The following is a 57035-nucleotide window of genomic DNA, read 5'->3' on the forward strand; positions in this document are numbered from 1 at the left end:
TCGGTCATCAGGGACGTCGCGGACGCCATCCGGCATTCCGTGTACCGCATCGCTGCCGGCGGGTCGTCGTTGCCCAGCGAGCCGAAGTTGCCGTGGCCGTCGACCAGCGGCAGCCGCATCGAGAACGGCTGCGCCATGCGGACCAGCGCGTCGTAGATGGACGCGTCGCCGTGCGGGTGGAGCTTACCCATCACCTCGCCGACGACCCGGGCGCACTTCACATAGCCGCGGTCGGGGCGCAGGCCCATCTCGTTCATCTGGTAGAGGATGCGGCGGTGCACGGGCTTGAGGCCGTCGCGGGCGTCCGGCAGGGCGCGCGAGTAGATGACCGAATACGCGTACTCGAGGAAGGAACCCTGCATCTCGTCGACGACGTCGATGTCGAGGATCCTCTCCTCGAAGTCGTCCGGCGGCGGGGTCTTCGTGCTGCGGCGGGCCATCGCGGCTGCGGCTCCTTCTGCTGCGTCTACTGCCGAGGTCGGGGACGGCGCCGGGGCGTCGTCGGTCAATCAGCCGGGTCGATCAGCTGGGGGATCAACCGGCGAGTATCTCTGAGTCTGACGCGGACCATTGTGGACCGCCCCACTGACAACGCCGACCGCGACTCCCCCTTCCGCCCCTGCGACGGCCTGGTGGCGGCCCCCACGACGGCCCGGCGGCCGCCCGGTGACGGGCTTCTGCGCGGGTCCTCGTTCGGGGGCGGTCCTGCGGGAACTTCGCCAGATGCCGACGCGGTTGCATACAGTGACAGAACTTCCTCGCAAGCGATCGAAGGGACGTACATGCCCATGGGTCACACGGCCACAGAACAAGCCGGCTCCGGCGGCCTGACAGCGACCGAGCACCGGCTGGCCAACGGCCTGCGCGTGGTGCTCTCCGAAGACCACCTGACCCCGGTCGCAGCGGTCTGCCTCTGGTACGACGTCGGCTCCCGCCACGAGGTCAAGGGCCGTACGGGCCTGGCTCACCTCTTCGAGCACCTGATGTTCCAGGGTTCCGCGCAGGTGAAGGGGAACGGCCACTTCGAGCTGGTGCAGGGCGCAGGCGGTTCGCTCAACGGCACCACGAGCTTCGAGCGCACCAACTACTTCGAGACCATGCCCGCCCACGAGCTGGAGCTGGCGCTCTGGCTGGAGGCGGACCGCATGGGTTCGCTGCTGACCGCGCTCGACGAGGAGTCCCTGGAGAACCAGCGCGACGTCGTCAAGAACGAACGCCGCCAGCGCTACGACAACGTCCCCTACGGCACGGCCTTCGAGAAGCTGACGGCCATGGCGTACCCCGAGGGCCACCCGTACCACCACACCCCCATCGGGTCGATGGCCGATCTGGACGCCGCCTCCCTGGAGGACGCCCGGGCGTTCTTCCGTACGTACTACGCGCCCAACAACGCCGTCCTGTCGGTCGTCGGCGACATCGACCCGGCCCGGACGCTGGCCTGGATCGAGAAGTACTTCGGCTCGATCCCCTCCCACGACGGCAAGCAGCCGCCCCGGGACGGCACCCTGCCCGACGTGGTCGGCAGCGAGCTGCGCGAGGTCGTCGAGGAGGAGGTGCCCTCCCGTGCCCTGATGGCGGCCTACCGCCTGCCGCACGACGGCACCCGTGAGGCGGACGCCGCCGACCTCGCGCTGACCGTCCTGGGCGGCGGCGAGTCCTCCCGCCTGTACAACCGGCTGGTGCGCCGCGACCGCAGCGCCGTCGCCGCCGGCTTCGGTCTGCTGCGGCTGGCCGGTGCGCCCTCCCTGGGCTGGCTGGACGTGAAGACGTCCGCCGGGGTGGAGGTGCCCGCCATCGAGCGGGCGGTCGACGAGGAGCTGGCGCGGTTCGCCGCCGAGGGGCCCACCCCGGAGGAGATGGAACGGGCGCAGGCCCAGCTGGAGCGCGAGTGGCTGGACCGCCTGGCGACGGTCAGCGGCCGCGCCGACGAACTGTGCCGCTTCGCCGTCCTGTTCGGCGACCCGCAGCTCGCGCTCACCGCCGTACAGCGGGTCCTGGACATCACCCCCGAGGAGGTGCAGGCGGTCGCCAAGGCCCGGCTGCGCCCCGACAACCGCGCGGTGCTCGTCTACGAGCCCACCGAGCCGGCCGGCAACGGCACCGAGGAAGGGGAGACGGAGCAGTGAGCGACGCCACCCGCCAGGATTCCGCAGGGAGCACCATGCAGTTCCACCCGCAGCCCCAGAGCGGCGCGCCCAAGCCGTGGGCCTTCCCGGCCCCCGAGCGCAGCCAACTGCCCAACGGCCTCACCCTCCTGACCAGCCACCGCCCCGGCCAGCAGGTCGTCGCGGTCGAGATCAACCTCGTCGCGCCGCTGGACGCCGAGCCCGAGGGCCTGGACGGTGTCGCCACGATCATGGCGCGCGCCCTGTCCGAGGGCACCGACAAATACGACGCGGAGGGCTTCGCCGCCGAGCTGGAGCGCTGCGGCGCCACGCTGGACGCGCACGCCGACCACCCCGGCGTACGCGTCTCCCTGGAGGTCCCGGCGTCCCGGCTGACCCGCGCGCTCGGCCTGCTCGCCGACGCGCTGCGCGCCCCCGCCTTCCCCGAGAGCGAGATCGAGCGGCTGGTCCGCAACCGCCTCGACGAGATCCCGCACGAGCTCGCCAACCCGGCCCGGCGCGCGGCGATGGCGCTCTCCAAGGAGCTGTTCCCGGCCACCGCGCGGATCTCCCGCCCCCGCCAGGGCACCGAGGAGACCGTCGCGCGGGTCGACGCCGCGGCCGTGCGCGCCTTCTACGACGCGCACGTCCGGCCCGCCACGGCCACCGCCGTGATCGTCGGTGACTTCACCGACATCGACCTGGCCGCGGCGCTCGCCGACACCCTCGGCGCCTGGACCGGTTCGACCGCCGAGCCGGTCAGGGCCACCCCGATCGCCGCGGACGACACCGGCCGCGTGGTGATCGTGGACCGCCCCGGCGCGGTCCAGACGCAGCTGCTCCTCGGCCGGATCGGCGCCGACCGGCACGACCGCGTGTGGCCGGCCCAGGTGCTCGGCACGTACTGCCTGGGCGGCACCCTCACCTCCCGGCTGGACCGCGTGCTGCGCGAGGAGAAGGGCTACACCTACGGGGTGCGTGCCTTCGGCCAGGTATTGCGCTCCACGGCTCCCACGTCCCCCGAGGGCGCCACCGGCGCGGCGTTGCTCGCCATCAGCGGCTCGGTGGACACCGCCTCCACCGGGCCCGCGCTGGAGGACCTCTGGAAGGTGCTGCGGACCCTCGCGGCAGAGGGGCTGACGGACGAGGAGCGGGACGTCGCGGTGCAGAACCTCGTCGGGGTGGCGCCGCTCAAGTACGAGACCGCGGCGGCCGTTGCGGGCACCCTCGCCGACCAGGTGGAGCAGCAGCTCCCGGACGACTATCAGGCGCAGTTGTACCTCCGGCTCGCGGAGACCGGCACGGTCGAGGCGACCGCCGCCGCCGTCAATGCCTTCCCGGTGGACCGCCTGGTGACCGTCCTGGTGGGCGACGCCGCGCAGATCACCGAGCCCGTCAAGGCGCTGGGCATCGGAGAGGTGACGGTCGTCAGCGGCTAGCCGTCTCTTGGCGCATGACGATGCGTCATGTCTTCACCGGCTCCCGTGGTGTTCGCTCACCACGGGAGCCGTTGCATGTCCGTGCGAGTCGGCCGGAGTCCGGCCGGAGCCCGTCGGTGTCCGCCGTATGTCCGGTTTGTGAGGGCTCGTTGAGCCGGAACTTGTGGCATCCCGCACAAAATCGCGGTTCCGTTTGGCTCCGCAAAGTGGCCCCGATTAGCGTCGGTCCGGCTGTTCGTCACAACTCCGCCACAACAGTGGCACCGGACAGTCATCGCCGAGTCCCCCTACGGCGCGAGCCAGGGGAGCCGGGGACCCACGTCCCTGGGGTGAATCGGGCCCCTCTCCGGAGGAGCCCGTAGGAGACCTTCCTGCTCCGAACCCGTCAGCTAACCCGGTAGGCGAGAGGGAAGGAAAGGACAAGCCAGCACATGGCGTTCACCCGTGCCACCGGGAAGCACCGCAGGGCCAGCCGCAGCGCCCGGACGACCCGCAACCTCGCCGGCATAGCCACCCTCGCCACCTCCGGCGTCGTCGGAACCCTGGCTTCGCCGGCGCTGGCCGCCACCGACGCGGCCCGCACCCAGGACACCGGTCTCACCCAGGCCGTCGTGCTCGGTGACGAACTCGCCCACCGCCTGGAGGTCCAGGCCGACGCCCAGCAGGCCGCCGCCGAGGTCGCCGCCGTGAAGGCGAAGGCCGAGGCCGAGGCCAAGAAGCGCGCGGCGGAGGCCGAGCGGCACGCCGAGGCGGCCAGGAAGAAGGCAAAGGCGGAGCGCGAGGCCAAGGAGCGGGCCGCCCGGGACGCCGAGCGCAAGCGCCTGAACGCCTTCGTCGCCCCCGTCGCGGGCTCCTACGTCTCCACCGGCTACCAGGCCTCCAGCAGCCTGTGGTCGTCCGGCAGTCACACCGGCATCGACTTCCACGCCGCCACCGGGACCTCCGTGCACGCGGTCGGCGCGGGCACCGTCGTCGAGGCCGGCTGGGGCGGCGCGTACGGCAACAACATCGTGATCAAGATGCACGACGGCACGTACACCCAGTACGGCCACCTGTCGTCGATCGGCGTCTCGGTCGGCCAGACCGTCACCCCCGGCCAGCAGATCGGCCTCTCCGGGGCCACCGGCAACGTCACCGGCCCGCATCTGCACTTCGAGGCCCGCACCGGCCCGGACTACGGCTCCGACATCGACCCGATCGCGTATCTGCGGTCGCACGGCGTCAACGTCTGAGCCGGCGTCCGACCGGTCCGCCCCACACCCTCGGCGCACGCCTCCACATGCCCCGCGCCGGCTGGCCAAAAAATATCGCCGAATACGCGGAGTCCGTCGGAAAAGCCGCGCCGGTCGAATAGAGTCTCGGAAAAGCCGCCGACCGGCGGCGTTTTCCGGGGATTACGGCGGAGGCACGATCGATGCGAGGCCATATTTCCGCGCATGCGGTGTGCACGGCGATTCGCGAGGACATCGTCTCCGGTGCACTGGCGCCGGGGAGCCGGCTGATCGAGGAGATCCTGGCGGCCCGCTACGGCGTCTCCAGAGTGCCGGTCCGCGAAGCGCTGCGCACCCTGCAGTCGGAGGGCTTCGTCACCACCCGCCACCACGCGGGCGCCTGCGTCGCCGAGCCCACCGAGCAGGAGGCCGCCGACCTGCTCGACATCCGCGCCCTGCTGGAGCCGCTGGGCGCGGCCCGCGCGGCCGCCCGGCGCACCCCCGCCCATCTGAAGGTGCTGCGCGGACTGGTACGGCTGGGCCGCGAGCGGGCCCGCCACGGCAGCCCCGCCGACCTGCGCCAACTCGACGGCTGGTTCCACGAGACGCTGGCCCAGGCGGCCGGCAGCCCCAGCCTGACCGCGCTGCTGACCCAGCTGCGCCGCAAGATCGAGTGGATGTATGCGACGGAGCCGACGCCGCGGGCCGGTGAGGCCTGGGACGACCACGGCGCGGTGCTGGACGCGGTGGCCCGGGGCGACGCGGAACGGGCCCGCGCCCTGATGGCGGCGCACATCGAGCGGTCGCTCCCGGTGTACCGGCTGCGGCGCCTCGCCGCACCCGACGTGAGCGATACGAAACGGCCCGTCAACACAGCGCGCGCCCGTTCTTAACAAGCGGGCCGTATACAAAGGGGTACGCGTTTTCCGGGGCGGCGATGGTTTCCGCCTTTGATTACTGGTTTCGGCACGTGCCTGCTTTCCGGCGCGTATACGACACCGCAGGCTTTCCGGTGCATGCCTTTCCCTCGCGTACTGGCCGCCCCGATCCATGAGAATTCCGTGGCGGTCGGCACGGCATTTGCGTGGCCGAGGGCACGGTATTTCCCAGGACCGGCCTTTCGCCGGAACGACGTTTCCCCGGACGGCCTTTCCCCGGACGGCATTTCTCCGGCACGCAGAACGGCCCCGCCGCGGCACCTTTTCAGGTCACCGTGGCGGGGCCGCCGTACGAAGGGGCGTCCCGGGGGACTCAGACCGTCTCGGGGAGCTCTTCGAGACCCTCGGCGACCAGCTTGGCCAGGCGGTCGAGCGCCACCTCGGCGCCCTCGGCGTCCGAGGCCAGCACGATCTCCTCGCCGCCCTGGGCGCCCAGGCCCAGGACCGCGAGCATGGAGGCCGCGTTGACCGGGTTGCCATCGGCCTTGGCGATCGTCATCGGGACGCCGGCGGCAGTGGCCGCCCGGACGAAGATCGATGCGGGGCGGGCGTGCAGGCCCTCGGCCCAACCGACATTGACGCGGCGCTCAGCCATGGTGTTGCCCTTCAAAGTCGTGACTGTTGTCTAGACCATTCTCTCACGCTGCCGGGACTGCTCCCAGCCCCCGACCCCGAGATTACGCGCGCCGGGCCGGTTGTCGGTGGCCGGTCGTACGCTGTCCGCATGCAGAAGCCGCCGGACCACGCATACCCGACCCACTGGGAAGCCGACGTGGTGCTGCGCGACGGCGGCACGGCGCGGATCCGCCCCATCACCCCCGACGACGCCGAGCGGCTGGTCTCCTTCTACGAGCAGGTCTCGGACGAGTCCAAGTACTACCGCTTCTTCGCGCCCTACCCGCGCCTGTCCGACCGCGATGTGCACCGCTTCACCCACCACGACTACGTCGACCGGGTCGGGCTCGCGGCCACGGTCGGCGGCGAGTTCATCGCCACCGTCCGCTACGACCGGATCAACGACCAGGGGCTGCCCGCCAAGAGCCCCGAGGACGACCAGGCCGAGGTCGCCTTCCTGGTGCAGGACGCCCATCAGGGGCGCGGAGTGGCCTCCGCCCTGCTGGAGCACGTCGCGGCCGTCGCCCGCGAGCGCGGCATCCGGCGGTTCGCCGCGGAGGTGCTGCCCGCCAACACCAAGATGATCAAAGTCTTCACGGACGCCGGGTACACCCAGAAGCGCACCTTCGAAGACGGCGTGGTGCGGCTTGAGTTCGACCTCGAACCGACCGAGCAGTCCATGGCCGTGATGCGCAGCCGCGAGCAGCGCGCCGAGGCCCGCTCGGTCCAGCGGCTGCTCGCCCCCGGCTCGGTCGCCGTCATCGGCACCGGCCGCGCCCCCGGCGGCATCGGCCGCACGGCCCTGCGCCACATCCTCGACGCCGGCTTCACCGGCCGGCTGCACGCGGTCAACCACGCCTTCCCCGACGACCTGCGGCGGCTCGACCCCGAAGGCGTGCCGGCGGTCCGCGCGCTCCGGGAGATCCCCGACCCGGTCGACCTCGCGGTCATCGCCGTCCCTGCGGAGCGCGTCCCCGAAGTGATCCGCGACTGCGGCGAACACCGCGTGCAGGGCGTGCTGATCCTCTCCTCCGGTTACGCCGAGGCGGGCCCCGAGGGCAGGGAACGGCAGCGCGCGGTGCTCCACCAGGCCCGCTCGTACGGCATGCGGCTCATCGGGCCGAACGCCTTCGGCCTGATCAACACCTCCGCCGACGTCCGGCTGAACGCCTCCCTCGCCCCGCAGATGCCCGGCGCCGGCCACATCGGCCTGTTCACCCAGTCCGGCGCTATCGGCATCGCCCTGCTCAGCGGACTGCACGCCCGCGGCCCCGGGGACGGCGGGATCGCCGGCATCTCCGCCTTCGTCTCGGCCGGCAACCGCGCCGACGTCTCCGGCAACGACCTCCTCCAGTACTGGTACGAGGACCCGGACACCGACGTCGTGATCCTCTACCTGGAGACCATCGGCAACCCCCGCAAGTTCGCCCGGCTGGCCCGGCGCACCGCCGCCGTCAAGCCGGTCGTGGTCGCCCGCGGCGCCCGGCACAACGGCACCGCCCCGCCCGGCCACGCCGTGCCCACCGTCCGCGTCCCCGACAGCACGGTCGCCGCCCTGATGCGCCAGGCCGGGGTGATCCGGGTCGACACCGTCACCGAGCTGATCGACGCCGGGCTGCTGCTGGCCTCCCAGCCGCTGCCGGCCGGCCCGCGCATCGCCATCCTCGGCAACTCCGAGTCCCTCGCCCTGCTCGCCTACGACGCCTGTCTGACCGAGCGGCTGCGGCCGTTGCGCCCCCGGGTGCTGCCCTCCGCCGCGACACCGGACGACTTCCGCGCCGCGCTCGACGAGACGCTCGCCGGCCACGGCTGCGACGCGGTGATCGTCACGGCCATTCCCTGGGTGACGGAGGAGGCCGGCGCCTCCCCGGGCGCGAGCGAGGGCACCGCGCTCGCCGCGGCCCTGCGCACGGCCGCCGCGGCCCACCCGGAGAAGCCGGTCACGGTCGTCCACCTCGCCATGGACGCCCTGGCCGAGACCCTCGCCGCCCCACCGCCTCTCCCGGACCCGGTGCCCCCGGCGGCGGACCGGCCCGCCCCGACGAGCGCCGCAGAACCCGACCCGCCGGCCACGACCGCCCCCACCGCACCGACGACGGCAGCCCCGGCCCCGCCACCCCGGCCCCCGTACCCGCCCGCCCGTCCGCCCTTCCCCCCGGGCCCGCCGCCGGGATCCCGCCCCGCACTCCGGACGCCCCCGGCCCCCACCACCGAGGCCGCCGCCCCGCCCCGTCGCCGTCCCGCCCCGCTGCGCATCCCCGCCTACCCCGCCGCCGAGCGGGCCGTACGGGCGCTCGCCGAGGCGGTCCGCTACGCCGCCTGGCGCCGGGAGGCGGCCGACCCCGGCCGGGTCCCCGAGTACGACGACATCCAGGAGGTCGCGGCCGGTGCCGACATCGAGCGGCTCCTCGACCGGCTCGCCGCCGATGTCCCCAGCGGCCGCTCGGTACGGGTGCCGGACGACGCCGCCGCGGCCCTGCTCGCCCGCTACGGCATCCACACCCGCCCCGTGCTCCCCGCCCCCGACCCCGACGCGGCCGTGCGCGCCGCCGAGCGCCTCGGCTACCCGGTGGCCCTCAAGACCACCGCGCCCCACCTGCGGCACCGCGCCGACCTCGGCGGAGTCCGGCTGGACATCGCCGGTGAGGCCGAACTCCGCCGCGTCTACGCCGAATTGACCGATTTCCTCGGCTCGCCCGAAGAGCTCCGGCCGGTCGTCCAGTCCATGGTGCCGCGCGGTGTCGACACGGTCATCCGTGCCGCCATCGACCCGGCCGCCGGCGCCGTGCTCTCCTTCGGCCTGGCCGGCGCCCCCTCCCAGCTGCTCGGCGACGTCGCCCACCGCCTCATCCCCGCCACCGACCGTGAGGTCGCCGAGCAGATCCGCTCGATCCGCGCCGCCCCGCTGCTCTTCGGCTGGCGCGGCTCCCAGCCGGTGGACACCGCCGCCCTCGCCGAGCTGCTGCTCCGGGTCTCCCGGCTCGTCGACGACCACCCCGAGGTGGTCGGGGTGGAGCTCGAACCGGTCGTCGTCGCCCCCCGCGGCCTGTCCGTCCTGGACGCCGCCGTCCGCCTGGCCCGGCCGCCGGCCACCACCGACCTGGGCCCCCGCCGCCTGCCCGCCTACTGAGCCGCCTGGACCGCACGGACCCCGCCCCCACGGGGGCCGTGGTGCCCGCCGAGCCCCGTAGGATGGACCCCATGGCTAAGACCGGTACGACGACCCAGGGGCTGCGCGCGGCGATCGAGCGCAGTGGCTATTACCCGACGCTCGTGGCCGAGGCGGTGCAGGCCGCGGTCGGTGGTGAGCCGGTGGTGTCGTACCTCGTCCACCAGGAGACGACCTTCGACGCCAACGAGGTCCGCCGCCACGTCACCGTCCTCGTCCTGACCGGCACCCGCTTCATCGTCAGCCACACCGACGAGCAGGCCGCCGACGCCACCTCCCCCTCGCCGTACGCCACCACCTCCACCGAGTCCGTCAAGCTCGGCCGGATCTCCTCCGTGGTGCTCAGCCGCGTGGTCGCCAACCCGGAGTCGTACACCCCCGGCCAGCTGCCCCGTGAGGTCGTGCTCACCATCGGGTGGGGTGCGGTGGCCCGGCTGGATCTGGAGCCCGCCGCCTGCGGCGACCCCAACTGCGAGGCGGACCACGGCTACACCGGCTCCTCCACCGCCGATGACCTCTCGCTGCGGGTCAGCGAGGCCGGCGACGGCCCCGACTCGGTGCGTGAGACGCTCGCCTTCGCCCAGGCGCTCTCCGAGGCCACCGCGGCCACCACCACTCCCCGCTGATGGTCGACGTCGTCCCCGCCTGGCCGGAACCCGAACCGCTCGACCCGCTGGCCGCGCCGGTCCCGCAGTACGGCACCGGCTCGCTCGCCGATCTGCTGCCCACCATCGCCGCCGGCCTCGGCATGGCCGAGCTCGCCACCGGCATGGACCTCGCACCCGCCGACCGGGCCTGCGTCTTCCTGATCGACGGCCTCGGCTGGGACCTGCTCCGCGCGCACCCGGAGGAGGCCCCGTTCCTCACCTCCCTCCTTGGGTCGTCGTTCAACGGCAGCGGCCGTCCGCTCACCGCCGGCTTCCCCTCGACCACCGCGACCTCGCTCGCCTCGGTGGGCACGGGCCTGCCGCCCGGCGCCCACGGCCTGCCCGGCTACACCTGCCAGGACCCGGCCACCGGTGAGCTGATGAACCAGCTGCGCTGGTACCCGTGGACCGACCCGTACGCCTGGCAGCCGTACCCGACGGTCTTCCAGCTCGCGGACGCCGCGGGCATCCACACCTGCCAGGTCTCCGCGCCGGACTTCCAGCACACCCCGCTGACCAAGATCGCGCTCAGCGGCGGCAGCTTCCACGGCCGGCTCTCCGGCGAGGAGCGGATGGACCTGGCCGCCGAGCAGCTGGCCGCCGCCGACCGCTCGCTGGTCTACACGTACTACTCCGAGGTCGACGGCAAGGGCCACCGCTACGGCGTCAACTCCGACGCCTGGCGCGGGCAGTTGATGTACGTCGACCGGCTGGCCCAGCGGCTGGCCGAGCAACTGCCGCCGCGCAGCGCGCTCTACATCACCGCCGACCACGGCATGATCGACATCCCGTTCGGCCCGGAGTCCCGGATCGATTTCGACGAGGACTGGGAACTCCGCGCCGGTGTCCGCCTGTTGGGCGGCGAGGGCCGGGCCCGGCACGTCTACGCCCATCCGGGCGCGGCCGCCGATGTGCTCGCCGTGTGGCGCGAGGTGGTCGGCGACCAGATGTGGGTCGCGAGCCGCGAAGAGGCCATCGCCGCCGGGTGGTTCGGGCCGTACGTCGACGACCGGGTGCGCGACCGGATCGGCGACGTGGTCGCGGCCGCCCACGCCGACATGGTGATCATCGCGACCGAACGGGAGCCCCGCGAGTCGGAGATGGTCGGGATGCACGGTTCGATGACCTCCATGGAGCAGCTGGTACCGCTCCTGGAAGTCCGCACCTGACCGCACCCCGCCCGAGACCCCGCCCCTCACCTTCCGTGCGCCCTCTGCCCGTTGGCCCCGCGCGGGCCGTGCCCTCCCCTGGGCGGGCAACGACTCCGACCAGAAAGGCCCCCCCCGAGCCATGTCCGAATTGGTATTTTTCTCCGGAACGATGGACTGCGGGAAGTCGACTCTGGCGCTGCAGATCGGGCACAACCGCGCCGCACGGGGCCTGGAAGGGGTCATCTTCACCCGTGACGACCGGGCCGGCGAGGGGCGGCTCTCCTCGCGGCTGGGGCTGGTCACCGACGCCGTCGAGGTCGAGGAGGGCATGGACCTGTACGCCTATCTCGTCGCGCACATCTCCCGCGGCGGCCGGGCGGACTACGTGATCGTGGACGAGGCCCAGTTCCTCGCCCCCGGCCAGATCGACCAGCTGGCCCGCATCGTCGACGACCTCGACCTGGACGTCTTCGCGTTCGGTATCACCACCGACTTTCGTACCCGGCTGTTCCCCGGCTCCCAGCGCCTGATCGAACTCGCCGACCGCATCGAGGCGTTGCAGGTCGAGGCGCTGTGCTGGTGCGGCGCCCGGGCCACGCACAACGCCCGCACGGTGGACGGCGCGATGGTCGTCGAGGGCGCCCAGGTCGTGGTGGGCGATGTCCGGCAGACCGCGGAAGTGGGCTACGAGGTGCTCTGCCGACGCCACCACCTGCGCCGGATGACCAGCGCCACGGCCCGTGCGGGCGCGCTCTCCCCGGACGTCCTGCCGGTCGCCCCGGCGCCGCGGGACGCGACGGGCTGATCCTTCGCCGGGGCGGCCCCTGCCAGACTCGTCCCATGAACAGCGATCTTCTCTCGGGCAAACTTCTCTCCGGCAAAGTCGTCCTGGTCACGGGGGCGAGCAGCGGCATCGGCGCCGCGGCGGCGCGGGTGTTCTCCGACGAGGGGGCGACGGTCGTCCTGGTCGCCCGCCGCGAGGAACGGCTCGCCGAACTGACCGGAGCCCTGCGGGCCGGGGGCGCCGAGGCCGCGTACGTCGTCGCCGACGTGTCCGTGGCCGAGGACGCCGCCCGGGCGGTGGACTTCGCCGTCACGACGTACGGGCGGCTGGACGCGGCGTTCAACAACGCGGGCATCGGCGGCGACCGCACCCCGCTCCACCTGATGTCCGACGACGTGTACGACGCCATCATGGACACCAATGTGCGCGGCGTGTGGAACTGCCTGCGCCACGAGATAGCCGCGATGCTCCCGCAGGGCGCCGGCGCCATCGTCAACAACAGCAGCGTGGCCGGTCTGATCGCGATCCCGGCCGCCGCCCCCTACATCGCCTCCAAGCACGCGGTGGTGGGGCTCACCCGGGCCGCGGCGGACGAGTACGCCCGCCAGGGCATCAGGGTGAACGCGGTGGCGCCCGGCACCACCCGCAGCGAGATCACCACCGATTGGTTCGCCCGTAACCCCGGCCTGGAGGAGCTGGCCAACTCCGCGACGCCACAAGGACGTACCGCGGCTCCGGAGGAGATCGCGGCGGCCGCGGCATGGCTGCTCAGCGACCGCTGCCCGTTCCTGACCGGGACGGTGCTGCCGGTGGACGGCGGATTGGTCAACCAGTGAGCCGGTGAGCCACCCGCGCCCTCAACAGGGCGCTCCGCTCAGCCCCGCACGGAAGGCGATCCGGCCGCTCTGGGTGCCGGTGACGAGGACGGTGAGGCGGCCCGAGGGGCTGCGGGGCAGCAACTGCGCCTCGATCCAGCACGGTTCGTCGAACTCGACGTAGCGCTCGTAGGTGCTGATGACCGTCTCCGGGGTGAAGCGGGCCGGTGCGACGGTGGCGTGGGTGGCCTGATAGGCGGCTTCGAGCAGGGCGAGGCCCGGGACGTGATCGACGGGATGGTCGAACAGCAGCGTGTTGCCGGTGTCGTTGCGCAGTTGCCAGCGGCGCGGGCGGCCGCCGGGGGCGAGCATCACCTCGGCCGCACCGGACCGGCCCACCAGCTCGGGGGTGACCGGGGCGGGGAGCGGCCAGGAGCCCCAGCCGACGCCGAGGTGCTCGCCGCGCAGCCTCCGGTACACCGCCGGCGAGGACCAGGCGAACTCCGCTTCCGCCTGTGCGACGGTCACGTCGCCCTGGTGGATGCGCACCGCCATGCCCAGGGCGCTGGCGCAGCGGCCGCTGCGGCGGGCCTGTGAGACGGCGACCTCGATACCGAGTTCCGTGGGCCCGCCGTCCGAAACGCGGAATTTCGGATTCGTCGTGAAACTCAGGTTATGCAGAATCATGTGGTGGCTCAGGGGGACGCCGTATTCCGCGTGAGCGATCGTCAGTCCGCTTTGTCGGAAGGTTTGCGCCAGCACTCTCGGGTCGCACCGCCCGTCGTCGTGGGCGGCCGGCCACCGGCCGGTGAGCGAGAATGCGCCGGGGCCGCAACGGTTCCAGCCAGTGATGAATACCCGTCCTGCATCCCGGAGATGGGCATATTCCCGCGGAACTCCGGTGGTCACGGCGGTGCTTGCACCGCTCTGAGCATCGAGAACGCGGAGGGTGGGGCCCGGGGACCCTCGGTCGTGGGGCAACGTGTGTATGCGGATGGCGGCTTCGGGCATGGGGGTCCCCTGTATGCGACGCATGTGAAGGAAGTTGCGCGCTGATAAAATACCGGGTCCGCGGTCTTTTTCTGTGCTGCGGTAAAGACTGCGGCAAACACCTGGGTCACGGGAGACGCGAGTTGGCGAAACAGGAACGGGCGATCCGCACACGCAAGGCCTGCCTGGTGGCCGCCGCGGAGATTTTCAACGAGTACGGCTACGAGGCCGCCACCATCGCCGCCATCATCGAGCGGGCCAAGCTCACCCGGGGCGCGCTGTACTTCCACTTCACCTCCAAGGAGGAGCTCGCCCGCGGTGTGCTCGACGAAGCGGTGACCACCGAAGGGCTGGTGCCGCAGGCGCTCAAGCTCCAGGAGTGGGTGGACATCTCACTGCTGCTGGCTCACCGCCTGCCCCGGGAGCCCCTGTTGAGTGCGTCGATCCGGCTGTCCGTCGACTCCAAGGCGCGCAGCCTGTTCGGCACCCGCTGGCCCGACTGGATCGTGCTGGGCCGGGAGCTGCTCATCGAGGCCCGGGGGAGGGGGGAACTGCTGCCGCACGTCGACCCGACCGACACGGCCCGGCTGTTCGTCGGTGCCTGGACCGGTGTGCAGCTCGTCGCGGAGGCCGTGCCGCACGCTCCCGACCTCTCCACCGAGATCTCCCGGCTCCTGGAGCTCTTCCTGCCCAATGTCGCCGTTCCCGGGGTGCTGGCGAGGCTGGACACCTCACCGTTCCGCGCCGAGCGGCTCTTCGAGGCCGGGAAGGCGACGGCGGTCTCCTGAGTCGGGTGCCGGGAGGGAGGCGCCGAGGTGGCGCGACGAAAGAGACCGCCCGGTATTTTTCTTGCCCCGCCCCGCCCTGCCCCGCTCAGCGCTTCCCCGCCCCGCTCAGTGCTGTCCTGCCCCGCTCAGCGCTGCTGGACGATCGTGAAGACCGCGCCCTCGCTGTCGGCGACGGTGGCCGCCCGGCCGTGGGCGGACTCGTGGGCCGGCTCCCGTACATGGCCGCCCAGTTCGGTGACGCGACGGGCCGCGGCGTCCGTGTCGGGGACCGCGAAGTACGTCATCCAATGGGGGCCGCGGTCGCGGAGCGGGGCGTTGCCCACGCCGTGGATGCCGGCCACCGGGTGGCCCTTGAGCCGCAGCATCAGATAGTCGGAGCCGGTTCCCGGGGCGGTGCCGTCGGCCGGAGCCGGCTCGGCCTCGAAGCCGAAGACATGCTCGTAGAACGGGCTGACGGCGCGGGTCTCCTGGGTGACCAGCTCGTTCCACACCGGGGTGCCGGGCTCACCGGTGACCGTGGTGCCCATCATCGTCCGGCCCTGCCAGATCCCGAAGATCGCCCCCTGCGGGTCGGAGGCGATCGCCATCCGCCCCGCGTCATGGTCCGCGTCCAGCGGTCCGACGCCCACCGTCCCGCCGCAGCAACGGACCTGTTCGGCGGTCACATCCGCGTCGTCGCTGGCCAGATAGGTGGTCCAGGCGACCGGCAGATGGCGGTCGGGCGCCAGCTCACCGACCCCGGCGACCTCCCGGCCGTCGAGGAAGGCCCGTGCGTACGGACCGAAGTGCTGCGGCCCCGGGCGGAACTCCCAGCCGAACAGCGCGCCGTAGAACTCCTGCGTCGCGGAAAGACTGTGGGCCAGGAGGCTCACCCAGCAGGGCGCGCCGGGCATCCGCCGGGTCGCTGCCTCGGTCGTCATCGTCACTCTCCTCGGAGCATCGGGGGCTGACCATGGGGGTACGGGCGGGGGTCCCGAGCAGATGCTCGCACCCTGTGTCCTGGTGTGCGCCCCGGCCGCGCCGTCCACGGCGCGTTCGCAAAGGAGAATGCCCGTTTTGAGGTTTCGAGTCCGTTTCGGAGTCGTTAATGCAGAGCGTAACTCCGTCATACGGAGGGTGCGTACCCGCCTTCTGTACGTAGTCGCCGCTACGCAAGGATGAGTCCCATGAATGTCATCATCACCGCTACCGAACTCGCGAGCGAGCTGGCGCAGTCCGCTCCTCCGGTGGTCCTGGACGTCCGCTACCAGCTCGGAGGCCCGCCCGGCCGCCCCGAGTACGAGGCCGGCCATGTGCCCGGCGCGGTCTACGTCGACCTCGACGCCGAGCTGGCCGCGCCGCCCGGCCCGGCCGGCCGGCACCCGCTCCCCGATCTCGGTGTCTTCGCCAAGGCGATGCAGGCCGCCGGGGTCCGCGCGGACCGCCCGGTGGTCGTTTACGACGGCGGCCAGGGCTGGGCGGCCGCCCGCGCCTGGTGGTTGCTGCGCTGGAGCGGCCACCAGGACGTACGGGTGCTGGACGGCGGGCTGGCCGCCTGGCGGGCCGCGGGCGGTGAGCTGAGCCGCGACCAACAGACGCCGGAACCGGGCGACTTCACACCGGTGCCGGGCGCGCTGCCGCTGCTGACCGCCGACGAGGCGGCCGCCCTGGCCCGCCGCGGTGTCCTGCTGGACGCCCGGGCCGGCGAGCGCTACCGGGGAGAGGTGGAGCCGCTCGACCGGGTCGCCGGGCACATCCCGGGCGCGGTGTCCGCGCCGACGACCGAGAACGTCGCCGAGGGCGGCACGGTCTTCCGGGACCGCGCCGAGCTGGCCGAGCGGTTCGCCGCGCTGGGCGCCACCCCCGACGCCGAGGTCGGCGTCTACTGCGGCTCCGGCGTCTCCGCGGCCCACCAGGTGCTGGCACTGGCGCATGCGGGCATCCCCGCGGCCCTGTACGTCGGTTCCTGGAGCGAATGGTCCGCCGACCCCTCCCGACCGGTCGCCACCGGCCCGCAGCCCGGCTGAGCCCCGCTCACGGGCCGTCCACGGCCCCGTACACGGCCCCGTACACGGCCGTCCGCCCGGCCCCTGAGCGGGACCGGGCGGACGGACGGCGTCACGGGCGGGCGGCCGCTACTCTGGCTTCTTCCGCCGGGTGCCGAAGACGATCTCGTCCCAGCTGGGCACCGCGGCCCGGCGGCCGGGCCGGACGCCGTCCGCCTCGGCCTGCCGGTCGGTCGTCCCGGTCAGCCGGTCGCGGTGGCCGGCCACCGCCCGCGGCATCAGCACATCGGCGTACGCGGAACCCGCTCCCGCGCTCGCCGCCGGGGCCGGCGGCTCCTCGACCTCGGCCTCGGACTCCTCGTCGGTCTGCGGCGCCTTGGCACTCTCCGGCACGACCATGTCGCCGCGGAAGCTCGGCACCGCCTCCAGCAGGCTGGTCAGCGAATCCCGCTCCCGCTCGCCGGTGGCCTCCTCCGCGCCCCGGGCGTCGTCCTCGCCGCCGGACCGCTCACCGCGCTCACTGCGCTCGGAGTGCCGGTCCAGCGTGCGGTCCAGCGGCCGGTCGCGCGGCAGCCGGGCGATCCGCGGTACGAACGGGAAGCTCGGCTCGGGCGTGTCGTCGGCCTCGCCGATCAGCGCCCGGGCCTCGTCGTCCACGGCCTGGACGAGCCGGCGCGGCGGGTCGTAGGTCCAGCTCGCCGAGTGCGGTTCGGTGGCGACCCGGTAGACCAGCAGCACCTCCCAGGTGCCGTCGTCCCGGCGCCAGGAGTCCCACTGGACGCTGTCCTTGTCGGCGCCGCGCAGCAGCAGCCGCTCCGCGACCGCCTCACCGAGCTGCGGGCCGGTGTTCTCACCGGGCCGGCGCACCGGCGTCTTGCGGGCCCGCTCGGCCATGAACGCGCGCTCGGCCAGCACCGGGCCCTCGAAGCGGCGCACCCGGTCGACCGGGATGCCGGCCAGCTGTGCGACCTCTTCGGCGGAGGCACCGGCTCTTATCCGGGCCTGGATGTCCCGCGGCCGCAGGTGGCTCTCGACCTCGATCTCGATCTGGCCCAGCCGCGCACGGTCGTTGCGGACGGCGGCGCGCAGCCGCTCGTCGATCGGAAGCGTGTACTCGGTGCTGTCCGCAGCTTTGAGCACCAGCCGTGTGCCGTCGTTGGAGACGGCCACGACACGCAGTTCGGGCATGGGGACCTCCCGGGTGGTGCCTGCCGACGTCACGTGCGTCGCTGCTTCCGCTAGTCGAGTGTGGCCTGCCCGGGTGCAGCCTGCCACAACATTGCCGAGTTGCCCGGCGTGTCGAGGCTTGGCCCTCAAACGCCGTTATGACACGGTTACCAGTTCGCAACGCTCAGTGACCATGCCGCTTGTCCTGTCGCCGATCACCCGTGCCGAGCGGCGGCGCCCCGGGGTTGAGTGCCGCCATCTGGCCCCTCCCGTGGGTTCCGGGCAGCCGGACGGGAACCGGGGCCAGGGTTGGTCACAGTACTCCATTCGGACCACCGAGGTGGACCGCCGCGCCGCCGAACTTCTGGGGGAACAGTGGCGGTCGGTCACCTTGTCGATCTCTCGACCTGACGCACGGGTGGCGAGTTTCACATATTCCCCAGATTCGGAACTGTTGACTCCGCCAATCGGTCATTTCTCCGTGCAAGATGGATCGAAGGGGCTATCAAAGGTTGGAGATGGACGAAGAAACCGAAACTGGCACGAAGAAGAAGGAGAAGCGGATAGACCTGAGCGTCGCTCAGGTGGCCGGCAGTGCACTCGCCGCGGCCGTCGCCGCGTATCTCGCCGGTCAACTCGGTGTGTACGGAACCATCATCGGCGCGGGTCTGGTCAGTGTCGTGGCCACGACCGGCGGGTCGATATTCCAGCACCTCTTCCGGCGGACCGGCGAGCAGATCAAGGAGGCTTCGGTCAGCACCCGGCCGAGACCGCGCCGCTCCTCCTCCCGCATTCGATCCACCACCCGCCAGGCCGGGCAGCCCGACCCCACGATGGTGCTGCCCACCTTCGACAAGCAGGGCACGGAGGACCCCGTCACCTCCGTCGCCGCCAAGACCTCCGGGCCCGACGCGGCCCGTACGCAGGTGATCCCCCGGGCCGAGATGGTCCGCCGGCGCGATCCCGCGAACGCCCATCCCCTCGACCGGACCCAGATGGTGCCGCGCCTCGCCGAGCGCACCGTGGCAGTGGGCCGGCCGCCCGCGCGCCGGGCTGCCGCTCCCACCGCGCCGGGCCCGGCCGGCCCGCCCGTCGGCCGGCCCGAGGAGATCAGCGCCACCACGTACGGCACCCGGCTGCGCGGCTGGAAGCGGCCGGCGCTCGGCGCGCTCGCGGTGTTCGCCCTCGCCATGGGCGGGATCACCGCCACCGAGCTGCTGACCGGGCAGACCCCGGGCGGCCAGCAGGGCACCACGCTCGGCAACCTCACCCGGACCGGGAACACCGGCCGGCACCAGCCCGTCACCCCGCAGTCGCCCGGTCCGGGCGACACCCCGGGGGACGGTGGCCGGCACGGCAGCGGCAGTGGTGCGACCCCGGACCCGGGCAGGTCCGGCGACACCGGCAACGGCCGGGGCACCGACCACGGCACCCCGTCACCGAGCCCCAGCCCGTCCGACGGCGGCAAGAGCTCGCCGGACCCGGAGAACTCGCCGTCCACGAACCCGTCCCCGAGCGGTTCGGCGGACAGCGGCGGCACCGGAAGCGGTGACGATGCGACCGGCGGCAACCAGGGGAGTCAGCAGAACGGGCCGGAGACCGAGGCGGGGGCGCCGGAACCGGGAGCTTCCTGAAACCGGCCGCTCCCGCCCGCGTCGGGTGTCCGGGTCAGTCCCCGAGCACCCGGCGCAGGTAGGCGTTGCCGAACCGGCGGTCCGGGTCCAGCCGGTCCCGGACCGCGGTGAACTCGCCGAACCGCGGATAGGCGTCGGCGAGGTACGCCGCGTCACGGGTGTGCAGCTTGCCCCAGTGCGGGCGGCCCTCGTGCGCGGTCATGATCCGTTCGGCGGCCGCGAAGTACGCCTCGTGCGGCGTGCCGCGGTACATGTGCACGGCGACGTAGACGGTGTCCCGGCCGGAGGCGGTGGACAGCGGGAGGGCGTCGGCCGGCGCGGTGCGCACCTCCACCGGGAAGCTGATTCTGAAGTCCGAGCGCTCCACCAGCGCCTTCAGCTCGCCCAGCGCCGCGACCGCGGCCGCCCTGGGCAGTGCGTACTCCATCTCCACGAACCGCACCCGCCGCGGCGAGGTGAACACCTTGTAGGGGATGTCGGTGTACGTACGGGCCGACAGCGCGCGGCTGGAGATCCTGGCGATGCCCGGTATGGCGGCCGGCACCGCGCGCCCGACGGCGCAGGCGACCTGGAAGACGCCGTTGGAGAGCAGCTCGTCCTCGACCCAGCCGCTGATCCGGCCGGGCGGCGCCGCGGGGCCCTGGCTGCGGTTGTTGCGCTTGGTGTTGCAGTTGCCGGTGTGCGGGAACCAGTAGAACTCGAAGTGCTCGTTCTCGGCGGCGAGTTCGTCGAACCGGCCGGTCACTTCGTCGAACGGCATCGGCTCCTCACGGGCGGTCAGCAGGAATTCCGGCTCCACCGCGAAGGTGAGCTCGCTGATCACGCCGAGGGCGCCCAGGCCCAGCCGGGCCGCGGCGAAGACGTCCGGGTTCTCCTCGGCGGAACAGGTCAGCACCGAGCCGTCGGCGGTGACCAGCTCCAGGGCGGTGACCTGGGCGGCCAGCGACGCCGAGTCCCGGCCGGTGCCGTGGGTGCCGGTGCTGACCGCCCCGGAGACGGTCTGCTCCATGATGTCGCCCATGTTGGTCAGCGACAGCCCGTGCGCGGACAGCGTCTCGTTGAGGAGCTTGAGGGGCGTCCCGGCGGCCACCGTGACCGTGCCGGCCGCGCGGTCCACCGCACGGACGCCGGTCAGCCGCTCGGGCCGGACCAGCAGCCCGTCGGTGGCGGCCGCCGGGGTGAAGGAGTGGCCGGTACCGGCCGCCTTGACCGTCAGTCCGTCCGTGGCGGCGGCGCGGACCGCGGCCGCCAGCTCTTCGGTGCTCGCCGGGGCCACGCTCCGGGCGGGGCGGGTGGTGACGTTGCCCGCCCAGTTGCGCCACGGGGCGGCGGTGGAGCCGCGCCCTCCCGAGCCGTCGACGGCGTTGCTGACTGCCATGGTGACGTCCCCTCCCTCCACGCGGGCCGGCCGGTCGGCCGCCGTTGGTGTGAGCGCATGATGTCAGTCACCGCGGTGTCCTCCACAGGGGCCGAGCGGAATCAACCGATCAAGGAATCGGCCGTAATCACCCGGCTCCGGGACATCTCGTACCGCCGGTAACCCCCGCGGCCGCGCGACTCACCCGACGGGCTGCCCGTCGGGTCGTTCCGCGGCCGCCGTGCCGCCCTCCGGCAGGCCCGCCGCGACCGGGCCGGCCGCCGCGGCCGCCGGCTGCCGCGGACGGAGCCGGTGGTAGCCCGCGAACGCCACCAGCGCGGCCAGTACGCCCGACGCCCCCGGCACCAGATAGCCGCGCTCCGCACCCGCGGCGTCCACCACCCAGCCGGCCGCCGACGAACCCAGGGCGACCCCCACGGCCAGACCGGTGCTGGTCCATGTCATGCCCTCGGTCAGCTTCGACCGCGGGACGTGCTCTTCGACCAGCGCCATCGTCGTCACCATCGTCGGGGCGATGGACAGCCCCGCCACGAACAGCGCGGCCGCCAGCAGCGGCAGCGAACCCACCAGCTGCAGCGGCACCATGCTCACCGCCATCGCGCACACCCCGATCACCCAGCGGCGCGACGGATGGCCCTTGAGGTGCAGCAGCCCGAAGACGGCGCCCGCCACACAGGAACCGAGCGCATACACGGCCAGTACCAGACTGGCCGCCGTCTTGTGCCCGGCCTCCTCCGCGAACGCCACCGTCACCACGTCGATCGCCCCGAAGATCGCGCCGGTCGCCACGAACGTCCCCACCAGCACCTGCAGCCCCCGCGAACGCAGCGCCGAGCCGCCGGCCTGCTGCTCCCCCCGGTGCGGCACCGGCTCCGTCGCCCGCTGCGCCGTCAGCCAGAACACCCCGGCCGCCAGGAAGCCCCCCGCCAGCAGCGGCCCGGCCTCCGGGAACCACGCGGTGGACAGCCCGATCGACAGGATCGGCCCGACGATGAAGCACATCTCGTCGACGATCGACTCCCACGAGTACGCGGTGTGCAACTCCCGTGGCGAGCCGCGGTACAGCTCCGCCCAGCGCGCCCGGACCATCGACCCGACGCTCGGCACGCACCCCGCACACGCCGAGAAGACGAACAGCACCCAGTCCGGCCACCGCTGCTGGGCACTCAGCAGCAGACCCGCCACCGCGGCCAGCGACACCAGCGTCGCCGGGCGCAGCACCCGGCGCTGGCCGTGCCGGTCCACCAGCCGGGAGATCTGCGGGCCGAGCACCGCCGCGGACAGCGCGAGGGTCGCCGACAGCGCGCCCGCCAGGCCGTACCGCCCGGTCAGCTGGGAGACCATCGTCACGACACCGATGCTCAGCATGGACAGCGGCATCCGGCCCAGCAGCCCGGCGGCGGAGAAGGACTTGGTGCCGGGGCGGCCGAAGAGGGCGCGGTAGGGACTGGGCAACGGGGGCGCTCCGCCGGATGAGGACCGAAGATCGGTAAGGAATGTATGTGGCCGATACAGCTTACGGGCGGTGCCGGGCCCCACGCCTCCGGTTTTTCGGACCGGTTCCGCCGCGCTCGCCGGCCGTCCGGGTACCGGGACCTGCCCGCCGCACCCGGGGGAGGGGTGGCAGGATCGATGCCATGCCCGAACAGCGTGATCCCCGCCCCTACGACGCCCTGCTGCTGCTCTCCTTCGGCGGCCCCGAAGGCCCCGACGACGTCGTCCCGTTCCTGGAGAACGTCACCCGCGGCCGCGGCATCCCCCGTGAGCGCCTCAAGGAGGTGGGGCAGCACTACTTCCTGTTCGGCGGCGTCAGCCCGATCAACGCCCAGAACCGCGAACTGCTCGACGCACTGCGCAAGGACTTCGCCGAGAACGGCCTGGAACTGCCGGTCTACTGGGGCAACCGCAACTGGGCGCCCTACCTGACCGACACCCTGCGCCAGATGGTCGGCGACGGCCACCGCCGCATCGCCGTACTGGCGACCAGCGCCTATGCCTCGTACTCGGGCTGCCGCCAGTACCGCGAGAACCTCGCCGACGCGCTCGCCGCCCTCCAGGCCGAGGGACTGCCGGTCCCCCAGGTCGACAAGCTGCGGCACTACTTCAACCACCCCGGCTTCGTCCGGCCGATGGTCGACGGCGTGCTGGCCTCCCTCGCCGCGCTGCCCGAGGGCGTCCGCGACGGCGCCCACCTCGCCTTCACCACGCACTCCATCCCCACCGCCGCCGCGGACACCTCCGGCACCCCGGGGGACCACACCGAGGGCGGCGAGGGCGGCGCCTACGTGGCCCAGCACCTCGACGTGGCACGGGTGATCGCCGACGCGGTCCGCGCGGAGACCGGGGTGGACCACCCCTGGCAGCTCGTCTACCAGTCCCGCAGCGGCGCCCCGCACATCCCCTGGCTGGAGCCCGACATCTGCGACCACCTGGAGGAGCGGCACGCCGCCGGCGTCCCGGCCGTGGTCATGGCCCCCATCGGCTTCGTCTCGGACCACATGGAGGTCAAGTACGACCTCGACACCGAGGCCACCGCCAAGGCCGCCGAACTGGGGCTGCCGGTCGCCCGGTCCGCGACCGTGGGCGCCGACCCCCGGTTCGCCGCCGCCGTCCGTGAGCTCCTCCTGGAGCGCGCCGCCACCGAACGCGGCCGCACCCCCGAGCGCTGCGCCCTGGGCGCCCTGGGCCCCTCCCACGACCTGTGTCCGGTCGGCTGCTGCCCGGCCCGCACCCCGCGCCCGGCCGCGGCCGGCGCCGACTGGCCGGGCCCGGTCGCTCAAGGCCCCGCGTAGACCCGTACCCCGCGGCGGCGGGCGCCCGGCGGCCGCCCCGCGTGCCGTACACCGCCCGACCGCTGCCCGCCCGACCGCCGCTCGTCCGAGCAAGGAGCACCGTGCCCGACCCGACGCAGACCGACGCGCTCTACGACGACCTCCTGGAGCTGGCCCTGGAGGCCGCCCGCCGTGCCGGGACGCTGCTGCGCGACGGCCGGCCCGCCGACCTCGGTGTGGCCGCCACGAAGACCAGCCCGATCGACGTCGTCACCGAGATGGACCTCGCCTCCGAGAAGCTGATCACCGGCTTCCTCGGGGAGCACCGCCCCGATGACGGCTTCCTGGGGGAGGAGGGCGCCAGCATCGAGGGCACCAGCGGCATCCGCTGGGTCATCGACCCCGTCGACGGCACCGTCAACTACCTCTACGACCTGCCCTCCTGGGCGGTGTCCATCGCCGCCGAGAAGGACGGCGAGGTGGTCGTCGGCGTCGTCGCCGCCCCGATGCGCGGCGAGACCTGTCACGCCGTCCTGGGCCGGGGCGCGTACAACAACGGCGAGCCGGTCCGGCACCGGCCCGCGCCGCCGCTCTCCCAGGCGCTGCTCGGCACCGGCTTCGCCTATCTGGCCGACCGCCGCGCCGCCCAGGCCGAGGTCGTGCGCACCCTGCTGCCGCAGGTCCGCGACATCCGGCGGGGCGGGTCGGCCGCCATCGACCTGTGCGACGTGGCCTGCGGCCGGCTGGACGCCTACTACGAGCGCGGGCTGAACCCCTGGGACCTGGCGGCCGGGACGCTGATCGCCCGTGAGGCCGGGGCCCGCACCGGCGGCCGTCCGGGGCAGCCGGCCTCCCACGAGCTGACCCTCGCCGCCTCCCCGGAGCTCTTCGCGCAGCTCCAGCCGCTGCTGGACGAACTCGGCGCCTGGCACGACTGACCCGCGCCCACGCCACCCTCCGGGCACGACCGCGCCCCGGCACCCGTCCTGGGTGCCGGGGCGCGATCCCCGTACGCCGGCGTGGTCAGGCGTTGCTGACCGCTCCGTAACGCACACCGTGCTCGTTCGCCAGCCGCTGGAGGTCCTCGAGCTCGGCCTGCTCGACCTCGACGAGGAAGTCATCGCCCGCGCGGCGGGCCCGGTCCAGATCGGCTTCGGTGTTCTCTATGCGCTGCAAAATGCCTGCGGTGAACGCGTCCATGTGCGCCCCCTCGTCGTGGGTCGGTGGCACGGGGGTGTGCCGACGGTGGGTCGATCACGGCGTGGTCCCTGCGGAATGGATCAATACATGGCACGTGGGTCGCCAACGACAGGGCGTGATCGCGGGTGTGCAGTCGTCCTCCCCACCCGCAACCTCAGGGAAACCTCAACCCGCCCAGGAATCCTGCCGACCGGGCTCCCAGGCTCTGGGCCCCAGGCCCCGCCCCTCCCGCCTTACTGCCGGTTTATGGCTCTTCGGGGCAGGATGGAAGGGCTCCCAGTGATTGTTGTGCCCGCCCGAAAGGGCCGTGAGGAAGGACTAGCGACGTGCGTGTTCTCGTCGTCGAGGACGAGCAGCTGCTCGCCGATGCGGTGGCCACCGGACTACGCCGGGAGGCCATGGCCGTCGACGTGGTCTACGACGGCGCTGCCGCCCTGGAACGGATCGCGGTCAACGACTACGACGTCGTCGTGCTCGACCGCGACCTCCCGGTCGTCCACGGCGACGACGTCTGCCGCAAGATCGTCGAGCTGGGGATGCCCACCCGCGTCCTGATGCTCACCGCCTCCGGAGACGTCAGCGACCGCGTCGAGGGCCTGGAGATCGGCGCGGACGACTACCTCCCCAAGCCGTTCGCCTTCACCGAGCTGACCGCCCGGGTGCGCGCGCTGGGGCGCCGGACGACCGTCGCGCTGCCGCCCGTCCTGGAGCGGGCCGGGATCAAGCTCGACCCCAACCGCCGCGAGGTCTTCCGCGACGGCAAGGAGGTCCAGCTCGCCCCGAAGGAATTCGCGGTGCTGGAGGTGCTGATGCGCAGCGAGGGCACCGTCGTCTCGGCCGAACAGCTCCTGGAGAAGGCCTGGGACGAGAACACCGACCCGTTCACCAACGTCGTGCGGGTCACGGTCATGACGCTGCGCCGCAAGCTCGGCGAGCCCGCGGTGATCGTCACCGTTCCCGGCTCGGGATACCGGATCTGACCGGCGATGCCTTCCCTGCCCTCGTTCTCCAAGCCGGCCGCCGCACCGCCGCCCATTCCGCCCAAACCCGCCTGGGACCCCCGCCCGCCGGTCAACGTCCGGCCCTTCCCGTGGCTCCGGCCGACCATCCGGATACGGCTGACGCTGCTGTACGGCGGGATGTTCCTGATGGCCGGCATCGTGCTGCTGACCATCATCTACATGCTCGCCGCGGACGCCCTGCACGACGGCAGCGCGCTGCCGCTGAAGATCCTCGGTGGGAAGTTCCAGTCCACCAGTGACATCTGCGACCTGCCCACCCAGACGTCCGGACCGCTGCTCCAGCAGGCCGTCGAGCAGTGCCTCCAGCAACAGCGCGCCCTGGCGCTCAACAGCCTGCTGAACCGTTCGTTGCTGGCGTTGCTGGGGCTGACGGTGGTGGCGTTCGCGTTCGGTTATGCGATGGCGGGGCGGGTGTTGTCGCCGTTGGGGCGGATCACGCGGACCGCGCAGCGGGTGGCCGGGTCGGATCTGCACCGGCGGATCGAGCTGGGGGGTCCGGACGACGAGCTCAAGGAGCTGGCGGACACCTTCGACGAGATGCTGGACCGGCTGGACCGGGCGTTCGAGTCGCAGCGGCGGTTCGTGGCCAATGCCTCGCACGAGCTGCGGACGCCGTTGGCGATCAACCGGACGTTGCTGGAGGTGCAGCTGGCCGATCCGGATGCTTCGCCGGAGCTGGCGCAGCTGGGCAAGACGCTGCTGGCCACCAACGAGCGCAGTGAGCAGCTCGTGGAGGGCCTGCTGTTGCTGGCGCGCAGCGAGAACAAGGTGGTGGACAAGAAGCCGGTCGATCTCTCGGAGGTCGCCGCTCAGGCCGTGGACCAGATCCGCGAGGAGGCGCAGGCCAAGGGCATCGCGCTGCGCGGGGTGCGCCAGCAGGCCTTCGTGCAGGGCAACGGCGTGCTGCTGGAGCGGATCGCGCTGAATCTGGTGCAGAACGCGGTGCGCTACAACGTGCCGGAGGACGGGTGGGTGGAGGTGAGCACCGAGCCGCAGCCGGGGTGTGCGGTGCTGGTGGTCACCAACACCGGGCCGGTGGTCCCCGCCTATGAGGTGGAGAACCTCTTCGAGCCGTTCCGCCGGCTGCGCACCGAGCGCACCGGCAGCGACAAGGGCGTCGGTCTGGGCCTGTCCATCGTCCGCTCGGTGGTCCGCGCGCACGACGGCACCATCACCGCCGAGCCCCGTGAGGGAGGTGGTCTCGTGATGCGGGTGGTGCTGCCGTTGTGAGGCCCTCGGCAAGGCGGCTGTGCGGCCGCTGGAGCCGTCCGGCACCGCCCTGACCAGCCACGGACCTCCGTAGGTAGGATCGCCCGTCTCGCGGCCGTACATCAGGGCGGTCGGCCGGCGGGGCCGGTTTGACGAAAAGGGGGGCGGGGAGCGATCCTTCGCCACGTTCGCTTTGCGCGGAATTGGACCGGTCCACCAGCCGGTCGTCGCGTGTGTGATCGCTCACAGACGCGAATTTCCAGCCATCTACGCTCCGTGATCAAAAGCCCAGGTGGAATGCCGGGGAAGTCCGGGTTTCCCGGGCCCCGAATCACGGGAAGTACAGGTGATGGGCTGCGCGAGGTGCGACATTCGGACCGTGTACGGTCCTGATCGCCATCCAAACCGATCACCTCTTCAGGGGTGCGGTTGGGTGTCGATTGAGTAACAGACCTTGATGTGAGGCAAAATCTCCGCCTCAGGTCGGGCACAAGTCCGGCCTCTCACGCGTTACGAGCGCTGAGACACCGCAGACACCCAGAGGGGGAGAGCGAAAATGGCTACGGATTACGACACTCCACGCAAGACCGACGACGACCTCAACGAGGACAGCATCGAGGAGCTGAAGTCGCGGCGGAACGACAAGTCCGCCTCGGCCGTCGACGTCGACGAGTTCGAGCAGGCCGAGGGCCTGGAGCTCCCCGGCGCCGACCTGTCCAACGAAGAGCTCGCGGTGCGCGTGCTGCCCAAGCAGCAGGACGAGTTCACCTGCATGAGCTGCTTCCTGGTGCACCACCGCAGCCAGCTGGCCGCGGAGGACAAGAACGGCAACCCGATCTGCCGCGACTGCGCGGCCTGAGCCGGTCTACGCCGTGGCTGGCGTGAACCCGTTCCGCAAGCGTCACGAGGGCGGCCAAGGTCCGGCGGCCGGCGCACGATCACGCGACGAAACCGCGCCCGTGCCCGCCGACCCGACCGCCCCGGTACGGCGTGGCCGGGTGCGGGCGACGATCGCCGCGATCGCCGACCGGATCATCGAGATCGCCCCGCGGATCCCGGTCCGCGACCTCGCCACCCTGCGCGCCCAGTTCCCCGGACTGACCCCCGAGGAGCTCGCCGACAAGCTCGTCGCGGGCGCCTGTGCGGGGACCGCCACCGTCGGAGCGGGCGTGGGCGCGGCAGCCATGCTGCCCGTACCGCCCGCCATGCCGGCCGAGCTGGCCACCGAGATCATCGGCGTCGCCGTGATCGAGCTCAAGCTCATCGCCGAGCTGCACGAGGTCTACGGCCTCCGGCCGCCCGGGAACCTCCGCCAGCGCGCGATGGCGGCTCTGACGTCGTGGACGGAGGAGCGGGGTATCGACATCGCGAAACCGGCGTCGGTGAACGCCGCGCTCGGCGGGCAGATGAAGCGCGAACTGCGCCAGCAGATCATGAAGCGCACGCTGCGCAACCTCCCCAGCCTCACCCCGTTCATGGTGGGCGCGACCGTCGGCGGGGTCATGAACCGCCGCGACACCAGAAAAGTTGCGAAAAAGATCCGTAAGGACCTGCGGGCCAAGCAGGTGCCCTGGGACGCGCTGCCCGACGCCCTCCCCGCGTCCCCGCCGCCCGGACCGGCCCCGCTCCCGCCCGCCGACTGAAGCGGACCGCTGAAGGGGACCGGCGCCCTCGGCCCGATGAGCCGGCCCGCGTGTCAGGCGCGTACGGCCGTCAGTGCCGCCACCAGGCGCTCCGGGTCCCGCGTCGACAGATAGGCGTACGGCGTCGGGTCGTCCGGGTCCGTGATCTCCACCCGCACCGCGGTCGGGACATAGCTGCGGAGCAGCATGAACGCCCGGGCGTCGGCCTTGTGCGTCCGCCAGGCCAGCGCCTCCGCCGCGTCCAGCGCCCGGGCCTCACCCAGCGCCGACGCCGGGATCTTCGCCTCACCGGCGATCAGCGCACCGCCCACCACCCGGATCCGCACCGACCCGTACGCGCTCACCGCCACGGCGGACAGCGCCGCCCCGCCGATCAGCCCGCCGAGCATCGGCAGCGTCCCCACCGGGAGCAGCATCAGGGCACAGGCGACGCCGATCAGCCCGGCGATCACCCACCAGGACCGGGGCGCGGTGAGACGTTCTTCGTACGGCTGCATGGCTCCAGCTTGGCACGGCGGCGCGGGCCCCTTACCCGCGCGGGTAGGGTCTGCACTCGTGAGTGGAACTGACACAACGAAGCCGGGGCGGCCGGGGCGGCCGGGGCTGACGCCGCCGACGGACGCCGTGGCTCCGGTCCGGCACGCCGAGGCGCCGGCGCCCGGAGAGCTCCTCGGCGCGCACTACGACCGCTGCTTCGGCTGTGGCACCGGCCAGCCGCACGGTCTGCACCTGGAGGCGCGGGCCGGCGAGGGCGTGAGCGTCCAGGCCGAGTTCACGGTCAAGGAGGCCCACCAGGGCGCCCCGGGGCTGGCTCACGGCGGGGTGCTGGCCACCGCGCTCGACGAGACGCTCGGCTCGCTGAACTGGCTGCTGCGGGTGATCGCGGTGACCGGCCGGCTGGAGACCGACTTCGTACGGCCGGTTCCGCTCGGCACGGTGCTGCACCTGGACGCGCAGGTCACCGCGGTGCACGGGCGGAAGATCTACTCGACGGCGGTGGGACGCATAGGCGGCCCGGACGGCCCGGTCGCGGTGCGCGCCGACGCCGTCTTCATCGAGGTGAAGGTCGACCACTTCATCGAGAACGGCAGGACCGAGGAGATCCAGGCGGCGATGGCCGACCCGGACCAGGTCAAGCGCGCGCGAGCCTTCGAGGTGAACCCGTGAGTGAGGTACGCAACCCCGTCGACGTACTGCTGCGGCGGCTCGACCCGGAGGTGCCCGTGCCGGCGTACGGGCATCCGGGCGACGCCGGCGTCGATCTGGTGACCACCGAGGCGGCCGAGCTGGCGCCGGGGGAGCGCACGGTGCTGCCCACCGGTGTGGCGATCGCGCTGCCGGACGGCTACGCGGCGTTCGTGCACCCGCGGTCCGGGCTCGCCGCGCGCTGCGGACTGGCGCTCGTGAATGCCCCCGGGACGGTGGATGCCGGGTACCGTGGAGAGATCAAGGTGATCGTGGTCAATCTGGACCCGCGGGAGACCGTGCGGTTCGAGAGGTTCGACCGGATCGCCCAACTTGTCGTCCAGCAGGTCGAGAAGGTGCGCTTCCACGAGGTGGCGGAACTTCCCGGCTCGGCGCGGGCCGAGGGGGGATTCGGTTCCACCGGCGGTCATGCGGCGGTGGACGGCTCCACGGGCGGGAATGAATACGCAGCGGTCGGTGCCGACCGGGAAGGACAGTGACGTGTTCGGACGTCGCAAGAAGAACAAGACTCCTGAGGAGTCGGCAGCGGGGCTCGCCGAGGAGACGGTGACCGGTGCGCCGGCCGAGGAGGTCAGCGACGAGGAGCAGAGCCGGGTCAATCTTCCGCCCGCGCCGCGCCCCGACGGGCCGTGGGACTCCTCCGAGGTCACCAACCCCGGCGAGGGCCGGGTCGACCTCGGCGGACTGTTCGTGCCCGGGGTCGAGGGCATGGAGCTGCGGGTGGAGGTCGCCGGTGACGCGATCGTCGCCGCGACGGTGGTGCTGCAGGACAGCGCCGTACAGCTGCAGGCGTTCGCCGCTCCCCGCAACGAGGGCATCTGGGGCGAGGTCCGCGAGGAGATCGCGGCCGGCATCACCCAGCAGGGCGGCGTCATCGACGAGGTCGAGGGCCCGCTGGGCTGGGAGCTGCGCGCCCAGGTGCCGGTACAGCTGCCGGACGGCACGAACGGCGTGCAGGTCGTGCGCTTCGTCGGCGTGGACGGCCCCCGGTGGTTCCTGCGCGGCGTGATCTCCGGCCAGGGCGCGGTGCAGCCGCAGGCCGCGGGCGTGCTGGAGCACATCTTCCGGGACACCGTCATCGTCCGCGGCGAAGGCCCCATGGCGCCGCGCGACCCGATCGTCCTGAAGCTGCCGGACGACGCCCAGATGGTGCCGGACGGCGTGCAGCAGGAGCCGGCCGAGCAGTCCCGCTTCGGCGGCGGCGTGGAGCGTCTGGAGCGCGGACCGGAGATCACGGAGATCCGCTGACACACGGTCCGGCCGGCGGGGCCCGCAAGGGCGCCAGGACCGGCCGGAACACGACGGTCATACGGGCCCGCACCCCTTGAAGGGGGTGCGGGCCCTCCGTATTTGTGCAGGTCAGGCCGAGCGGCGTATGAGATCCGTCAACGGGGCGCCAATGGCCGTAAGGGAGACGTCAACGCCGTTCAGGAGCGGTCATGCGGACGGTTTGCTCTAGGGGTCCGAACTCCTCTCCCCTCTAGGAGCACACGATGGCCGACGTGGCCTTCGTCGTCGTCACGGTCGCGGTCTTCGCGCTGGTGGCCCTCGTCGCCAAGGGGGTGGCGAAGCTGTGACCGTCGAGAACGCGGTCGGCCTGATCGTCGCCGTCGCCCTGCTGGGATACCTCGTCCTCGCCCTCGTCTTCCCGGAGAGGTTCTGAGGTGATCACCGCTGCCTCCCCGGCGGGCTCGATGAGCCCCGTCCTCGCCGGTGTGCTCCAGCTGACGGCGCTCATCGCGGCGCTGGCCCTGGCGTACCGCCCCCTCGGCGACCACATGGCCGCCGTCTACAGCTCCCCGCGGCACCTCCGCGTCGAGAAGGTCCTCTACCGCTGTATCGGCGCCGACCCGGACGCCCGGATGCGCTGGCCCGCCTACCTGCGCGCCGTCCTGGCCTTCTCCGCGGCCGGGGTGCTCCTCCTCTACCTCCTGCAGCGCCTCCAGGGCGGTCTGCCGCTGTCCCTCGGGTTCGCGTCGATCAGCCCCGACCAGGCGTTCAACACCGCCGCGTCGTTCGTCGCCAACACCAACTGGCAGTCCTACAGCGGCGAGCAGGCCATGGGGCACGTCGTGCAGACCGCCGGCCTCGCGGTGCAGAACTTCGTGTCCGCGGCCACCGGCATGGCCGTCGCGATCGCCCTGGTCCGCGGCTTCGCACGGTCCCGCACCGGCGAACTCGGGAACTTCTGGGCCGACCTGGTCCGCGGCACCGTCCGCATCCTCATACCGATCGCCGTCATCGGCGCCGTCGTCCTGGTCGCCTGCGGCGCCGTCCAGAACTTCTCCGGCATCCACGACGTCGGACAGCTCTTGGGCGGGCCCCGGCAGACCAACGGCGGTGCGGTCGCCTCCCAGGAGGTCATCAAGGAACTGGGCACCAACGGAGGCGGCTACTTCAACGCCAACTCCGCCCACCCCTTCGAGAACCCCGACGCGTTCACCAACCTCTTCGAGGTCTTCCTGATCCTGGTCATCCCGTTCGCGCTGACCCGGACCTTCGGCAAGCTCGTCGGCAACGTCAGGCAGGGGTACGCCGTCCTCGCCACCATGGGCGTCATCTGGCTCGGCTTCACCGCCCTGATGATGTGGACCGAGTTCGCGCACGGCGGCCCGGCCCTGCAGGCCGCGGGCGCCGCCATGGAGGGCAAGGAGACCCGCTTCGGCGTCGGCTCCTCGGCGATCTTCTCGGTCGCCACCACCCTCACCTCCACCGGCGCGGTCGACTCCTTCCACTCCTCCTTCACCGCCTTCGGCGGCGGCCTCCAGCTGCTCGGCATGATGCTGGGCGAGATCGCCCCCGGCGGCGTCGGCTCCGGCCTCTACGGCATGCTGGTCATGGCCGTCATCGCGGTGTTCATCGCCGGCCTGATGGTGGGCCGCACACCCGAGTACCTCGGCAAGAAGATCGGCACCCGCGAGATCAAACTCGCCGCCTGCTACATCCTCGTCACCCCGACGCTGGTCCTCGGCTTCACCGCCGCCTCGATGGTGCTGCCCGACGCACTGGGCTCGATGCTCAACACCAAGGCCCTGGGCGCCGGTTCGCACGGCTTCTCCGAGGTCCTGTACGCCTTCACCTCCGGCGCCAACAACAACGGCTCCGCCTTCGCCGGCCTCAACGCCGACACCCCTTGGTACAACACCACGATCGGGCTGGCCATGCTGTTCGGCCGCTTCCTGCCGATGGTGTTCGTCCTCGCGCTGGCCGGCTCGCTCGCCGAGCAGCAGCCGGTCCCGGAGACCGCCGGAACCCTGCGCACCGAGAAGCCGCTCTTCGCCGGGCTGCTCGTCGGCACCATCCTGATCATCACCGGTCTGACCTACTTCCCGGCGCTGGCACTCGGCCCGCTGGCGGAGGGCCTGTCATGACCGCCCCCGCCAAACCTGAGGAGCCCGGCTCCATGACCACCAGCCCGACAGTCACTCCGACCCGCGCCCCGCACCAGGACGCCCCCAGCGGGCACAAGCCCGGTGACGGCCGCGTCGGCGGCGGCCTCTTCGATCCCCAACAGCTGGTCAGGTCCCTGCCGGACGCGCTGCGCAAGCTCGATCCGCGGGTGATGGTCAAGTCCCCGGTGATGTTCGTGGTCGAGGTCGGCTCCGTCCTCACCACGCTCTTCGCCTGCCTGTCCCCCGGGGACTGGTTCGGCTGGGCGATCGCCGTCTGGCTGTGGCTGACCGTGATCTTCGCCAACCTGGCCGAGGCGGTCGCCGAGGGCCGCGGCAAGGCCCAGGCCGACACCCTGCGCAAGGCCAAGACCGACACCGTGGCGCGTCGGCTGAACGACGGCATGGAGGAGCAGGTCCCCGGCACCGAACTGCGCATCGGCGACCTCGTCGTCTGCGAGGCCGGCGACATCATCCCCGGTGACGGCGACGTCGTCGAAGGCGTCGCGTCGGTCGACGAGTCCGCCATCACCGGCGAATCCGCCCCGGTCATCCGCGAGTCCGGCGGCGACCGCTCGGCCGTCACCGGCGGGACGAAGGTGCTCTCCGACCGCATCGTCATCAAGATCACCACAAGGCCCGGTGAGACCTTCATCGACCGGATGATCAACCTCGTCGAGGGCGCCGCACGGCAGAAGACCCCCAACGAGATCGCGCTGAACATCCTGCTCGCCTCGCTCACCGTCGTCTTCCTGCTGGCCGTCGTCACCCTCCAGCCGTTCGCGATCTACGCCGGCGCCGAACAGCCCATGATCGTGCTGCTCGCCCTGCTGGTCTGCCTGATCCCGACCACGATCGGCGCCCTGCTCTCGGCCATCGGCATCGCCGGTATGGACCGGCTGGTCCAGCGCAACGTCCTGGCCATGTCGGGCCGGGCGGTCGAGGCCGCCGGTGACGTCTCGACACTGCTGCTCGACAAGACCGGCACCATCACCCTCGGCAACCGCCAGGCCGCCGAGTTCGTCCCCGTACGCGGTACCACGGAGGCCGAGGTGGCGGACGCCGCCCAGCTCTCCTCGCTGGCCGACGAGACCCCCGAGGGCCGTTCGATCGTCGTGCTCGCCAAGGAGAAGTACGGCCTGCGCGAACGGCACCAGGGAGAACTGGTGGCCGCCGAGTGGGTCCCGTTCACCGCGCAGACCCGGATGTCCGGCGTGGACGTCACCGAGGAGGGCCGCCACCGCAAGATCCGCAAGGGTGCGACCGGTTCCGTCCTCGCCTGGGTCAAGGAGCGCGGCGGTGCGGTCGCCGAGGACGCCCAGCAGCTCACCGACACCATCTCCCAGGCCGGCGGCACCCCGCTGCTGGTCGCCCTGGAGGACGAGCGCGGGCCGCGCGTCCTGGGCGTCATCCACCTCAAGGACGTCGTCAAGGAGGGCATGCGCGAACGCTTCGTCGAACTGCGCAAGATGGGCATCAAGACCGTCATGATCACGGGCGACAACCCGCTGACGGCCAAGGCCATCGCCGACGAGGCCGGCGTGGACGACTTCCTCGCCGAGGCCACGCCCGAGGACAAGATGGCGCTCATCAAGCGCGAACAGGCCGGCGGCAAGCTCGTCGCCATGACCGGTGACGGCACCAACGACGCCCCGGCACTGGCCCAGGCGGACGTCGGCGTGGCGATGAACACCGGTACGTCGGCCGCCAAGGAGGCCGGCAACATGGTCGACCTCGACTCCAACCCGACCAAGCTCATCGAGATCGTCGAGATCGGCAAACAGCTCCTGATCACCCGGGGCGCGCTGACCACCTTCTCGATCGCCAACGACGTCGCCAAGTACTTCGCCATCATCCCGGCGATGTTCGCGGTGGCCTACCCGGGCCTGGACACCCTCAACATCATGCGGCTGTCCAGCCCCAACTCCGCCATCCTGTCGGCGATCATCTTCAACGCGCTGATCATCATCGCGCTGGTGCCACTCGCCCTCAAGGGAGTGCAGTACCGCCCGGTCAGCGCCGACCGGATGCTCCGCCGCAACCTGACCGTCTACGGCCTCGGCGGCCTGATCGCCCCCTTCCTCGGCATCAAACTCATCGACCTGCTCATCTCCCTCATCCCCGGGCTGCACTGATGCGGAAAGCGTGGTAACCGCCATGAACAACTCGGTACGCAACACCGCCCGGTTGCTCGGCGCCGGCCTGCGCGCCCTGCTCGTCCTGACCGTGGTGTGCGGCGTCATCTACCCGCTGGTGGTCACCGGCGTGGCCCAGGCGGCCTTCCCTGACCGGGCCAACGGCTCCGAGGTCCGCTCCCACGGCAAGGCCGTCGGCTCGTCCCTCCTCGGCCAGCGCTACGACCAGGGCACCGACAAACACGGCAACCCCATCCCCGACCTGCGGTTCTTCCAGCCGCGCCCCTCCGCGGGCCTGGGCAGCAACCGGGCCAACGGCGTCAACACCCAGTACGACCTGCAGGTCTCCGGCGCCTCCAACCTGGGCGCCACCAACACCGACCTGATCAAGGCGGTCGAGGAACGCAAGAAGTGGGTCGCCGAGACCTACGGCGTCCCCGACTCGAAGGTGCCCGCGGACGCCGTCACCTCGTCCGGCTCCGGCCTCGACCCGGACATCTCCCCGGCCTACGCACAACTCCAGGCCGACCGCGTCGCCAAGGAGAACCACCTCCCGGCAACCACGGTGCACCGGCTCGTCACCCGCCACACGGCCGGCCGCACCCTCGGCTTCCTCGGCGAACCGCGGGTGAACGTCCTGGAGCTGAACATTGCGCTGCGGGACCTGGCGCGGGGGCGGGAGGAGGGGGAGAAGGGCTGAACAGGGTCTGAACCGGGACCTGAGCATGAGGGAGGTCGCTGTCGGCATCTCCGTCTTCAGGAAGGACAAGGCAAGGCCTCCTGCGACAAGGCTCTCGCCACCTCGCGCCCGCGTTCCCGCGCCCGCGTTCCCGCGCCCGCGTTCCCGCGCCCGCGTTCCCGCGTACGCGACCCCCGCCCAGGACCCGAACTGAGCCGCGCACAGGCCGTCCCAACTGCCCTTCCCGGGCCCGCCCGAGAGTTATCCACAGGCGTTGCCTGCCGAACTGCGGTGTCCGCATACTGACGCCATCGGCAGGCACCGCCGGGGGCCGGCCGGCGCGGCGGGCCGATGCGGACCGAAGCCGCAAGGGGAAGTGGGGGAGCGAACATGCACAACGGGGGAAGCACAACCAGCACAGCGTCAGGAACAGCTGACGCGGAAGCGACTGATTCCGATTCCGCCGCGATGGTCGTCGTCGAGGACCTGCACCGCAGTTACGGCAGTGAGGGCAGCGATGCCGGCGCCGTCCACGCGCTCCGCGGAGTCTCCTGCCGGGTCCCGCGCGGCCAACTCGTCGCCCTGCGCGGCCGATCCGGGTCCGGCAAGACGACACTGCTCAACCTCATCGGCGGCCTGGACACCCCGGACTCGGGGCGGATCATCGTCGACGGCACCCCGCTCGCCGAGCTCGACGAAACCGGGCTGCTCGCGATGCGCCGCGACCGCATCGGCTTCGTCTTCCAGTCGTTCGGGCTGATACCGATCCTGAGCGCCGCCGAGAACGTCGGAGTGCCCATGCGGCTCCGCAAGGCCCCGGCGCGTGAGCGAGAAGAACGGGGCGCGCTGCTGCTGTCCCTGGTCGGCCTCGCCGAGCACGCCCGGCAGCGCCCGGGCGAACTCTCCGGCGGCCAGCAACAACGCGTCGCGATAGCCCGCGCCCTCGCCAACCGCCCAGCCCTGCTCATAGCCGACGAGCCCACCGGCCAACTCGACGCAGAAACGGGTCTGGAGGTGATGGAACTCCTCCGCGCCGTCGTCCGCAGCGAGGGCGTCACGGCCCTGGTCGCCACCCACGACAACACCCTCCTGGGCCTGGCCGACCGCGTCCTGACGCTGAACGACGGGGTGATCCGCGAGGAGGACGAGGGCGACGAAGGCGACGACGCGGGTGGAGGGGGCGAAGGGGTCGGGGGTAGGGCGTGGGGGGAGGGGGCCCCGAGGAAGGGTTAGCCACGGTTCGTGAGGACACGAGGGTGAGACCTACGATCGGGAGAGGAGCAGCCTGCGGCGCTCTCGGTCGATTTCGGTGACGATGACCGTGACTTCGTCGCCGACCCGGACGCGCCGCCCCTCCGGAACTTCACCAGGCGTCCCCATGAGCTCTCCTGTGAGCCCTCTAGTGAGCTCTGGCGCGGGGACCAGTCCCTCTGTGGCGTCGGCGACCTGAACGAAGATGCCGAACGGGACCAGTTTGGTGACCCGTCCGTGCAGTTCCTGGCCCACCGTGGTGCGGTCGGCGAACGTCTGGAAGGGGTCGGGCCGCGTCGCTCGCAGGGAAAGCCTGGCCTCGGCGTTCCAGGTGTCGAAGTGGAGGAACACGCACGAGACGCGTTGACCGACGTGCACGATGTCCGAGGCTGCTTCGAAGCGCCGCCAGGACAGTTCGGGGATCGTGATGAACCCGACGCCGGGGAAGACCGGATGGTCGGGACCGTCGTCGAGTGCCACGAACACACCGAACCGTTCGATCGCTGCGACCGTTCCGGAAAGGAGCTCCCCGCACCGCAACGACTTGAGGAACACCCGGAGTTGGGAGGACTCGGGCAGTTCAATCATGCTGAACAGCCTTCCATGCGGGGCCTGTTCTTGGCGGCCGCCACTTGTCGCGGGACGGGCAGGACGGGCAGGACGGGCAGCGCGGGGCACGGCCCCATGCCCGGGTGCAACGGCCGTGTGTGGCTAGGCGGCTGCCCGCGCGTCGGAAGCGCACCGGTCGTACGCCAGAGGTGCGGCGACTCGTCGGTTGAGCGCCTGGGCGCCTGGGCACCTGGGTGTCAGGTGAGGGCGATCGTGAAGAGGACGAATGCGAGCACGATGATGGCCACGCGGACGTAGTGGAAGCGGTCCCAGCGGCCCACCTGTTGCTTCCAGTCGGCGGGTACGCCCTCCTTCGACCAGGCCGCGACGCGTGAGTTGATCGGCACGAGCAGCAGGATCGACATCACCACGCTGAGTACGAGCAGCACGGTGCCCACGGCGATGAGTGAGGCGCCCCGGTCGCCCCATGCCAGTGCGGACCATGCCGCGCCGAGGACGACCGAGCCGATGTACCAGAACGGCATGACCCGGCCGAGGACGCGTGCGCCGTCGCTTCGGGCGTCGAGTCCGCCGTCGTTCGGGAGCCGGTCGAGGATCGGGTTGACGAACACCGCCACCGCGAATTCCACGCCCACCATCAGTCCGACCACGACGACCGTGATGACGGCCAGTGCGTTGTGCATGTCCCCTCCAAGGGCTTGAAGTGTCAGCGGTTGGCGCTTGGCCGTCAGCGGCCAGCACCTGCATGCGCAGCTGCTGTCTGCTAGCGGCGCTAGGTTCTGGTTCGATGCTAGAGGTGTCGCTGCTCCGTTGTCTAGCGGTGCTAGCATCGAGCCATGTCGGTACGTGAACGCAAGGAACGCGAGCGGGCCAACCGCCACAAGCTGATCGTCTCCACGGCCCGCGAGCTGGCCGAGACGCACGGATGGGACGCCGTCACCACGCGCCGCCTCGCCGAGCAGATCGAGTACAGCCAGCCCGTGCTCTACAGCCATTTCCGGGGCAAGAAGGAGATCGTCGGAGCGGTCGCGCTGGAGGGGTTCGCCGAGCTGACGACCGCGCTGCGTGCCGTGGTGCCGGAAGGGCCCGCCGGTCGGGAGGCGGTGGCGGCGCTGGCCCGCGCCTACACCGATTTCGCCGCGCGCAATCCGGCCCTGTACGACGCGATGTTCAGCCTCGACAACGGCCTCCCGTTCGCCGACGAGGCCACGCCGGCGCCGCTGCGCGAGGCGTTCCAGGCGCTGCTGGACCCGCTCGTCGACCATGCGCACCCCGACGAACCGGGGCTGTTCGTCGAGACGTTCTGGGCGGCGCTGCACGGACTGGTCACCCTCACCCGCGCCGGACGGCTGCCCGCCGACCGGGTCCCCGACCGCCTCACCCTCCTGGTCGACCGCTTCGTTCCCCGTTAAGGGCGATACGGCTGGGCCCCGGTGGGTTGGCGGTTGCCGGACACCCGCCACCGGTCACACGCCCCCCGCCACTCCCCTGGTACTGCGTCAGCCCCCGCCCCACTCGCGCCGTTACCAAACGTCGCCGTCGCGCCAGTCGCAGGTGAGGCCGGAGTCGAGGTCCAGGGTGGCGGCGGGGGTCGGCAGGACGTAGAGGCAGTCGTCCTCGTCAGGGGTGCGCCGGACGCCGGACGGGGTGAGGGTCCACGAGCGGCCGCGCCACTGCTGCCAGCCGCGGGCGGCGTAGAAGGCGGCGGCCTCGTCGGAGGCGCCGAGCGCGCCGAGGTCGTATCCGGCGCGGATCACTCGTTCCAGCGCGGCCATCACGGCCGCCCCGTGGCCGCGGCCGCGGCGGTCCGCGCGTACGCCGACCCCCTCGACGTAACCGCAGCGCAGCGCCCGGCCGCCGTGCAGCAACCGGCGCTGGATCACGGCGGCGTGGCCGATGAGTTCGCCGTCCTCGTAGGCCAGGGCGTGCAGACCGCCGAGGGCGTGGTCCCAGTCCTCCTCGGTCATGTCGTCGAAGACGTCGTGGAGGAGGGCGTGCACCGACGCGAGCGTCGCGTCATCCAGGTCGGCGGTGTGGGCGACCCGCACCGCTGGCATGCGGCCCGTCGTCAGGTCTCCCTCGGGCGCGGGGCGGTGGCCGCTGCTGGGAGTGGGCTCGAATGCGGGCGCGGTGTCCGTCATGAGGGCATCGTTGCAGTCGGTCGTGGCGTCCGGCGAGGGGTTTCCACCACACGAAAGGGAGGGGAGGAGGAGCGGGAGCGGAACAGGCGGGGAGTGGGACGGAGGGGGCACCGGGGAACGGCGACGGACCTCGCTCGGGAAGCGGCCGTCGTCGCCGCTGGTCGCAAGCCGCGGATCGGAAGCGGGGGCTGTGGAGCGGCGGGCGGGAGCGCCGTGCCGGGCCGGGGGCGGAGCCCCGTATCAGAGTCGCGTCAAGACCGGGGGTGAAGTGGTCAACTGCGGCTTTTGTTCCCTTGTGGGGTCGGTAGGGTCGCAGCAGGCCAGCCCGGTGGGGGCGGCCTTCACGTAAGACAATGGGGCCATGGCACGCGGCAAGCTACGGATCTATCTCGGGGCGGCGCCCGGCGTCGGCAAGACCTACGCGATGCTGTCCGAGGCACACCGGCGCGTGGAGCGGGGCACTGACATCGCGGTGGCGTTCGTCGAGCACCACGGGCGGCCCCGTACGGAGGTCATGCTGCACGGGCTGGAGCAGATCGAGCGCCGCGAGCTGACGTACCGCGGCTCGGTTTTCACCGAAATGGACGTGGACGCGGCACTGACCCGCAAACCCGCCGTGGCCCTGGTCGACGAGTTGGCCCACACCAACGTGCCCGGCTCGCGCAATGCCAAGCGCTGGCAGGACATCGAGGAGCTGCTGGAAGCCGGCATCGATGTCATCTCGACGGTGAACATCCAGCACCTGGAGTCCCTCGGGGACGTCGTGGAGTCCATAACGGGCGTCCGGCAGCGCGAGACCGTACCGGACGAGGTGGTGCGGCGGGCCGACCAGATCGAGCTGGTCGACATGTCGCCACAGGCGATCCGGCGCCGGATGGCGCACGGGAACATCTACCAGCCCGACAAGGTGGACGCCGCCCTGTCGAACTACTTCCGGCCGGGCAATCTCACGGCGCTGCGCGAGCTGGCGCTCCTCTGGGTCGCCGACCGCGTCGACGAGTACCTGCAGGAGTACCGGGCGGAGCACTCGATCCGGTCGACCTGGCAGGCCCGCGAGCGGATCGTGGTCGGCCTGACCGGGGGGCCCGAGGGCCGTACGCTCATCCGCCGCGCCGCCCGGATGGCGGCCAAGGGCTCGGGCAGCGAGGTGCTCGCCGTCTACATAGCCCGCAGTGACGGGCTGACCTCCGCCTCGCCCAAGGAACTCGCCGTCCAGCGGACGCTGGTGGAGGACCTCGGCGGGACCTTCCACCACGTCATCGGGGACGACATACCGAGTGCGCTGCTGGAGTTCGCGCGCGGGGTGAACGCCACGCAGATCGTGCTGGGGTCGAGCCGCCGCAAGACCTGGCAGTACGTCTTCGGGCCGGGGGTCGGGGCGACCGTCGCCCGCGAATCGGGGCCGGACCTCGACGTGCACATCGTCACTCACGAAGAGGTCGCCAAGGGCCGGGGGCTGCCGGTGGCGCGCGGTGCGCGGCTGGGACGGGCCCGGATCATCGCCGGCTGGCTGGTCGGTGTGGTGGGCCCGGCGCTGCTCTCGCTGCTGCTGTCCGGCCTCGCCAACGGGCCCGGGCTGGCCAACGACGTCCTGCTGTTCCTCTTCCTGACCGTCGTGGCGGCCCTGCTCGGCGGGCAGCTGCCGGCCCTGGCGTCGGCCGCGGTCGGCTCGCTGCTGCTGAACTTCTACTTCACGCCGCCGACCCACACCCTCACCATCAGCGACCCGCAGAACATCGTCGCCATCGCGATCTTCTTCGCGGTCGCGGTATCGGTCGCCTCGGTGGTGGACCTCGCCGCCCGCCGCACCCACCAGGCGGCCCGGCTGCGCGCCGAGTCGGAAATCCTGTCCTTCCTCGCCGGCAGCGTGCTGCGCGGCGAGACGACGCTGAGCGCCCTGCTGGAGCGGGTGCGGGAGACCTTCGGCATGGACACCGTGGCCCTGCTGGAGCGGCGCAGCGACGTCGACCCGTGGACCTGCGCGGGCCGGGCCGGCGGCCCGGACAAGGGCCGGCCGCTGCTGCGCCCCGAGGACGCGGACGTCGACATGCCGGTGGGCGACCACATGGCGCTGGCCCTGACCGGGCGGGTGCTGCCCGCCGAGGACCGCCGGGTGCTGGCCGCCTTCGCCGCCCAGGCCGCCGTCGTGCTCGACCGGCAGCGGCTGGTCGGCGAGGCGGAACGGGCCCGGGAGCTGGCCGAGGGCAACCGCATCCGGACGGCGCTGCTGGCCGCGGTCAGTCACGACCTGCGGACGCCGCTGGCGAGCATCAAGGCCTCGGTCACCTCCCTGCGCTCGGACGACGTGGCCTGGTCGCCGGAGGACGAGGCGGAGCTGCTGGCGGGCATCGAGGCGGGCGCGGACCGGCTGGACCACCTGGTCGGCAACCTCCTCGACATGTCCCGGCTGCAGACCGGCACGGTCACCCCGCTGATCCGCGAGATCGACCTCGACGAGGTCGTGCCGATGGCGCTGGGCGGCGTACCGGAGGGCAGCGTCAGCCTGGACATCCCGGAGGAGCTGCCGATGGTCGCGGTCGACCCCGGGCTGCTGGAACGTTCCGTCGCCAATCTCGTCGAGAACGCCGTGAAGTACAGCCCGGACGGGGAGGCGGTGCTGGTCGCGGCCAGCGCGCTCGGCGACCGGGTGGAGCTGCGGATCGCCGACCGGGGTCCGGGCGTGCCCGACAGCGCCAAGGACCGGATCTTCGAGCCGTTCCAGCGCTACGGCGACGTGCCGCGCGGCGCCGGCGTGGGGCTGGGGCTCGCCGTGGCCCGGGGCTTCGCCGAGGCGATGGGCGGCACGCTCGCCGCCGAGGACACGCCGGGAGGCGGTATGACGATGGTCCTCACGCTCCGGGCCGCGGGCGGCCGGCCGCCGGTCCGGCCCGACCTCCCGGCCCAGGTCACGACATGAGCCGGACCCCGCCGCAGCCCTCCACAACACCTCCCGCGGGCCGCCCCGCCGGGACATGCACCGACCCCGCCCCGCCGGGACACGACACCACACCACGAGGAGATCGCCAGTGAACCGGGTGCTTGTGGTCGATGACGAGCCGCAGATCGTCCGCGCCCTCGTGATCAACCTGAAGGCGCGCAAGTACGAGGTCGACGCCGCCCCCGACGGGGCCACCGCCCTCAAGCTCGCCGCCGCCCGCCACCCCGACGTCATCGTCCTGGACCTCGGCCTGCCCGATATGGACGGCGTCGAAGTGATCAAGGGGCTGCGGGGCTGGACCCGGGTGCCGATCCTGGTGCTCTCCGCCCGGCAGACCTCCGACGAGAAGGTGGAGGCGCTGGACGCGGGCGCGGACGACTACGTCACCAAACCGTTCGGCATGGACGAGCTGCTGGCCCGGCTGCGGGCGGCGGTGCGCCGGGCCGAGCCGACCGGGCCGGCCGACACCGAAGTGGTCGTGGAGACCGAGGGCTTCACCGTCGACCTCGCCGCGAAGAAGGTCAACCGCGGCGGCCGGGACATCCGGCTGACGCCCACCGAATGGCACCTCCTGGAGGTCCTGGTCCGCAACGCCGGCCGGCTGGTCAGCCAGAAGCAGCTGCTCCAGGAGGTCTGGGGCCCGTCCTACGGCACCGAGACGAACTATCTGCGGGTCTACATGGCCCAGCTCCGCCGCAAGCTGGAGAGCGACCCCTCGCACCCGAAGCACTTCATCACCGAGCCGGGGATGGGGTACCGCTTCGAACAGTGAGCCGGGCGGGCGGGCCGGACGGACGGGGAGCACCGAACCGTGCGGGCACGGGGGGCACCGAACGGTGCGGGCACGGGGGGCACCGAACCGTGCGGGCACGGGGAGCACCGAACCGTGCGGGCACGGGGGCACCGAACCGTGCGGGCACGGGGAGCACCGATCCGTGCCGGGAGGACCGACGCCGTGTGGGGACGGTGGGGCGAGACCTCCCTGTGGACACCGTGATCCGCGGAGCCGGGCACCGGTACGCTGGCTTTATGAGTGCTGGGACCCGACCCGAGAAGCCGGCCGGTCGCTTTCGCCGGATGCTCGACAGGCTGTCCTCCTCCGAGGAGGAGCTGCAGTCCGCCGAGTTGCAGCAGGACGCCGAGGACGCGGGGTGCACCCGCATCTGCGACTGCGACGACCGCCAGATAGTGAAGGTCACCGGCACCCTGCGGCATGTCACGCTGCGGCCGCGCGCCGGTGTGCCCGCGCTGGAGGCGGAGCTGTTCGACGGCTCCGCCGCGCTCGACGTGGTGTGGCTCGGCCGCCGTTCCATCGTCGGGATAGAGCCGGGCCGCAAGCTCATCGCCTCGGGCCGGATCTCGCTGAGTCACGGACGCCGGGTGCTCTTCAATCCGAAGTACGAACTCCGACCGCTCGGACAGGAGTAGCCGGTGACGTCTTACGACCGACCGACCACCGACCCGCACGCCGCCGCCGGCGCCACTTCCGGCGCCGACCCCGCCCCCGCCGCCCCGGCCCCGCCGGACGACGGCGGCGGAGCCGGCCGGGAGGTGACCGAGGCGGCGCTGTTCGAGGCGTTCGGCGGGGTGCGGGGCCTGGTGGAGACGGTGCTCCCCGGCCTGCTGTTCGTCGCGATCTTCACGGTCAACAAGGACCTGCACGTCTCGGCGATCGCCGCGCTGGCAGTTTCGCTGGTGCTGGCGGCCGTCCGCCTGGTCCGCAAGGACACCGTCAAGCACGCCTTCGGCGGTGTCTTCGGTGTGGCCTTCGGCGTGGTCTTCGCGATGATGACCGGCAACGCCAAGGACTTCTACCTGCCCGGCATGCTCTACACCCTCGGCCTGGCCGTGGCCTACATGGTCACGACGCTCGCCGGCGTGCCGCTGATCGGCCTGATCCTGGGCCCGGTCTTCAAGGAGAACCTCTCCTGGCGCACCCGCAACCCCGGCCGGAAGAAGGCGTACGCCAAGGCCAGCTGGGCCTGGGGACTGATCCTGCTCGGCAAGTGCGCGATCCTCTTCCCGCTGTACTGGTGGGCGGACACCACCCAGCTCGGCTGGGTGCTGATCGCGCTGAAGATCCCGCCGTTCCTGCTCGCGGTCTATCTGACCTGGGTCTTCCTGGTGAAGGCGCCGCCGCCGATCGACGTCTTCGCCGAGATGGAGGCGGCCGAGCAGGCGGAGCAGGCGGAGAAGGAACGCAAGGCGGTGCTGGCGAAGGACGGCGGCGGGGCGACGACCGGCCGCCACCGTCGCGAGTCCTAGCCGCGGCCCCGCCGAACGCGACGAAGGGCGCTCCCGGAGACCTCCGGGAGCGCCCTTCGTCCGTGCTCGTGCCGTACGCCGGGTGCCGGGCGTGCGACCGGGCCCGCTAGCCCGCCGCGTCCTCGCGCCGGACCGACAGCAGGTCCTCCAGCTGCTCCTCACGGGACTGGGCCGCGACGAACAGCAGCTCGTCGCCCGCCTCCAGGACGTCCTCCTTGTTGGGCGTGAGCACCCGCGTGCCGCGGATGATCGTGACCAGGGAGGTGTCCTCGGGCCATGCCACATCGCCGACCCGGGTCCCGGCCAGCGCGGCCTCCGGCGGCAGCGTCAGCTCGACGAGGTTGGCGTCGCCGTGGCTGAAGCGCAGCAGCCGGACCAGGTCGCCGACACTGACCGCCTCCTCGACCAGGGCGGACATCAGACGCGGCGTGGAGACCGCGACGTCGACGCCCCAGGACTCGTTGAACAGCCACTCGTTCTTCGGGTTGTTGACCCGGGCGACCACCCGCGGCACGCCGTACTCGGTCTTGGCGAGCAGGGAGACGACGAGGTTGACCTTGTCGTCGCCGGTCGCCGCGATGACGACGTTGCAGCGCTGCAGCGCCGCCTCGTCGAGCGAGGTGATCTCGCAGGCGTCGGCCAGCAGCCACTCCGCGAGCGGCACCCGCTCGACCGAGATGGCGGTCGGCGCCTTGTCGATGAGCAGGATCTCGTGCCCGTTCTCCAGGAGCTCGCCCGCGATGGACCGGCCCACCGCGCCCGCGCCCGCAATTGCGACCCTCATGCGTGCGCCTCCTCGGGACCCGTGGCGAATGCCGCCTCGACCTTCTCGACCTCGTCGGTGCGCATCATCACGTGCACCAGGTCGCCTTCCTGCAGCACCGTCTGGGAGGTCGGCAGCATCGACTCGCCCAGCCGGGTGAGGAAGGCGACGCGTACGCCGGTCTCCTCCTGCAGCTTGCTGATCTTGTGGCCGACCCAGGCCGGGGCGGTGTGCACCTCGGCGAGCTGGACGCCACCGCTGGGGTCCCGCCACAGCGGCTCGGCGCCCGACGGCAGCAGCCGGCGCAGCATCTGGTCGGCCGTCCAGCGGACGGTGGCGACGGTGGGGATGCCCAGCCGCTGGTAGACCTCGGCGCGGCGCGGGTCGTAGATCCGGGCCGCGACGTTCTCCACCCCGAACATCTCGCGGGCCACCCGGGCGGCGATGATGTTGGAGTTGTCACCGCTGGAGACGGCCGCGAAGGCCCCCGCCTCCTCGATACCGGCCTCCCGCAGGGTGTCCTGGTCGAAGCCGACGCCGGTCACCCGGCGGCCGCCGAAGGACGAGCCCAGGCGGCGGAAGGCGGTCGGGTCCTGGTCGACCACCGCGATGGTGTGGCCCTGGCTCTCCAGGGTCTGTGCGAGCGCGGATCCGACCCGCCCGCACCCCATGATGACGATGTGCATGCTGATTACCCCGTGCCCTGTACTAGCGCGCTGACCTGCACAAACACCCTGCTCACTACTTCCTTCTCCCAGTACCGGCGACACGAAGCCACAGCTCGCGATACGGACCGGGTGCGGCAACGGGGGCGCTGGTCGCACCGGTGGTCCGGTACAACCGTAGCCGCAAGAGCGGCTCCTGGAGGGGGCGCGGTAGGCAGCAGCTGGGGGCTCATCGGCCGGGCGGTGCGACGGCCTCCCGCGCCGGGCTGCGCCGCCCGCCGCCGGTAAGGCACGCTACGGGGTGTGCCCAACCTGCCTCTCCAGCCCCAACAGGGCTCTGCCGCCCCGCACATGGTGGTCTGCGGCGATGACGCGCTCGCCCACCGGCTCGCCTCGGAGCTCCGGGACGTCTACGGCGAACGGGTGACGCTGGTGACCCCCTCGGCCCGCGAGCCGCACCGGCCGCGGATCCCGCCGCCGGCCGGGCCGCTGGGCCGGGCCGGTGCGCTGCTCGGCCGGGTGTCGGCGGCGGTGACGCGGACCGCGCTGCCCGCGGAACCGCCCGGCGAGGGCCCCGAACTGCCGCCCGAGCCGCTGCGGATCCTGGAGGCGGCGCAGCCGGACGACGCCGCGCTCATCGAGGCGGACATCGCCGGTGCGGAGGCGCTGGCCCTGGTCTACGACGACGATGAGCTCAACATCCACGCCGCGCTGCGGGCCCGCCGGCTCAATCCCCGGCTGCGGCTGGTCATCCGCCTCTACAACCGCAAGCTCGGCCAGCACCTGGAGGAGCTGCTCGATCAGGCCGCGGCGGTCGCCGCCCTGGGGGCCGGCACGGACGGGCCCGCCGGCCTCGTCGACGGTCCGGCCGGGGTCGATGCCTCGACGACCGTGCTGTCCGACGCGGACACCGTGGCCCCCGCGCTGGTCGCCACCGCGGTCGCCGGGACCAGCAAGGTCATCGAGGCGGACGGGCTGCTGCTGCGGGCCGTGGAACGCACACCGATGCCGCCCGGCCGGCCCGGGGACCCGGAGCTGTGCACGCTGGCGGTGCTCCCACCCTCCGCCGCCGACCCGGGAGCGGCCGGGGCCTTTGACACCGTTACCGTCCTGGGGTCGCCCGTTGCCGCCAACTCCCTTGAAAGCACGTCGAGTTCGGGAGCCCTGGCGGACGAGGGGCCGGTGCTGCTGCCGGACGACGAGGTGGCCGAGGCCGCCACCGGCCGGGCCCGTATCGTCCTGGAGACCGTCTCCTATACGGGCACGGGCTCCGCCACGGGCCCGGGCTCCACAGGTACGGATCCCTCCACGGGCCCGGGCGCGGGGCAGCCGGTGCGCCGGCGCGGGCTGCGTGGCCGCGGCGCCCCGCTCGCCTCGCTGTTCTCCCGGCGGCTGCGCTGGTCGCTGGCCGGTCTCGTCGGCGCGGTGCTGGCCCTGGCCGTCGCCTCCTCGCTCACCACCGGCGAGGACCCGCTGCACGCCACCTACCTCACGCTGCTCGACCTCTTCGCGATCAACGACCCGGCGCTCGGCGAGCCGCTGCCCCGCAAGCTCCTCCAACTGCTCTCCGGGCTGACCGGTCTGTTGCTGCTGCCGGTGCTGGTCGCCGCGGCGTTCGAGGGACTGGGCACGTTCCGCAGCGCCTCGGCACTGCGCCGGCCGCCGCGCGGGCTGTCGGGCCACGTGGTGCTGCTGGGCCTCGGCAAGGTCGGCACCCGGGTGCTGGCCCGGCTGCACGAGATGGGCATCCCCGTGGTGTGCATCGAGGCGGACCCGGAGGCGCGGGGGCTCGCACTGGCCCGGCGGCTGCGCGTGCCGACCGTCCTGGGGGACGTCACCCACGAAGGCGTCCTGGAGGCCGCGATGATCGGGCGGGCGTCCGGCCTGCTCGCGCTGACCAGCGAGGACACCACCAACCTGGAGGCCGCCCTCTACGCCCGCTCGGTCACCCCGCAGCTGCGGGTGACCCTCCGGCTGTTCGACGACCGCTTCGCCACCGCCGTCTACCGCACCCTGCGCGCCGCCCACCCCCGGGCGCTGACCCGTAGCCGCAGCGTCTCCTTCCTGGCCGCCCCCGCCTTCGCCGGCGCGATGATGGGACGGCAGATCCTGGGGGCGATCCCGGTCGAACGCCGGGTGGTGCTGGTCGCCCGGGTCGAGGTCCGCGGGCACGCCGCGCTGGAGGGCCGTACGGTCGGCGAGGTCCGCCGGCCGGGCCGGCTGCGGGTGCTGGCGGTCGACACCTCGGCCCCCGACGACCCGGACCCGGACTCCCCGGCCGCCGCACCGCCGCCGGCCGCCGAGCGTGAGCCGGCCCGTCTCGCCCACGAGCTGGGCGACGGCTACGTCCTGCGGCCCCAGGACCGGGTGTTGCTGGTCGCCACCCGCGAGGGCCTGGGCGCCCTGCACTCCCGGCGCCCCCGGCCGTCCGGCCCCGGACCGGCGGCCGCGGCACGCACCGGGGGAGCGGCGAGCGGCCCGGCGTGACGAGGGAGGGACGGAGCGTGGCGCAGGGGGACGCTCCGCGACCCGCTCCGCCCCACGTGACGAAGGCCACGGAAGCCCGCCGGCACCCCAGGCCCGGCGGGTGTCCTGTGCGTACGACGTGCGGATCCTGTGCAGGCACGGGAGTTGGGACCGCTCACGACCTGGGCCGGTGTGGCCGGTGCCACGGCGGGTTGCTCCCCCGTGCGGGTGGCGGGTGGGCAGGGGGCTTGACTAAGCCTTAGCATCCTCTGCGTGTCCAAACTGACCGACGTGCCCAAACGGATCTTGATCGGGCGCGCACTGCGCAGCGACCGGCTCGGGGAGACCCTGCTCCCCAAGCGCATCGCACTCCCCGTCTTCGCCTCCGACCCGCTCTCCTCCGTGGCCTACGCGCCGGGCGAGGTGCTGCTCGTCCTGTCCGTCGCGGGAGTGTCGGCCTACCACTTCAGCCCCTGGATCGCGGTCGCGGTCGTGGTGCTGATGTTCACCGTCGTCGCGTCGTACCGGCAGAACGTCCACGCCTACCCGAGCGGTGGCGGTGACTACGAGGTCGCCACCACCAACCTCGGCGCCAAGGCCGGCCTCACCGTCGCCAGCGCCCTGCTCGTCGACTACGTGCTGACCGTCGCGGTGTCCATCTCCTCCGGCATCGAGAACCTGGGCTCCGCGATCCCGTTCGTCGTCGAGCACAAAACGCTCTGTGCGATCGCCGTCATCGTCCTGCTGACCCTGATGAACCTGCGCGGGGTCAAGGAGTCCGGCAAGCTCTTCGCGATCCCGACGTACGTCTTCGTGGCCGGCGTCTTCATCATGATCATCTGGGGCGTCATCCGTTCCGTGGTCATGGGCGACACGATGAAGGCCCCCACCGCCGACTACACCATCCATGCCGAACAGGGCGGTCTGGCCGGCTTCGCGCTGATCTTCCTGCTGCTGCGCGCCTTCTCCTCCGGCTGTGCCGCGCTGACCGGTGTCGAGGCGATCTCCAACGGCGTCCCGGCCTTCCGCAAGCCCAAGTCGAAGAACGCCGCCACGACCCTGGCCCTCATGGGCGGCCTGGCCGTGACCATGTTCTGCGGCATCATCGCGCTGGCCATGACGACACGGGTCAGGATGGCCGAGAACCCGGCCACCGACCTGCTCAACAACGGCAAGCCGCTGGGCTCCGGATACACCCAGAACCCGGTGATCTCCCAGGTCGCCGAGGCCGTCTTCGGCAAGGGCAGCTTCCTCTTCGTGGTCCTGGCCGCCGCCACCGCGCTGGTCCTGTTCCTGGCCGCGAACACCGCCTACAACGGCTTCCCGCTGCTCGGCTCGATCCTGGCCCAGGACCGCTACCTGCCGCGCCAGCTGCACACCCGCGGCGACCGGCTGGCGTTCTCCAACGGCATCGTGCTGCTGGCCGGCGCCGCCGCGGTCCTCGTCTACCTCTACGGCGCGGACTCCACCCGCCTCATCCAGCTCTACATCGTCGGCGTCTTCGTCTCCTTCACGCTCAGCCAGACCGGCATGGTCCGCCACTGGAACCGCCACCTGCTCACCGAGAAGGACCCGGCCAAGCGCCACCGGATGCACCGCTCCCGGGCGATCAACGCCTTCGGCGCCTTCTTCACCGGGCTCGTCCTGGTCGTCGTCCTGCTGACGAAGTTCACCCACGGTGCCTGGGTGGCCCTGCTCGGCATGGTCATCTTCTTCGCCACCATGACCGCGATCCGCCGCCACTACGACCGGGTCGCCGACGAGATCGCCGCCGAGGACACCCCCGACGAGGACGTCGCCCGCCCCTCCCGCGTGCACTCCCTCGTCCTGGTCTCCAAGGTGCACAAGCCCACCCTGCGCGCCCTGAACTACGCCAAGCTGATGCGCACGGACACTCTCGAAGCGGTCAGCGTGGACGTCGACCAGGCCGACACCAAGGCCCTGCGCGAGGAGTGGGAGCGCCGCGGCATCGAGGTGCCGCTCAAGGTCCTGGCCTCGCCCTACCGCGAGATCACGCGCCCGATCATCGACTACGTCAAGTCGCTCCGCCGGGAGAGCCCGCGCGACGCCGTCTCCGTCTACATCCCCGAGTACGTCGTCGGCCACTGGTACGAGCACCTCCTGCACAACCAGAGCGCCCTCCGCCTCAAGGGCCGCCTCCTGTTCACCCCCGGCGTCATGGTCACCTCCGTGCCCTGGCAGCTGGACTCCTCCGAGGCCGCCAAGCTGCGCGCCCGCAAGCGCGCCGAGTGGAACGCCCCGGGCGCGGTACGCCGCGGCCCGGTCGCCCAGCCGAAGAAGGAGAAGGCGGCGACCAAGAAGTAGCGGCCGGCCGCGCCCGGCCGCGGGCCGGCGCCTCACCGGCCGGGCGCGCGACCGGGCACACCGCGCCGGGACGTAGACTTGACGGCTGGCCTCCCTCCGGAGGCCGGCCGTCGTCGCGTCGTACCACCACCTCAGGAGCCCACCCGCCATGCCGGAAGAACGGAAGAAGTCGCTGGTCGGCGAGGAGAAGGCGCTGGCCGGTACGGACCAGCCGCCGGCCGGCGCCGCGACGTCGCTGATCGGCGCGGAGTACGAGGTCGAGATCGGCCCGGTCGCACACGGCGGCCACTGCATCGCCCGTACGGACGCGGGCCAGGTCCTCTTCGTCCGCCACACCCTCCCCGGTGAGCGCGTGATCGCCCGGGTCACCGAGGGCGAGGAAGGCGCACGCTTCCTCCGCGCCGACGCCGTAGAGATCCTCCAGCCCTCCAAGGACCGGGTCGAGGCCCCGTGCCCCTTCTCCGGCCCGGGCCGCTGCGGCGGCTGCGACTGGCAGCACGCCAAGCCGGGCGCACAGCGCCGCCTCAAGGGCGAGGTGGTGGCCGAGCAGCTGATGCGGCTGGCCGGACTGACTCCCGAGGCGGCCGGCTGGGACGGCACCGTCGAGCCCGCCCCCGGCGACAAGGTCGGCCCCGGCGAGGTCCCCGCCTGGCGCACCCGCGTCCAGTACGCCGTCGACGCCGAGGGCCGTGCCGGTCTGCGCAAGCACCGCTCGCACGACGTCGAGCCCGTCACCCACTGCCTGATCGCCGCCCCCGGCGTGTCCGAACTGGGCGTCGAGAAGCGCGAGTGGCCCCAGATCGCCACCGTCGAGGCCATCACCGCCACCGGCTCCCACGACCGCCAGGTCATCCTCACCCCCCGCCCCGGCGGCCGCCTCCCGATCGTCGAACTCGACAAGCCGGTCTCCGTCCTGCGCATCGGCGAGAAGGACGAACAGGTCCACCGCGTCCACGGCCGCCCCTTCGTCCGCGAACGCGCCGCCGGCCGCACCTGGCGCGTCGGCAACGGCGGCTTCTGGCAGGTCCACCCGAAGGCCGCCGACCTCCTCGTCGACGCCGTCATGCAGGGCCTGATGCCGAAGAAGGGCGACATGGCCCTCGACCTCTACTGCGGCGTCGGCCTCTTCGCCGGCGCCCTCGCCGAACGCGTCGGCGACAAGGGCGCGGTCCTCGGCATCGAATCCGGCAAGCGCGCCGTCGAGGACGCCCGCCACAACCTCGCCGACCTCGACCGCGTCCGCATCGAACACGGCAAGGTCGAATCCGTCCTCCCCCGCACCGGCATCACCGACGTCGACCTCGTCGTCCTCGACCCACCCCGAGCCGGCGCCGGCAAATCCACCGTCCACCACCTCGCCTCCCTCACCCCCCGCCGCCTCGCCTACGTAGCCTGCGACCCGGCGGCCCTCGCCCGCGACCTGAAGTACTTCGCGGAGGTGGGGTATGTGCCTCGGCGGATGCGGGCGTTTGATTTGTTTCCCATGACGCATCATGTGGAGTGCATCGTGGTGCTGGAGAAGGCCGAGAAGGGCCGCTGACCTGCGATTTTATGCTTGCTTGCAGTGCTCGACCAGTTTCCGGTCATCCAAAGAGTGGAGTGAAGGGTTACTTCCTCAATACGTCTGACCTGCGGCTTTATGGCGAAGAGGCGAATGGATTGACCGTGGTGCCAGCCTTCCTCTCCGGATCCCTGACGCCCAAGTGACGCTCGATATGAGGGCCTGTCAGATGCGCTCCGATCCTGCGGCGGCTGTCACGGCCACAGCCCAGGTGCGGAATCGGCGGTGCCAGCGTCGTCGTAAGACCGTGGGCTGGGCGGCGGCCGTCGTCGATTCACTTGCTCTGGGTGAGCAGGCTCAAGAAGGTGTTCCTACGGACGGGGGCCTTCGCACGTCTGCCCGGTGATCGGATTGCACGGAAGCTGGCAAGCAGTGCGTTGGTTGTCGCAGGTATGGGTAACCGCATGGCATATGGCGCGAAGGACTCCTCCTGGTCCTTTCAGCGCCTGGCACTCTGCCATTCCTCGAAGACCAGCCAGAGATCACGAGGCCAGGACAAGGTCAGCGGGTCGAAGGAAAAGGAGTGGGCAGTTGTCTCTCTCCACAGGGCTTCGGCGCGCTCGGCCTCGTCCGCGAGGAGACGCGCGCTTGCCGCATGTCCACGAGCTCTGGCGTAGTCACGTTCGCTCGCGGCACTCGTCAAGCCAGGCCACAGCTCCCAGACCAAGTGCTGCTGTAGCTTGCGCAGGTGATCGCCGGCTTTCTGGCGGACCGCGTCGGTCAGATCCTGGTTCACCTCGATCGACATGCCGTTGAGCTCTTCGAGCCGGTCCTCGTTCCAGCCGTGCTTCCCTACGAGGTCCTGCCAGCGGCGCCAGGCCCGCTCCCCCTCCTGCTGCACATACTCCTCCAGGTCCTCCCGAGCCAACCGAGGGATTTCCTCGTCGCCCACAGCGTCGAGGCCGGAGTGCGGAATCGGGCTCGTGTCGTCGCCGTACCTGATCCGGGTGAGGACCTCCAGCAGGTCGAGGCTGGATGAGAGGTTCTCGGCGCGGGCCACGTCACAAATATCAGCGATGTCCTGGGCGACGCCTTCCCAGTCGGTCTCCGCGATGTGGTTGTCCAGCTGGTCACCCAACCAATCCGCCGAACCGCGACTGATCAGGCCGTCCAGGATTTCCTCGATCGTCGATTCAAGCCGCACCACCACGGCTTCCGGAGCCTCGCGATCCTTCCGAGCGGCTGTATCACGCTCAGCGCGCTCGGCGGCCTCCCGGCGCTGACCGCGAGCTGTCCGGCCGGACGGTAGGCGTGTCTGCAGAGCGCGCATCTTCTCGGCCTCAACCAGGTCGATCCTCTCAAGCAGACCGATGGCTTGCATGCGGTGCCCTGCCTGGGCAAGGGGATCCGACGCGAGATGGCGGAGCAGGGTCACGCTGTCCTTCGGAGCGCGCCGGGCCACGGCGGCCGCCAGAGCCAGACGATCCGCACTCGGCGCCTGCGGATGGGCGACGAGCCGTTCGAGGGAGTCGGGCACGTATCCGGCGGGATGATCGTGTTCGGCGAGTGCCAGGCCGACCTTCAGGCGGGTGGTGAGAGCGGCGGTCTCGTCGGCGATGAAGAGGTGTGCGGTCCATACGGCCCACCCCTCGCGCACGGCGTCCGCGAGCCAGCCCCAGCCGTTTTTGGGTAGGAGGCTTCGGGCCTCCGCATAACCCGCTTCGTCCGCGCGGTGTACCAGGTCGTCCGCTGCCCGGTGACGCAGGCCGGCGGGGACGCCTTTCGTGCCCGCGACATAGCAGAGTCCGACCGTGTACTCCGAGTATGTGAAGTCCGGTCGCTCGAAGCCGACCCGCGACTCCCGGGCGATGCGTTGTAAGGCGTTATGCCAAGGGCCGTCGGCGCCTACTACGAACGAGGCCGCTGCCATCGCTGAACCGCCACGGATCGAGCACCCCTGCAGGCTGCTGATGCGCCAGTTGTCGGCGAGCGAGTCGTCGGTGAGGCGAGTCAGACAGGTCTCGACGAAATCGTCAGGTTGCCTCCGGCGGGCTGGTACCTCGCAGTCCGGCAGAAGTTCGGGCCTCTCCATGCTCCCCACGGGCGCCTCCTTGATCGACGAGCACGGGCATCCTAACTCTGACACTCTTTGCCCTGGGATCGGCCCAACGCGGTTTGGTCTCAAGGCAGTTCGGCATCCGAGAGCCTGGCTACCAGCCGCGGATCCGGCGCCCGTACTCGGTGTCGGGGTGCAGCAACGCGTCCGCGACACGACCGCCCGAATCCTTGGCGCCTCCACCGAAGTTGAGCGCACCGGAGGCGTTGGCACTGGCTGCCACGCCGTCCCAGTACGTTGCTTCGCGTTCCCACCGCACCGGCTCCAGGAGCGCGAACAGCTCCTCCTCGGTCAACGCCCTGCCAGAGGTGGCCCAGCCGGTCGCCTGGTGGGCGGCAATGCCGAGACCCGCCAGCACCGCGGGCGCGGAAACGGCCGTACGCGCCACGAGATGCGGATAGAGGTGCGTGACGAGTCGTGACAGCAGCGGCACCAACCTCTGCCCGGCCTGCTCCGCGTCCACCCCCTGCGGCAGCCTGTCGTCGTGCAGAGTGGAGGACGTCAGCGCCAGTCCGGCCCGCCCGTGCAGCGCGGTGATCACGAGAACGCGCAGCGCGGAAAGCGTGATCAGTTCCGCGTCGCTCTTCGTCAGCTGGCGCTTGCGCCCCTGCACCAGCTTGCCGAACGGGATGATCCTTCCCTCGTGCTCGACCTTCACCGACTCGCCGATCCGGTGGGCGAGTTGGGTGCCGATGTCCCGCTGGTCCATCGACATCGCCAGGTTCTTGGCCACCGGTACGCCCTCGACGTTGCGGTCGTAGAAGATCTGCCGCGCGGACTCGACCGTGAGCCCGAAGTACAGCTCGTAGGGCAGCCGCACGGTGGCGAGCTTCTCGTAGGTGATGCCGAAGCGTTCCGGGCTGTCGTAGAGCTCGTGCCAGGCCGTGACCTGGGTCTCGCCGTCGATGGCGACGACGGGGGAGCCGGGCAGCACGGTGACCGTGCGAATTCCGCTGCCCGGGATCAGTTCGTCGCTCACCGCACCCGGCTGCCCGTCCAGCCACAGCGTGATCGGGGGAGTGGACCAGCCCGAGCCGTACTCGCCGTTGACTCCGGATGCGATGTACGCGGCGTACGAGGTGACGTTGCGGCCCTTCTGGGTCGACTTCAGCATGCGCTGGACCAGGGCGCGTACCTCGGCGTGCCGGCGCAGGGTGCCGGACGCGTACTTCAGGGCACGCGTGTCCTCCTCGGTCCGCGGCGACGGGACGAGCTGGAGCAGTGTCGGCAGCCCCATCGTTCCGATCACCGCATCGGGGCGGAACGGCATCACGGTGAGCTGTGTGCCTTCGATGACGGTCGTGGGCATCGTGAGGTGCATGACTGGGTCCCCCTCCAGGAAGTGACAGTCTCCGCTCCGAGTGGAAGCGCTAACAGAGAAGCATGGCCATGAAAGCACTGTCAAACGGCTTGCGTGATTTGACGTCCGCTGTAAGGTGTTAACAGTTCACCGCCACTGAGAGGCTCATCCCGCCATGCCGCAGTCATCCGCCGCCCACGTGACGGCCGCCGAGATTTCGCGCATCGCCGGGGTCACGCGCGCCACCGTCAGCAACTGGCGGCGGAGGCACGACGACTTCCCGCCCCCGTCCGGCGGGACCGAAAGCAGCCCGCTCTACGACCTGGAGGCGGTACAGGCGTGGCTGGCCGCGAGGGGCCACACGACGACCGCCGGCCCGCGGGAGGAGTTCCGCACGGCCCTGCGTCTGCACGCACAAGCGGCAGCCGCCGGTGGAACCGCGCTACTGCCGCTCGTCCTCGCAGCCTCACGTCACGCCCCCGACGAACTGACCACCTTCACGGAACTCACGGACGGCGAGCTCGCCGCTCGTGCCACAGCCGAGGCGACGGCACTCGCGGACACGGTCCCAGGCTCCAACGCCATCCGCTTCACGCCCGCGGATGGCGCGGCCCTGCGGGCCCTGCTCCGCTGTGTACGGGACGAGGGGGGCCAGGCCGCGCTC

The 57035-nt window shown here is 71.8% G+C and carries 51 protein-coding genes and 1 riboswitch (2 of these 52 running past the window's edge); of the genes, 35 read left to right on the top strand and 16 right to left on the bottom strand.

Going from position 1 to position 57035, the window contains the following annotated elements:
* On the bottom strand, positions 1-440 hold the 5' portion of the coding sequence (locus ACGF4C_RS03680) for a DNA topoisomerase (ATP-hydrolyzing) subunit A (RefSeq protein ID WP_393562965.1). The gene continues 2008 nt to the left of window position 1, outside the view; 440 of the gene's 2448 nt are visible here — the first part of the coding sequence; it begins with the start codon at positions 438-440; the stop codon falls past the left edge of the window.
* Between the two features lie 348 nt (positions 441-788).
* Between ACGF4C_RS03680 and ACGF4C_RS03685 the strand changes: the two genes are divergently transcribed.
* The 4 genes from ACGF4C_RS03685 to ACGF4C_RS03700 all read left to right on the top strand — a co-directional run bounded on the left by ACGF4C_RS03685 (position 789) and on the right by ACGF4C_RS03700 (position 5648).
* Positions 789-2126, top strand: coding sequence for a pitrilysin family protein (locus ACGF4C_RS03685; protein WP_362137160.1), 1338 nt, complete (start codon positions 789-791; stop codon positions 2124-2126).
* 35 nt (positions 2127-2161) lie between these two features.
* Positions 2162-3544 carry a M16 family metallopeptidase gene (locus ACGF4C_RS03690; protein ID WP_393563439.1) on the top strand — a complete coding sequence of 461 codons (1383 nt, stop codon included), beginning with the start codon at positions 2162-2164 and terminating at the stop codon, positions 3542-3544.
* Positions 3545-3809: 265 nt separating this feature from the next.
* Positions 3810-3963: riboswitch (cyclic di-AMP (ydaO/yuaA leader) on the top strand.
* A 12-nt stretch (positions 3964-3975) separates the two neighbouring features.
* Positions 3976-4776 carry a M23 family metallopeptidase gene (locus tag ACGF4C_RS03695; protein WP_393562966.1) on the top strand — a complete coding sequence of 267 codons (801 nt, stop codon included), beginning with the start codon at positions 3976-3978 and terminating at the stop codon, positions 4774-4776.
* 182 nt (positions 4777-4958) lie between these two features.
* Positions 4959-5648 (top strand): GntR family transcriptional regulator, encoded by a 690-nt coding sequence (locus ACGF4C_RS03700; RefSeq protein WP_362137082.1) that lies wholly within the window; start codon positions 4959-4961, stop codon positions 5646-5648.
* Between the two features lie 358 nt (positions 5649-6006).
* On the opposite strand, the gene ACGF4C_RS03705 is transcribed toward ACGF4C_RS03700, so the two are convergent.
* Positions 6007-6288 (bottom strand): HPr family phosphocarrier protein, encoded by a 282-nt coding sequence (locus tag ACGF4C_RS03705; RefSeq protein WP_030412862.1) that lies wholly within the window; start codon positions 6286-6288, stop codon positions 6007-6009.
* A gap of 129 nt (positions 6289-6417) precedes the next feature.
* Here ACGF4C_RS03705 and ACGF4C_RS03710 point away from each other — a divergent pair, with 129 nt between their 5' ends.
* From ACGF4C_RS03710 to ACGF4C_RS03730, 5 genes are all read left to right on the top strand, one after another.
* Positions 6418-9438, top strand: a complete 3021-nt coding sequence (locus tag ACGF4C_RS03710) for a GNAT family N-acetyltransferase (protein ID WP_393562969.1) — start codon at positions 6418-6420, stop codon at positions 9436-9438.
* Positions 9439-9509: 71 nt separating this feature from the next.
* Positions 9510-10103: a DUF5998 family protein gene (locus ACGF4C_RS03715; protein WP_030417303.1), complete on the top strand. Its 594-nt coding sequence runs from the start codon at positions 9510-9512 to the stop codon at positions 10101-10103.
* On the top strand, positions 10103-11293 hold the full coding sequence (locus tag ACGF4C_RS03720; RefSeq protein ID WP_393562971.1) for an alkaline phosphatase family protein: 1191 nt from the start codon (positions 10103-10105) through the stop codon (positions 11291-11293). Before ACGF4C_RS03715 ends, ACGF4C_RS03720 begins: the two co-directional genes overlap by 1 nt.
* Before the next feature lie 121 nt (positions 11294-11414).
* Entirely contained in the window at positions 11415-12080 is a 666-nt protein-coding gene (locus ACGF4C_RS03725) for a thymidine kinase (protein WP_393562972.1), read from the top strand.
* 35 nt (positions 12081-12115) lie between these two features.
* Entirely contained in the window at positions 12116-12895 is a 780-nt protein-coding gene (locus tag ACGF4C_RS03730; protein WP_393562974.1) for a glucose 1-dehydrogenase, read from the top strand.
* A gap of 21 nt (positions 12896-12916) precedes the next feature.
* Here ACGF4C_RS03730 and ACGF4C_RS03735 read toward each other — a convergent pair whose 3' ends face one another.
* Positions 12917-13909 carry a ScbA/BarX family gamma-butyrolactone biosynthesis protein gene (locus ACGF4C_RS03735; protein ID WP_393562976.1) on the bottom strand — a complete coding sequence of 331 codons (993 nt, stop codon included), beginning with the start codon at positions 13907-13909 and terminating at the stop codon, positions 12917-12919.
* Between the two features lie 98 nt (positions 13910-14007).
* On the opposite strand from ACGF4C_RS03735, the gene ACGF4C_RS03740 reads away from it, so the two are divergent.
* Positions 14008-14652: a ScbR family autoregulator-binding transcription factor gene (locus ACGF4C_RS03740; RefSeq protein ID WP_393562978.1), complete on the top strand. Its 645-nt coding sequence runs from the start codon at positions 14008-14010 to the stop codon at positions 14650-14652.
* A 125-nt stretch (positions 14653-14777) separates the two neighbouring features.
* Here the strand turns inward: ACGF4C_RS03740 and ACGF4C_RS03745 are convergent, their stop codons facing one another.
* The gene (locus ACGF4C_RS03745) at positions 14778-15572 is read right to left on the bottom strand and encodes a VOC family protein (RefSeq protein ID WP_393562980.1); all 795 of its coding nucleotides are present in this window, start codon (positions 15570-15572) and stop codon (positions 14778-14780) included.
* Between the two features lie 246 nt (positions 15573-15818).
* Between ACGF4C_RS03745 and ACGF4C_RS03750 the strand changes: the two genes are divergently transcribed.
* On the top strand, positions 15819-16658 hold the full coding sequence (locus ACGF4C_RS03750) for a sulfurtransferase (RefSeq protein ID WP_393562982.1): 840 nt from the start codon (positions 15819-15821) through the stop codon (positions 16656-16658).
* A gap of 108 nt (positions 16659-16766) precedes the next feature.
* Here the strand turns inward: ACGF4C_RS03750 and sepH are convergent, their stop codons facing one another.
* Positions 16767-17825, bottom strand: a complete 1059-nt coding sequence (sepH, locus tag ACGF4C_RS03755) for a septation protein SepH (protein WP_393562984.1) — start codon at positions 17823-17825, stop codon at positions 16767-16769.
* A gap of 497 nt (positions 17826-18322) precedes the next feature.
* Between sepH and ACGF4C_RS03760 the strand changes: the two genes are divergently transcribed.
* A complete protein-coding gene (locus tag ACGF4C_RS03760; RefSeq protein ID WP_393562986.1) occupies positions 18323-19438 on the top strand; it encodes a hypothetical protein in 1116 nt (371 codons plus the stop codon).
* A 34-nt stretch (positions 19439-19472) separates the two neighbouring features.
* Here ACGF4C_RS03760 and ACGF4C_RS03765 read toward each other — a convergent pair whose 3' ends face one another.
* Both ACGF4C_RS03765 and ACGF4C_RS03770 read right to left on the bottom strand, forming a co-directional pair.
* Positions 19473-20816, bottom strand: coding sequence for a D-arabinono-1,4-lactone oxidase (locus tag ACGF4C_RS03765; protein WP_393562987.1), 1344 nt, complete (start codon positions 20814-20816; stop codon positions 19473-19475).
* 180 nt (positions 20817-20996) lie between these two features.
* Entirely contained in the window at positions 20997-22271 is a 1275-nt protein-coding gene (locus ACGF4C_RS03770) for an MFS transporter (protein ID WP_362137062.1), read from the bottom strand.
* Positions 22272-22453: 182 nt separating this feature from the next.
* On the opposite strand from ACGF4C_RS03770, the gene ACGF4C_RS03775 reads away from it, so the two are divergent.
* A complete protein-coding gene (locus tag ACGF4C_RS03775) occupies positions 22454-23608 on the top strand; it encodes a ferrochelatase (protein ID WP_393562989.1) in 1155 nt (384 codons plus the stop codon).
* A gap of 101 nt (positions 23609-23709) precedes the next feature.
* A complete protein-coding gene (locus tag ACGF4C_RS03780; protein WP_310723128.1) occupies positions 23710-24525 on the top strand; it encodes an inositol monophosphatase family protein in 816 nt (271 codons plus the stop codon).
* Between the two features lie 85 nt (positions 24526-24610).
* On the opposite strand, the gene ACGF4C_RS03785 is transcribed toward ACGF4C_RS03780, so the two are convergent.
* Positions 24611-24787: a hypothetical protein gene (locus tag ACGF4C_RS03785; RefSeq protein ID WP_199812429.1), complete on the bottom strand. Its 177-nt coding sequence runs from the start codon at positions 24785-24787 to the stop codon at positions 24611-24613.
* Between the two features lie 326 nt (positions 24788-25113).
* Between ACGF4C_RS03785 and ACGF4C_RS03790 the strand changes: the two genes are divergently transcribed.
* The 4 genes from ACGF4C_RS03790 to ACGF4C_RS03805 all read left to right on the top strand — a co-directional run bounded on the left by ACGF4C_RS03790 (position 25114) and on the right by ACGF4C_RS03805 (position 28661).
* Positions 25114-25767: a response regulator transcription factor gene (locus tag ACGF4C_RS03790; protein WP_006602630.1), complete on the top strand. Its 654-nt coding sequence runs from the start codon at positions 25114-25116 to the stop codon at positions 25765-25767.
* Positions 25768-25773: 6 nt separating this feature from the next.
* Positions 25774-27039: a sensor histidine kinase gene (locus ACGF4C_RS03795; RefSeq protein ID WP_388958518.1), complete on the top strand. Its 1266-nt coding sequence runs from the start codon at positions 25774-25776 to the stop codon at positions 27037-27039.
* A gap of 535 nt (positions 27040-27574) precedes the next feature.
* Positions 27575-27877, top strand: a complete 303-nt coding sequence (locus tag ACGF4C_RS03800; RefSeq protein WP_016575747.1) for a DUF4193 domain-containing protein — start codon at positions 27575-27577, stop codon at positions 27875-27877.
* 100 nt (positions 27878-27977) lie between these two features.
* Positions 27978-28661, top strand: a complete 684-nt coding sequence (locus ACGF4C_RS03805; RefSeq protein ID WP_393562992.1) for a hypothetical protein — start codon at positions 27978-27980, stop codon at positions 28659-28661.
* 53 nt (positions 28662-28714) lie between these two features.
* Here the strand turns inward: ACGF4C_RS03805 and ACGF4C_RS03810 are convergent, their stop codons facing one another.
* Positions 28715-29158 carry a DUF3093 domain-containing protein gene (locus ACGF4C_RS03810; protein WP_393562994.1) on the bottom strand — a complete coding sequence of 148 codons (444 nt, stop codon included), beginning with the start codon at positions 29156-29158 and terminating at the stop codon, positions 28715-28717.
* 58 nt (positions 29159-29216) lie between these two features.
* On the opposite strand from ACGF4C_RS03810, the gene ACGF4C_RS03815 reads away from it, so the two are divergent.
* The 8 genes from ACGF4C_RS03815 to ACGF4C_RS03850 all read left to right on the top strand — a co-directional run bounded on the left by ACGF4C_RS03815 (position 29217) and on the right by ACGF4C_RS03850 (position 37303).
* Entirely contained in the window at positions 29217-29828 is a 612-nt protein-coding gene (locus tag ACGF4C_RS03815) for a PaaI family thioesterase (protein WP_393562995.1), read from the top strand.
* Complete coding sequence (gene dut / locus ACGF4C_RS03820) at positions 29825-30346, top strand: dUTP diphosphatase (RefSeq protein WP_030412312.1); 522 nt, start codon at positions 29825-29827, stop codon at positions 30344-30346. Before ACGF4C_RS03815 ends, dut begins: the two co-directional genes overlap by 4 nt.
* Position 30347: 1 nt before the next feature.
* Complete coding sequence (locus tag ACGF4C_RS03825; protein ID WP_030412313.1) at positions 30348-31115, top strand: DUF3710 domain-containing protein; 768 nt, start codon at positions 30348-30350, stop codon at positions 31113-31115.
* A 325-nt stretch (positions 31116-31440) separates the two neighbouring features.
* Positions 31441-31530 carry a K(+)-transporting ATPase subunit F gene (gene kdpF, locus ACGF4C_RS03830; RefSeq protein ID WP_037807896.1) on the top strand — a complete coding sequence of 30 codons (90 nt, stop codon included), beginning with the start codon at positions 31441-31443 and terminating at the stop codon, positions 31528-31530.
* Positions 31531-31561: 31 nt separating this feature from the next.
* Entirely contained in the window at positions 31562-33238 is a 1677-nt protein-coding gene (gene kdpA / locus ACGF4C_RS03835) for a potassium-transporting ATPase subunit KdpA (RefSeq protein WP_393563441.1), read from the top strand.
* A gap of 32 nt (positions 33239-33270) precedes the next feature.
* Positions 33271-35391 carry a potassium-transporting ATPase subunit KdpB gene (gene kdpB, locus ACGF4C_RS03840; RefSeq protein WP_393562998.1) on the top strand — a complete coding sequence of 707 codons (2121 nt, stop codon included), beginning with the start codon at positions 33271-33273 and terminating at the stop codon, positions 35389-35391.
* A gap of 22 nt (positions 35392-35413) precedes the next feature.
* On the top strand, positions 35414-36091 hold the full coding sequence (gene kdpC / locus ACGF4C_RS03845) for a potassium-transporting ATPase subunit KdpC (protein WP_393563000.1): 678 nt from the start codon (positions 35414-35416) through the stop codon (positions 36089-36091).
* A gap of 447 nt (positions 36092-36538) precedes the next feature.
* Positions 36539-37303, top strand: coding sequence for an ABC transporter ATP-binding protein (locus ACGF4C_RS03850; RefSeq protein WP_393563001.1), 765 nt, complete (start codon positions 36539-36541; stop codon positions 37301-37303).
* 30 nt (positions 37304-37333) lie between these two features.
* Here the strand turns inward: ACGF4C_RS03850 and ACGF4C_RS03855 are convergent, their stop codons facing one another.
* Together ACGF4C_RS03855 and ACGF4C_RS03860 are read right to left on the bottom strand one after the other, a co-directional pair.
* Positions 37334-37876 carry a S1 RNA-binding domain-containing protein gene (locus ACGF4C_RS03855; RefSeq protein WP_393563003.1) on the bottom strand — a complete coding sequence of 181 codons (543 nt, stop codon included), beginning with the start codon at positions 37874-37876 and terminating at the stop codon, positions 37334-37336.
* A 251-nt stretch (positions 37877-38127) separates the two neighbouring features.
* Positions 38128-38574: an anthrone oxygenase family protein gene (locus tag ACGF4C_RS03860; RefSeq protein ID WP_393563005.1), complete on the bottom strand. Its 447-nt coding sequence runs from the start codon at positions 38572-38574 to the stop codon at positions 38128-38130.
* Between the two features lie 153 nt (positions 38575-38727).
* On the opposite strand from ACGF4C_RS03860, the gene ACGF4C_RS03865 reads away from it, so the two are divergent.
* Positions 38728-39303, top strand: a complete 576-nt coding sequence (locus ACGF4C_RS03865; protein ID WP_393563006.1) for a TetR/AcrR family transcriptional regulator — start codon at positions 38728-38730, stop codon at positions 39301-39303.
* Positions 39304-39414: 111 nt separating this feature from the next.
* On the opposite strand, the gene ACGF4C_RS03870 is transcribed toward ACGF4C_RS03865, so the two are convergent.
* Positions 39415-39948 carry a GNAT family N-acetyltransferase gene (locus ACGF4C_RS03870; protein ID WP_393563443.1) on the bottom strand — a complete coding sequence of 178 codons (534 nt, stop codon included), beginning with the start codon at positions 39946-39948 and terminating at the stop codon, positions 39415-39417.
* Between the two features lie 445 nt (positions 39949-40393).
* On the opposite strand from ACGF4C_RS03870, the gene ACGF4C_RS03875 reads away from it, so the two are divergent.
* From ACGF4C_RS03875 to ACGF4C_RS03890, 4 genes are all read left to right on the top strand, one after another.
* Positions 40394-42949 (top strand): DUF4118 domain-containing protein, encoded by a 2556-nt coding sequence (locus ACGF4C_RS03875; protein ID WP_393563008.1) that lies wholly within the window; start codon positions 40394-40396, stop codon positions 42947-42949.
* A 109-nt stretch (positions 42950-43058) separates the two neighbouring features.
* Positions 43059-43742: a response regulator gene (locus ACGF4C_RS03880; protein ID WP_030412320.1), complete on the top strand. Its 684-nt coding sequence runs from the start codon at positions 43059-43061 to the stop codon at positions 43740-43742.
* A gap of 257 nt (positions 43743-43999) precedes the next feature.
* The gene (locus tag ACGF4C_RS03885) at positions 44000-44398 is read left to right on the top strand and encodes an OB-fold nucleic acid binding domain-containing protein (RefSeq protein WP_107052695.1); all 399 of its coding nucleotides are present in this window, start codon (positions 44000-44002) and stop codon (positions 44396-44398) included.
* Between the two features lie 3 nt (positions 44399-44401).
* Positions 44402-45235, top strand: coding sequence for a DUF3159 domain-containing protein (locus ACGF4C_RS03890; protein ID WP_393563010.1), 834 nt, complete (start codon positions 44402-44404; stop codon positions 45233-45235).
* A 106-nt stretch (positions 45236-45341) separates the two neighbouring features.
* On the opposite strand, the gene ACGF4C_RS03895 is transcribed toward ACGF4C_RS03890, so the two are convergent.
* Both ACGF4C_RS03895 and ACGF4C_RS03900 read right to left on the bottom strand, forming a co-directional pair.
* Positions 45342-46019 carry a TrkA family potassium uptake protein gene (locus ACGF4C_RS03895; RefSeq protein ID WP_030412323.1) on the bottom strand — a complete coding sequence of 226 codons (678 nt, stop codon included), beginning with the start codon at positions 46017-46019 and terminating at the stop codon, positions 45342-45344.
* A complete protein-coding gene (locus ACGF4C_RS03900; protein WP_030412324.1) occupies positions 46016-46684 on the bottom strand; it encodes a TrkA family potassium uptake protein in 669 nt (222 codons plus the stop codon). The genes ACGF4C_RS03895 and ACGF4C_RS03900 overlap by 4 nt, the downstream gene beginning before the upstream one ends.
* Positions 46685-47014: 330 nt before the next feature.
* On the opposite strand from ACGF4C_RS03900, the gene ACGF4C_RS03905 reads away from it, so the two are divergent.
* The 3 genes from ACGF4C_RS03905 (at position 47015) to ACGF4C_RS03915 (ending at position 52994) form a co-directional block, all read left to right on the top strand.
* Entirely contained in the window at positions 47015-49150 is a 2136-nt protein-coding gene (locus tag ACGF4C_RS03905; protein WP_393563445.1) for an NAD-binding protein, read from the top strand.
* A 252-nt stretch (positions 49151-49402) separates the two neighbouring features.
* Positions 49403-51454 (top strand): APC family permease, encoded by a 2052-nt coding sequence (locus ACGF4C_RS03910; RefSeq protein ID WP_393563012.1) that lies wholly within the window; start codon positions 49403-49405, stop codon positions 51452-51454.
* A 148-nt stretch (positions 51455-51602) separates the two neighbouring features.
* On the top strand, positions 51603-52994 hold the full coding sequence (locus ACGF4C_RS03915) for a class I SAM-dependent RNA methyltransferase (protein ID WP_393563013.1): 1392 nt from the start codon (positions 51603-51605) through the stop codon (positions 52992-52994).
* Positions 52995-53454: 460 nt separating this feature from the next.
* Here the strand turns inward: ACGF4C_RS03915 and ACGF4C_RS03920 are convergent, their stop codons facing one another.
* Positions 53455-55056 carry a hypothetical protein gene (locus tag ACGF4C_RS03920; RefSeq protein ID WP_393563015.1) on the bottom strand — a complete coding sequence of 534 codons (1602 nt, stop codon included), beginning with the start codon at positions 55054-55056 and terminating at the stop codon, positions 53455-53457.
* Between the two features lie 109 nt (positions 55057-55165).
* Positions 55166-56392: a hypothetical protein gene (locus ACGF4C_RS03925; protein ID WP_393563017.1), complete on the bottom strand. Its 1227-nt coding sequence runs from the start codon at positions 56390-56392 to the stop codon at positions 55166-55168.
* A 154-nt stretch (positions 56393-56546) separates the two neighbouring features.
* Here ACGF4C_RS03925 and ACGF4C_RS03930 point away from each other — a divergent pair, with 154 nt between their 5' ends.
* Positions 56547-57035, top strand: partial view of an N-6 DNA methylase gene (locus ACGF4C_RS03930; RefSeq protein WP_393563018.1) — the 5' end (the start) only. The gene runs 1689 nt beyond the window's last position; the window shows 489 of its 2178 coding nt (coding positions 1-489); its start codon is at positions 56547-56549; the stop codon falls past the right edge of the window.

It is taken from the genome of Streptomyces sp. NPDC048197, from assembly GCF_043202395.1.
GTDB classification, from domain to species: Bacteria; Actinomycetota; Actinomycetes; order Streptomycetales; family Streptomycetaceae; genus Streptomyces; species Streptomyces siderophoricus.

Bases quoted from the DNA above. Each gene is read 5' to 3' on its own strand.
- ACGF4C_RS03685 (WP_362137160.1), top strand. From the start codon at position 789: ATGGGTCACACGGCCACAGAACAAGCCGGCTCCGGCGGCCTGACAGCG.
- ACGF4C_RS03690 (WP_393563439.1), top strand. From the start codon at position 2,162: ATGCAGTTCCACCCGCAGCCCCAGAGCGGCGCGCCCAAGCCGTGGGCC.
- ACGF4C_RS03695 (WP_393562966.1), top strand. From the start codon at position 3,976: ATGGCGTTCACCCGTGCCACCGGGAAGCACCGCAGGGCCAGCCGCAGC.
- ACGF4C_RS03700 (WP_362137082.1), top strand. From the start codon at position 4,959: ATGCGAGGCCATATTTCCGCGCATGCGGTGTGCACGGCGATTCGCGAG.
- ACGF4C_RS03705 (WP_030412862.1), bottom strand. From the start codon at position 6,288: ATGGCTGAGCGCCGCGTCAATGTCGGTTGGGCCGAGGGCCTGCACGCC.
- ACGF4C_RS03710 (WP_393562969.1), top strand. From the start codon at position 6,418: ATGCAGAAGCCGCCGGACCACGCATACCCGACCCACTGGGAAGCCGAC.
- ACGF4C_RS03715 (WP_030417303.1), top strand. From the start codon at position 9,510: ATGGCTAAGACCGGTACGACGACCCAGGGGCTGCGCGCGGCGATCGAG.
- ACGF4C_RS03720 (WP_393562971.1), top strand. From the start codon at position 10,103: ATGGTCGACGTCGTCCCCGCCTGGCCGGAACCCGAACCGCTCGACCCG.
- ACGF4C_RS03725 (WP_393562972.1), top strand. From the start codon at position 11,415: ATGTCCGAATTGGTATTTTTCTCCGGAACGATGGACTGCGGGAAGTCG.
- ACGF4C_RS03730 (WP_393562974.1), top strand. From the start codon at position 12,116: ATGAACAGCGATCTTCTCTCGGGCAAACTTCTCTCCGGCAAAGTCGTC.
- ACGF4C_RS03735 (WP_393562976.1), bottom strand. From the start codon at position 13,909: ATGCGTCGCATACAGGGGACCCCCATGCCCGAAGCCGCCATCCGCATA.
- ACGF4C_RS03745 (WP_393562980.1), bottom strand. From the start codon at position 15,572: ATGACGACCGAGGCAGCGACCCGGCGGATGCCCGGCGCGCCCTGCTGG.
- ACGF4C_RS03750 (WP_393562982.1), top strand. From the start codon at position 15,819: ATGAATGTCATCATCACCGCTACCGAACTCGCGAGCGAGCTGGCGCAG.
- sepH (WP_393562984.1), bottom strand. From the start codon at position 17,825: ATGCCCGAACTGCGTGTCGTGGCCGTCTCCAACGACGGCACACGGCTG.
- ACGF4C_RS03760 (WP_393562986.1), top strand. From the start codon at position 18,323: ATGGACGAAGAAACCGAAACTGGCACGAAGAAGAAGGAGAAGCGGATA.
- ACGF4C_RS03765 (WP_393562987.1), bottom strand. From the start codon at position 20,816: ATGGCAGTCAGCAACGCCGTCGACGGCTCGGGAGGGCGCGGCTCCACC.
- ACGF4C_RS03775 (WP_393562989.1), top strand. From the start codon at position 22,454: ATGCCCGAACAGCGTGATCCCCGCCCCTACGACGCCCTGCTGCTGCTC.
- ACGF4C_RS03785 (WP_199812429.1), bottom strand. From the start codon at position 24,787: ATGGACGCGTTCACCGCAGGCATTTTGCAGCGCATAGAGAACACCGAA.
- ACGF4C_RS03795 (WP_388958518.1), top strand. From the start codon at position 25,774: ATGCCTTCCCTGCCCTCGTTCTCCAAGCCGGCCGCCGCACCGCCGCCC.
- ACGF4C_RS03800 (WP_016575747.1), top strand. From the start codon at position 27,575: ATGGCTACGGATTACGACACTCCACGCAAGACCGACGACGACCTCAAC.
- ACGF4C_RS03810 (WP_393562994.1), bottom strand. From the start codon at position 29,158: ATGCAGCCGTACGAAGAACGTCTCACCGCGCCCCGGTCCTGGTGGGTG.
- kdpA (WP_393563441.1), top strand. From the start codon at position 31,562: ATGAGCCCCGTCCTCGCCGGTGTGCTCCAGCTGACGGCGCTCATCGCG.
- kdpB (WP_393562998.1), top strand. From the start codon at position 33,271: ATGACCACCAGCCCGACAGTCACTCCGACCCGCGCCCCGCACCAGGAC.
- kdpC (WP_393563000.1), top strand. From the start codon at position 35,414: ATGAACAACTCGGTACGCAACACCGCCCGGTTGCTCGGCGCCGGCCTG.
- ACGF4C_RS03850 (WP_393563001.1), top strand. From the start codon at position 36,539: ATGGTCGTCGTCGAGGACCTGCACCGCAGTTACGGCAGTGAGGGCAGC.
- ACGF4C_RS03860 (WP_393563005.1), bottom strand. From the start codon at position 38,574: ATGCACAACGCACTGGCCGTCATCACGGTCGTCGTGGTCGGACTGATG.
- ACGF4C_RS03865 (WP_393563006.1), top strand. From the start codon at position 38,728: ATGTCGGTACGTGAACGCAAGGAACGCGAGCGGGCCAACCGCCACAAG.
- ACGF4C_RS03870 (WP_393563443.1), bottom strand. From the start codon at position 39,948: ATGCCAGCGGTGCGGGTCGCCCACACCGCCGACCTGGATGACGCGACG.
- ACGF4C_RS03875 (WP_393563008.1), top strand. From the start codon at position 40,394: ATGGCACGCGGCAAGCTACGGATCTATCTCGGGGCGGCGCCCGGCGTC.
- ACGF4C_RS03885 (WP_107052695.1), top strand. From the start codon at position 44,000: ATGAGTGCTGGGACCCGACCCGAGAAGCCGGCCGGTCGCTTTCGCCGG.
- ACGF4C_RS03895 (WP_030412323.1), bottom strand. From the start codon at position 46,019: ATGAGGGTCGCAATTGCGGGCGCGGGCGCGGTGGGCCGGTCCATCGCG.
- ACGF4C_RS03900 (WP_030412324.1), bottom strand. From the start codon at position 46,684: ATGCACATCGTCATCATGGGGTGCGGGCGGGTCGGATCCGCGCTCGCA.
- ACGF4C_RS03905 (WP_393563445.1), top strand. From the start codon at position 47,015: ATGGTGGTCTGCGGCGATGACGCGCTCGCCCACCGGCTCGCCTCGGAG.
- ACGF4C_RS03915 (WP_393563013.1), top strand. From the start codon at position 51,603: ATGCCGGAAGAACGGAAGAAGTCGCTGGTCGGCGAGGAGAAGGCGCTG.
- ACGF4C_RS03925 (WP_393563017.1), bottom strand. From the start codon at position 56,392: ATGCACCTCACGATGCCCACGACCGTCATCGAAGGCACACAGCTCACC.